Here is a 57,671-nt window from a genome sequence, read left to right on the forward strand (position 1 = left end):
GGTCTTTAATGAGTTTGCTTCAGAAAATCCATTGATATTGATATCAAAATGAACCAAATGTTCATGCTTGAAATGTTTAAATAATTCTTCAATTTCAGATGCAGAGTAACCTAAATAGCACAATAAAGCCATGATGGCACCTGCTGAACTCCCAGCAAATTTATCAGGGTATATTTTGGCTTCATTTAACGATTTCCAGACGCCAACATGTGCAAAAATTTTTGCACCACCACCACAAAACACTATATTTTCAATATTAGGTTTTCTTTCTCTAACCAGAATCTCATGTGATTTTAAAAATCGGAAAATCTCAATTTTTTTTGTTTCATAGAGCGATACTACTTGTTTCTCTTTAATTGATTTACTTTTAACTTTTTCATCATTTAACCAAGGAAAAAACCAACTCCAAATTCGAACATACCATGGCTTCAGTGACATAAAACGCTGCATTTTTCGGTAATCATGCATTTTATCCAGACGTTCTTGGGGATCGGATACTTCTATAGATTGTGGATGAGGACTTTTGCATACTGATTCAAATTTGATATTTTTTATATTAAGCGCAATGAGCTTATCAACCAATTTATCAGTAATAAAAACTCGTTTGGTATTCCCTAGAGGCTCTTGCTGTGAATCATTAGGATCATTATATTTTGTCCCTATACCCGGGACTAGAAATTGATTGAAACCAATCAATATACCATGATTACCATGACACATTTGAATACCAGTCAATTGATAATGGGATATATTTTTAAGTGATAAATCTAAATCACTTATTTTCCAATGTTCTTGATATTTCCCCTGAAACCAACTTACTATCCTACCCCACCATGTTAAGGCGACCTCGGCTGTAAAACCTCGATATTCATTCACCGTGACGCCACTTAAAAATGCCTTGGTTTTATCCTTTTGATGGGGCTCCAAAAACCATTGCTTAAACAATGCTCTTTTTTCATCGCTTAAACGGGTAAAATCGAACATTATTTGTTCGTTATCAAATAGATAGTTACCAAAAGCAATTTTATTATCAGGTGGTAAACCATTAATTTGCAGGCGCCCTAAATAAGCCGTAATGATAATTTTTTTTAATAAATCCAGATTTTGAGGATATTGGTGTGCGTCAGATGCAAGCAACTGACTTATTACGTGTTGTGGTGTCATGACTTATCCTTAAGTTATGATAATCCATTAACGTTCAGCAATAATTTAATCACTATTCCCAGTTGTATATTGCTCAATTGATCTTGCTTTAATTAACTTGATTCTTAGTTCTCTCCATTACCTCTCTTGTTCTAACTATATGATGACGATGCTCTTTGTTTTATTATTTTTAACCATCACAAATATATTTAACACAAATTTATCAGAAATTAAATAGAGCAAAAACTATTCGGATCGTTTCATTGATTTGAATCGTCCATACTTCGAATGATTGTAATATCAAGAATATGAAGAAATTGTGGGTTAAAGCAGAACTGCAGAATTTCATGAAGTAAAAATTGCCAGATTAACAGTCCATGGACAGCTATGAATAATTGTGTTTTATTTACTCAATTCACAAGTAGTTTCTGCCATCCCCGCGCAGGGATCCATTTCTATATTGGCAATGTGCTCCATCATGGATGGATTTCTGCCTTCGCAGGAATAATAGCTAAGTTTGGCAGCTATGGACTGTAAAGCCTATAGTTTTTTTGAAAGTTCAATCCCTACCCTACGTGGAAAGAATTAAATATTCTGTATACTACTTAAAATTTCATCTACAACTAGTTCCGGATTAGTCGCTTGAGTGATTGGACGCCCTACTACTAGAAAATCGCTACCTTCTTCAATAGCTTGTTTAGGAGTCATTACTCTTGATTGATCATCATTTGAATTACTCGCAAGTCTAATACCTGGAGTAACCGTAATAAATTGGTCATTACAAGCACTTTTTATTATTTTCACCTCTTGAGCAGAACACACTACACCATCCAAACCTGACTCTTTGGTCAAAATTGCCAAATTCTTCACCTGGTCCATTACTGGTGCATTCACTCCAATAGCAGTTAGTTCATTTTGGTTAAAACTAGTTAAAACAGTTACCGCAATTAATATCGGTCTATTAACACCATAAGAATCAATTGCTTTTCTTGCAGCCTGCATCATGCTCATTCCGCCTGAAGCGTGAACATTCATCATCCAAACCCCCAGATCAGCTCCCGCTTTGCAAGCTCTTGCAACCGTATTAGGAATATCATGAAATTTTAAATCTAAAAATACTTTAAATTGTTTTTTAATCAGTTGTTTCACAAAGTGTGTCCCAAGCAGTGTAAAAAGCTCACTGCCCACTTTTAATGCACAACTTGTCGGATCAAGTTTTTCAACCAAATTTAAAGCATCGTGCTCCTTATCAAAATCTAATGCAACAATTAGTTTAGGCATCATTTATGCTATCGCCTCTTCTTTATGTACTTCCAGAGCACTTTTTACCGCGCTAACAATTCTCGTTTGCTCCGCTTCTTGTAAATAAGGATGCATAGGTAAGCTGATAACTCGGCTGCTTGCGTATTCTGCATGTGGAAAATCACCCATTTTATAGCCTAAATAGGCCATGGCTGTTTGCTGATGTAAAGGTACTGGATAATGAACGGCTGTAGGAATTCCTGACTCTTGCATCGCTTTTTGAAATGCATCACGATTATTTACTTCAATAGTATATTGTGCATAAACACTGGTATTATAACTATGAACAAACGGTGTTTTGACTAAAGGCGAAAGCATTTGATCATAAGACCTGGCAACTCGTTGACGCATGATGATTTCATCTGGAAAAAGTTTCAGCTTTTCAATTAAAACAGCTGCTTGGATTGTATCCATTCGTCCATTAATTCCTATACGATTATGGCAATAACGTGCATTTTGGCCATGAATTCTTATTTCAATAAGTTTTTGGGCTAAAGCATCATCATTGGTAAAACAGGCTCCGGAATCTCCATAACCACCTAAAGGTTTGGAGGGAAAAAAGCTGGTGCATCCAATCGTTGATAAAGCACAAGAATACTTACCTTTATAAGTCGCTCCAAAACTTTGTGCTGCATCTTCAATTACTGGGATACCGTAGCGAGCAGCAATAGAATTAATTTCATCATGATCAGCACATTGGCCATATAATCCAACTGGCATTATTGCCTTAGTTTTACTAGTAATTGCCGCTTCCAACTGATCAGGGTCCATATTATAAGTAAGCGGATCAATATCTACAAAAACAGGCTTAGCTTGACAAAGACTAATCACCTCTGTGGTAGCAAAAAAACTAAAAGGAGTGGTAATTACTTCATCGCCTGGCTGAATTTCCAAAGCCATTAATGCCATTAATAAAGCATCAGTTCCACTTGAATTGACAATGGCATGTTTCACCCCTATAAAATCAGCCAATTGCTTTTCAAGGTGTGCAATTTCAGGCCCCATGATGTATTGACCATGATTCAAAACGTTTTTAATGCTAGTCAAAATTTCGTTTTCTATTATTGAATATTGTTTTTTTAAATCGATAAATTGCATCATAATCTCTTAAAAATTGGTTAATATCCTTCCAATCCATGGACAGGTTTCATTCTTCCCCAGTTTTTACAACTGGGACAATGCCAATGAAGATGTTTTCCACCAAAACCGCAATGAACACATCGATAAACTGGCTTATTGTCTAAAAATTTACTGGTTATATCATAAAGCATTTGTAACTTGTCACGCACTTTTCCGTGAGCAGACTCAAGATGCCAATAGATTAACTGATTTAAACCTCGAATTGATGGATGTTTGCTCAAATTATCGGCTACAAAATCTATCGCTGCATCCATATTTTTTTGTTGTCTCAAATACTCTGCTATTACAAAAATTACTGAAGCTCTGGGATTATCCTCTAAGGTCTCTTCAAGATACTTGACGCACTCATCCATTGTATTTAATTCTTTATGACATATAACTAAAGGTTCGATAATTTCAGTTAAAAAATCAGCATCTTGTTGAGGAATGCGTTTTAATGAACGAATTGCTTGTTTGAAACGGCCTTCTTTCATTTCAAGGCTTGCATTCATTAAACTTGCTCGAACTGATTGATTGTCGACAGATATTGCCTGTTTAATACAATAAGCCGCCTTATCAATTGCATTTGTTTTTAATGCCTGATTGGCCATTTCACAATAGTAATGCGCCGCTTGATTATGAAAACTTGTCCCGGTCGAGATCTCCAGTTTTTTAATCACATCTAAAGCTTTTTCCCATGCTTTTTCTTGTTGATAAATCGCTAATAAGCCATGTAAACTACTTGTTTCTTTAGAGCCCCCCAATTCTACAACCTCTAAAAAAATTCGTTCTGCACGATCAAATAAACCAGCGCTCATATAATCCTGGCCTAGTGCCATTAAAGATTCTTTTCTTTGCAAAATACTTAGCTGGGGTCTTGCGATTAAATTTTGATGTATCCGTATGGCTCTATCTACTTCGCCACGGCGTCTGAATAAACTTCCCAATGCAAGATGTGTTTCTACAGTATCGCTATCGACTTCTAATAATTTAATAAAAACATCAACGGCCTTATCCGGTTGCTCATTTAGAAGATAATTTAATCCGACAACATACTCACGGGATAAACGATTATAAAAAGTTGGATCTTCCTTAGGTTTGCTACGATTTGCCATCCACCAACCAGACCAAGCAGCAGCAGGCAATAGTAATGGCCATAAATCTATCATTATTACCCTCCTCTGTGCATGTCAAGTTTATAATAATAAAAAAACTAATGCTGATCTTGCAATGGAATTGATCGCAAATTTTTAATTTCTTTTTCAGTCAATTTTAATTGGTTTTTAATTTTGTGGCATTCAGCTTTTAAACGCCAATATCGCCACATAAAAAGTATAAATCCTATTAAAATACCAATGCCCAGCATAATTGTCATAAGAACAGAGATAGGCATTGATATGACTTTAAAATAAAAATTAACATCTACCGAAGTAGCATTTAGAGCAGCAAAACTAACGCCAATAATGATCAAAAGTATATAAATAACCAGCATTAATATGCGCATAAATTCTTCCTTTTTAGTGACCTAGGCAGAGCGAAGCAGTCCCAGATTTTTCCAGGACACAACATAACAATAACCTAAGTTGTACTTCGCGTCACTCAGGCTATTAAAATATACAAACAAAAAAAAGCGTAGAAGAATCTACGCTTTCTTAACTAATTGACAATAAAGAAATTAATCACTCTCTTTGCTTGCCATTTTTTCTTTCAGTAAATCACCTAAGGTTGTTGAAGCACCTTCAGTTCTAGAATATTTCTTAATCGCATCTGCTTCATCTTGGGCGTCTTTCGCTTTTACTGAAAGAGTAATTGAACGATTTTTGCGGTCAACGTTTATAATTTTTGCTTCAATCTCGTCACCTTCTTTGACAAGAGTAGTAGCATCATCAACACGCTCATCAGACAGTTCACTTGCACGAATAGTACCGGTAATGTCATCTGCCAAAGCTACAGTAACTGTCTTAGGATCTACGGCCACAACAGTACCTTTTACAATAGCACCTTTGGTGTACTCATCAACAAAACTTGCAAAGTTATCGCCTTCAAGCTGTTTAATACCCAAAGAAATACGCTCACGCTCAGGATCTATAGCAAGAATAACAGCTTCCATCTCTTGACCTTTCTTGAACTGTTTTACTGCCTCTTCACCAGGAACAGTCCAGGAAATATCAGACAAATGAACTAAGCCATCAATATCCCCATCCAAGCCAATAAATATTCCAAAATCGGTAATTGAACGAATCTTACCACTTACTTTTTGACCTTTAGTGTGACTTGCAGCAAATTGTTGCCATGGGTTGCCAACACATTGCTTCATACCTAAAGAAATACGGCGTCTTTCTTCATCAATTTCAAGAACCATAACATCAACCACGTCACCCAGAGACACCACTTTACTTGGATGTACGTTTTTATTGGTCCAATCCATTTCTGACATGTGGACTAAGCCTTCCACACCTTCTTCTATTTCAACAAAGCAACCGTAATCTGTAATGTTCGTAACTTTACCTTGTAATTTTTTGCCTATAGGATAACGCTCTACCAGATCAACCCAAGGATCGTTACCTAATTGTTTCATACCTAAAGAAACACGGTTTCTTTCGCTATCAAAACTTAATACTTTTACTTTTACATCTTGGCCAACGGATAATACTTCACTTGGATGTTTTACGCGTTTCCATGAAATATCAGTGATATGCAACAAGCCATCTATGCCGCCCAAGTCAATAAATGCACCATAATCGGTAAGATTTTTAACGATACCATGGAGCTCTTGACCTTCATGCAGGGACTCGAGCAATGCTTGTCTGTCAGCGCTGCTTTCTTCTTCAACAACCGCACGACGGGATACAACAATATTATTGCGCTTTAAATCCATTTTAATTACTTTGAATTCAAGCTCTTTGCCTTCCAGATAAGAAGGATCTCTTACAGGTCTGACGTCTACTAATGAACCAGGTAAGAAGGCGCGTATAGTACCAATTTCAACAGTAAATCCGCCTTTGACCTTCCCAGAAATAAGACCGGTAACTGTTTCATTGTTTTCATGTGATTTAGATAATTTACGCCAAGCTTCCTGACGTTTAGCTTTTTCTCTCGAAAGTATCGTTTCACCGTAGCCATCTTCTACAGAATCTAAAGCTACTTCGACGGTATCGCCCAGGTTAACTTCCAACGCACCATCTTTATCATAAAATTCTTCTTTAGGTACAATACCCTCGGATTTTAGACCGGCATTTAAAATGACATAATCATTATCGATACCGATAACCTTGGCATTAATAATGGCACCTGGATAAAATTGAGCACCGGCAATACTTTGCTCAAACAATTCTTTGAAACTTTCAGACATGTTAATAAACTCTTTAGTAAAAAAATGAAAGAATGAGTCCCACTCATCTTTCCCCCAACAAATAATTAAGCATCAAACAAACGTTCATTAATTAATTTTAATACAATATTAAACACTTGTACAATGGATAATCTGGTTGTATCAATTTGCACTGCATCATCTGCAGGCTTTAATGGCGCATGCGTACGAGCAGTATCCCTTACATCACGTTTAGCCAATTCTTCTACAACCTGCGCGAGGCTAACATTAATTCCTTTTTCTTTCAACTGTAAATAACGTCTATTTGCTCTTTCTTCTTCACTTGCATATAAAAAAACTTTTAAAATTGCATTAGGAAAGACCACAGTCCCCATATCTCGACCATCTGTAACCAAACCAGGAGGTTGGGCAAAATTGCGTTGGCGCTCAAGCAAAGCGTGCCTTACTTCCTGAATGGCCGCGATCTGAGACGCATCCTGACCACATTGTTCGCTTCGAATTTCAGCGCTAATGTCCACTCCATCTAAAATTACTTGTGTTTCATAATCATCAGAGGATGCAAAACGTAAATTGAGTGAGCGCGCAAGTGCAGTTAATTCATGTACTTCATTAAAATCGATTTTGTTTTTCCTAGCTGCATAAGCAAGAACACGGTAAATTGCACCGCTATCAAGCATATTCCATTTAAGATGTTTTGCAAGTAATTGGCATAGCGTTCCTTTACCAGTTCCGCTTGGTCCGTCCAGGGTAATCACGGGTACAGTGTCATTGTACATTATCAACAGTTTCCTCTATGTGTAATTGAAGTTCCTTTGCAGTTTCTACAAACAAAGGAAATGAGGTAGCTACATTGACACAATTTTTTATAGTAACAGGATCACTAGCTACAGCCCCGGCAATTGCAAAAGACATGGCAATACGATGATCGCCTCTGCTCTCAACAATGCCTCCATGTAATGTTCCTCCTTCAATCATTATTCCATCATCTAATGCTTGCGCATGAATGCCTAATTTTTTTAAACCATCAACCATAGCAGCAATTCGATCACTTTCTTTAAAGCGCAACTCGCTTGCACCATGCAGTGTAGTTTTTCCTTGGGCACACGCTGCGGCTATAAAAATAACAGGAAACTCATCAATTGCAAGTGGAACCATATTTGCTTCGATATTAATTCCTTTTAATGGTGCATATTTAATTCGTAAATCAGCGACCCACTCCTCACCCAACTGTCGCTGATCTAAAAGGGTAATATTAGCTCCCATTTCCAGCAAAATATGAATTATCCCTGTACGTGTTGGGTTAATACCTACATTCCGAATGAGAATATCAGAGCCAGGGACAATAGAAGCAGCAACAATAAAAAATGCCGCAGATGAAATATCTCCAGGAATATATATATCAGTGCCTAGGCATTGATTTGCAGAGTTAATAATTAGAGTATTATCCGAGCGATGCACTGGATAAGAAAAGTTTTTGAGCATTAACTCTGTGTGATCACGGCTTACCCCTATTTCCGTAATTCGCGTTTCACCCTCAGCATAAAGTCCTGCTAATAGAATACACGACTTTACCTGAGCACTCGCTTCAGGCATTATATAATGGATCCCTCTAAGATTCTTTCCTCCTTTAATTGTAATAGGAGGCTTACCATCGACAATAGTAATATAGGCACCCATTTCTGTTAATGGTTTACTAACACGCAGCATGGGTCTCTTCAATAAACTCTCATCCCCAGTTAATTGACTGTCAAAAGATTGCGCCGCCAATAATCCGGCTAATAAACGCATGCTGGTCCCAGAGTTTCCACAATCAATAATCTTTTCTGGCTTTTGCAGTCCATGCTTACCAACACCGTAAATTATCACTTGCTGTTCATCAGGCCCTTCTATTGTAACTCCCATTGCTTGAAACGCTTTAAGGGTAGCCATGCAATCATCACCATCGAGAAATCCATTGATAATTGTTGTTCCTTTAGCTATAGAACCAAAAATAATGGAACGATGAGAAATTGACTTATCACCAGGTACTGTAATTTCACCCTTTATTGAATGAACAGGTTTACTTATAAAATTATGTATTCTCACCGACTATGTTCCTTTGCAAATTCAGACATGAATTCAATAAGTGCATCAACCCCTGCCATAGGCATTGCATTATAAAGACTGGCACGAATCCCACCTACGAAACGATGTCCCTTTAAAGCATATAAACCTCTGAGTTGAGCTAAGCGAAGGAATTCATTCTCTAATTTATCGTTTTTGAGTGAAAAACAAACATTAACTATAGAACGTACTTCAGGATTTATATGAGTAGTATAAAAATCAGTATTATCCAAATATTGGTATAATTTGGCAGCTTTCTGGCAATTTACGCGATATATTTCTTCAACTCCACCTTGTGCTTTCATCCAATCAAATATTTTATCAGCCAAATAGCAATTAAAAACTGGCGAAGTAGCGTAAAGCGAATGATGCTCTGCTTGAATTTTATAACTTAGCATGGTTGGCACAGGGGGAATAGGCATTCTTTCTAATAAATCATCCCTAATAATTACTACGGTTAATCCAGCATTAGCTATGTTTTTCTGAGCCCCAGCAAAAATTAAGCCAAAATTTTTGACATCTACAGGCTCGCTAAGCAGAGCTGATGTCATATCAGCGATTAATGTAATTCCCTTGGAGTTAGGAACATAAGGAAAGCGAACTCCATTTATGGTTTCATTTGGGGTATAGTAAACGTAAGATGTATTTTCTTTTATTTTCCAATTTTTCGGATCAGGAATTGTTTTATAGCCATTTTCTTCATCACTGGCAATACAATATGCTTTTTTCAAGTGCTGTGCTTCAGAAAAAGCCATATGTGACCATATCCCTGTAACCAGATATCCTCCCTGCTCTTCTGGATTTAAGAGATTCATTGGGATCATGGCAAATTGGGTGCGGGCTGCTCCTCCCAAAAATAAAACATGGTAATTTTGAGGTATAAAAAGCAATTCTCTTAAAGACTGTTCTGCGTGATTTAATAGAGCTGAAAATTCCGGACTACGATGTCCCACTTCAAGAATAGAAACACCAAGATTTTGCCAATCAAGAAATTCTTCCTGAGCTTCCTTAAGAACAGTCTCAGGAAGCATAGAAGGACCTGCACCAAAATTATAAACTCGAGTTGTCATCACTATTTTCTTCAATTTCAGTTACATTATTGGACTCGTCGGAGTCCTCACTCAAATCATTAGACTCATTAGAGTCCTCGCCCAAATCTTCAATTTTTTGCATCCCAACTACTTTTTCACCTGGGCTGACATTGATCAAGCGAACACCTTGTGTATTTCGACCAATTACAGATAATTCACTGACCTTAAAGCGCACCAACGTACCTTTATCTGTTATTAACATGGCCTCATCTCCATCGGTAACCTGTACTGAGCGAACCACTTTACCATTACGCTCGCTTACCTGAATGGAAATCACACCTTGTCCACCGCGTCCAGAAACCCGATATTCTTGAATTGAAGTACGTTTACCATATCCATTTTCTGTTGCAGTCAATATGGTTCCATCTGAATGAGCCACTACCAGGGAGATCACAGCCTGGCCTTCTTCGATGCGAATGCCTCGCACTCCACGAGCAGTACGCCCCATAGGCCGTACTTTGTTTTCATCAAAGCGAACTACTTTACCTGCATCAGTAAATAACATGATATCCTTACTGCCATCAGTGATATCAACTCCAACTAAACTGTCATCCTCATCCAGATCAACAGCAATAATTCCATTAGATCGAGGCCTGCTAAACGCATTTAAAGGTACTTTCTTAACCGTTCCTTTTTTAGTGGCCATAAATACATAATAACCATCTTGATATTCCCTGACCGGCAACATGGCATTAATTTCCTCGCCTTCAGCAAGCGGCAATATGTTTATAATCGGGCGGCCACGAGAAATACGACTGGCTAAGGGAAGCTCATAAGCTTTTAACCAATAAAGTTTTCCATGGTTAGAGAAGCAAAGCAATGTATCGTGCGTGCTGGCAATAACCAAGCGGGAAACAAAGTCCTCATCTTTAACATTTGTTGCAGATTTACCCTTGCCACCTCTGCGTTGAGCCTGATATGCAGTGAGAGGCTGATATTTCACATACCCTTGATGCGATAGAGTGACCACCACATTCTCTTCAGTAATGAGGTCTTCAATTGTCAAATCTTCTTGTGATGCAGTGATTTCAGTTCGACGTTCGTCACCAAATTGGGTTTTTATTTCAATAAGCTCATCACGGATCACTTGCATGAGTCGTTCTGGAGAAGCTAATATTTCCAACAATTCGCGAATCAATTTTAATAATTCTTCAAACTCACCTAAGATTTTATCCTGCTCCAAAGCAGTTAAGCGATGAAGTCTTAACTCAAGAATGGCTTGAGCCTGAGCTTCTGATAATTTATATCCATCAGCATTTAAACCAAATTCAGGAGCCAAATCATCGGGTCGTGATGCATTAGAACCTGCTTTTTCCAGCATCGCTTTAACCATCCCTGGCTGCCACAATTTGGCAAGTAATGCTTCTTTAGCATCTTGAGGTGTTGGTGATTTTTTAATTAAAGCAATCATTTCATCAATATTAGCTAAAGCAATTCCCAACCCTTCTAATAAATGAGCACGCGCACGCGCTTTTTTCAGATCAAATAAAGTTCTTCTGGTTACAACTTCACGTCGATGCTTAATAAAATATTCAAGAATTTGTTTTAAATTTAATGTGCGCGGTTGACCATCAACTAAAGCAACCATGTTAATTCCAAACACATTTTGCATTTGAGTATGAGCATATAAATTATTTAAAATAACATCCGCCACTTCATTACGCTTTAGTTCGATAACGACACGCATGCCCTGTTTATCAGACTCATCCCTAAGGCCAGAGATACCTTCGAGCTTTTTATCTCGCACCAATTCGGCAATACGTTCAACCAAACGGGCTTTGTTCACTTGGTAAGGAAGCTCCGTGATAATAATCGCTTGCCGCCCTGTATCTTCATCTGTTTCAATTTCTGTTCGCGCTCGAATAATGGCACGTCCTTTTCCAGTACGATAGCCCTGAATAATTCCAGCTCGACCATTAATAATGGCTGCTGTTGGAAAATCTGGACCAGGAATAATTTCCATAATGTCATCCAGACTTAATTCAGGATCATCAACCAGAGCAATACACGCATTGATGACTTCGGTAAGGTTATGTGGGGGGATGTTCGTCGCCATACCTACAGCGATACCAGAAGAGCCGTTAACTAATAAATTAGGTATACGTGAAGGCAAAACTACAGGAGCGAATTCTGTTTCATCATAGTTAGGACTAAAATCAACTGTTTCTTTCTCAAGATCCGCCAATAAAGCATGGGCCACCTTGGACATTCTTACTTCGGTATATCGCATTGCTGCAGGCGCATCACCATCTACAGAACCGAAGTTACCCTGCCCATCTACCAAAAGATAACGCATCGAAAAAGGCTGAGCCATGCGGACTATAGTGTCATAAACTGCTGTATCACCATGTGGGTGGTATTTACCGATTACATCCCCTACGACACGCGCAGATTTTTTATAGGGTTTATTCCAATCGTTGCCTAATTCACTCATCGCATACAACACGCGTCGATGGACCGGTTTCAATCCATCACGAACATCAGGCAAAGCCCTGCCTACAATGACACTCATCGCATAATCTAAATAAGATTGCTTTAACTCATCTTCAATATTAACTGGCAAGACTTCTTTAGCTAGGTAAACCATAGTTTGGACGTATCCTTGACGGTAATTTTTTAATAATAAAGGATACCACACAGACGGATTTAATTAAATCATCTACACTAAAATGTAGCCCAAGCAAAGCACCCCAATGTAAGGAGAAACGATAAAATGCAAGAGAGGTCTGCACCCCTACCTTGACGAGATAAATTTATTGTATTTTACTGTCATTCTTAGAAATTCTAAACCATAATAAAATTGACTGTAAGTGCTCATTTTGTATATAGTGCCACGCACAATTCAAATGAATCCTTTATCAGGAGAAGCAATGACAAAAAAAACAGCTAAACTTAGCCTTGAAGGCCAAGAGCCGCTTGAATTACCCGTATATAAGCCCACATTAGGGAATGATGTGATTGATATCACACAACTGGGTGCGCATGGCGTCTTCACCTTTGACCAAGGCTTTTTATCGACTGCCTCCTGTGAATCAAAAATCACCTATATCGATGGTGATAAGGGCATATTACTTTATCGAGGCTATCCTATTGAGCAATTGGCTGAGAAAAAAGATTTTCTTGATGTAAGTTATCTTTTACTCAATGGCGAATTGCCTAATGCTGAAGAGAAGAAGAAATTTGTTAATTTAATTAACAATCATACTATGGTACATCAGCAAATGTATCAGTTCTTAAATGGTTTCCGTCGTGATGCACATCCAATGGCGATTATGGTCGGCATGGTTGGCGCCCTGTCTGCATTTTATCACGACACTATGGATTTAAATAATGCGGAAGACCGCTTTATTTCTGCGATTCGTATGGTTGCTAAAATGCCTACTTTTGCGGCAATGAGTTATAAATATTCAATAGGGTTACCTTATATTTATCCACAAAATAAAATGTCTTATGCCGAAAATTTCTTGCATATGATGTTTAGCGTTCCTACAGAGGAATCCACTCCTGATCCAGTCCTAGTACGTGCTATGGATACGATTTTCATATTGCATGCGGATCATGAGCAAAATGCTTCTACTTCAACTGTTCGCCTCGCTGGATCAACTGGTGCAAATCCTTTCGCATGCATCTCTGCAGGAATTGGTGCATTATGGGGACCTGCGCATGGGGGTGCAAACGAAGCATGTCTCAATATGCTTAAAGAAATTGGCAGTGTCGATCGTATTCAACATTACATCAAACGAGCAAAAGACAAAGATGATCCATTCCGGTTAATGGGATTTGGACATCGCGTTTATAAGAGTTATGACCCAAGAGCGAAAGTAATGCGCCAAACCTGCTATGATGTATTGGAAGCTGTAGGAGCAAAAGATGCTCCATTATTCAAGCTCGCTATGGAGCTTGAACGCATTGCCCTTGAGGATGATTATTTTATTGAGAAAAAACTTTATCCCAATGTTGATTTCTATTCTGGTCTGACTTTAAGCGCTATAGGAATTCCAACCAATATGTTTACGGTAGTTTTTGCTCTGGCTCGCACTGTTGGCTGGATGAGCCATTGGATGGAGATGGTTGCCACTAAATCAAGAATTGGTAGGCCTCGTCAGCTTTATACGGGTGAAAAAACCAGAGATGTTCCCTAAAATTTAAAATGTAGCCTTGATAATAACACAGCCGCGCTGTCGTTAAGTAAGGGGTTATTCTATGTGCCGCGGCCTGTCCCTGAGAGATCCTTGAAGTTTTTAAACATACTCAACTTTCTACGTCCTGCTCTTTATGCGCGGTACGTAGGGGGTTAAATTTCACGTGGATCGCTCAGGGCTTGTCCGCGGCATCCAGGCATCCTGCTGACAAGCCGCGGGGCATAAGATAAAGTCAAGATCTACAAACCTCATTGAGCTCTGGGTGTGGGGCCAAAGTTCCAATTATCTTGTTCAATAGCTTAATTCTGCCTACTCTTATTCATCATATTTCTCATTAACCTTTATTTTTTGTAATGCCTGCCTCCAGCCACGATAATCCAGTTCCACCTGCTCTAAGGATCTTTGTGGTATAAACGCTTGTTCTACATCCCAAATTGCATGCAGTTCATCCAAAGAGTTAAAGACGCCACACCCCAGAGCTGCTAATATTGCTGCACCTTTAGCTGTTGTTTCAATATTCTTGGGCTTTTGGATCTCTAATTGGCATTGATCAGCTAAAAATTGTAAAAACCATCTATTGACAGCCATTCCACCGTCGACACGTAATAGTGATAAGTCCAACTGGCTATCTTCTCTCATACAAAGACATACTTCTCGAGTTTGATAACAAACACCTTCTAATACCGCCCTGGCAAAATGCGCCCTGTTGCTCGATAAACTTAAACCAACCATGAATGCTCCAGGTGCAGATAACCAATGAGGTGCGCCTAAACCTGTAAATGCTGAAACGAGATAAACCCCCTCATTTCCACTCAATGAATTGGCTAGTGTCTCAGTTTCATCAGCATGAGTAATCAGCTTCATTGAGTCTCTTAACCATTGTACAGCAGTACCAGCATGATAAATACTTCCTTCAAGTCCGTAAGTTGTTTGTCCTTGAATCTTATAAGCAATTGTTGTTAAAAGTTTATGTTGTGATAATACAGGTTTTCCTCCTGTATTTAGTAACAAAAATGCCCCCGTTCCAAAAGTTGCTTTTATCATCCCCATTTTGAAACAGCCTTGACCAATTAATGCCGCTTGCTGATCACCAGCAACTCCTGTAATTGGTAACTCAATACCAAGCCACTGTTTATCAATCATCCCAAAATGACTGTCACTTGCACAAACTTTAGGCAAAACAGATTCAGGGATTTTAAAATAATTAAGTAAATCTAAATCCCATTGTTCTTCTTTGATATTAAACAGCATCGTTCTTGACGCATTGGTCATATCAGTCAAATGCAAATGTTCTGTAGTTAAGCGCCAAATTAGGAAACTATCAATGGTACCAAAAGCTAAGTCCCCCTTATCTGCCAACATTTTTGATTCAGGATTATTTTCTAAAAGCCATTTTAATTTAGTTGCAGAAAAATAAGGATCGGGAATTAAACCTGTTTTCTCTTGAATCATGGCTTCATCAGCAGCCAAAGTATGGCAGTATCCAGCAGTTCTACGATCCTGCCATACAATAGCAGGAGCAAGGCATACGCCAGTTTTTTTATTCCAGATTACAGTAGTTTCTCTTTGATTTGTTAAGCCACAAGATACTATGTGCTCCGCTGGAACTTGAGATACCACATCACGCATTGCGGCTAGGGTTTTTTGCCATATTTCTTCCGGATTATGTTCGACCCAACCCGCTTGAGGATAATACTGGGTGATCGGATATTGACTGGCGGCAACTAATGCACCATGAACAGTGTATACCATGGCTCGTGTGCTGCTCGTTCCTTGATCTAGCGCAAGTAAATAATTCATTGTTGCAGAGTTCCTTGTCCCAACTATTATGTGTATATTGTAAGTGTATACTTTTTTTATGGAGACCAAAATATGAATGCGGTTTTTGATGTTGCAATTATTGGTGGCGGCATCAATGGCTGTGGTTGTGCTGCGGATGCGGCATTGAGAGGATTGTCTGTAGTGCTCTTGGAACAAGATGATTTAGCCTCTAAAACATCTTCAAGCAGTACAAAGCTCATTCATGGAGGGTTAAGATATTTAGAAAATTATGAATTTGGAATGGTTAAAAAAGCAATAACCGAAAGACAAAGACTCTTGGACTTGGCGCCGCATTTAGTTCATCCTCAAGCCATGGTTCTCCCCTATGAAAAGCACATGCGCCCCGCCTGGTTTTTGCGTTTGGGTTTATTTATTTATGATCATTTGAGCAGCAAAAATCGCCTGCCTAAATGCAAAATAATTTATAGAAAAAGTACAAAAAACTATTTTGCTGCCCTAATCAATAAACTGAACATGGGTTTCCTATTCTATGACGCTGTAACAGATGACGCTCGCCTAACCGTTGTTAATGCAATTCAAGCGAAAAATCATGGGGCAAGCATACGAACGCACTCTACAGTAATTCATGCTGAAATTATAAATAATTTATGGCAATTGACCGTACAACCTAAAATAGGTTCAAGCTATACACTCTATGCCAAATCAGTGGTTAATGCAGCAGGTCCATGGGTTAAATCCGTAGAGCAGCTTACTCAAACTCCTGATCGCCAGAAAATTAGTTTAATTAAGGGTAGTCATATTATTGTCCCCCAAATTTATAAGGGCAATCACGCATATTTATTGCAGCATCAGGACAAACGTATCATCTTTGTTATTCCTTATCATGGATTTAGTATGATAGGCACAACCGATATTCCATTAACTGGTAATAATCCCGGGGATGCAAGTATTAGTAATGAAGAAACTCTGTATTTAATTGGGTTAGTTAATTTATATTTTGAATGCAAAATATCTGAAAAAGATATTATCTATGCTTGGAGTGGTGTTAGGGCGTTACTCGCCGATGAAAGCAAGGAAGCAAGGACTTTAAGCCGTGACTATTCCTATAAAGTACATTTTAAACCGGCTCCTATCGTTACAATTTATGGTGGTAAAATAACCACTTACCGCCAATTGGCAGAAGAGGTCATCAATCAGCTTCTACCAACATTCCCACAAATGGGGCCTTCAATTACTCCCTCAACTCCCTTACCCGGAGCTGTTTTTGAAGATATGAATTTTGAGCAATATACGCAATATGCTAAAGAGAAATACAAATGGATGGATAAAGACTTACTGGAGCGCTATTTATATACCTATGGAAGTCGTATGGAAATATTTCTTGCTCCTTGTAATAGCAGGGAATCCCTGGGAAAAAAGTACTGTACCTACCTTTATCAAGTTGAAGTAGATTATTTGATTTTAGAAGAATGGGCACAAAGTTGTGATGATATACTCAAGCGACGAACCAAGCTTGATCTAATCATTGATGAGGTGGGAAAGAATGAGCTTGCAAAGTACTTATCGCAAGTTATTTCTCATCCTTTTCTTGAAGCTCCGCTTTTATTGCACTGACATCAACTGCCACTGCTTGCTCAACCAACTCCTTTAGCGTAGAGGCTGGCATACTGCCAGCATTTGAATAAATTACAATCCCCTCTTTGAAAACCATCAGATGAGGAATGGAGCGTATTTCAAAAAAATCAGATAATTGTTGCTCCGCTTCAATATTTACTTTTGCAAACTTTATATTAGGAAACTGTTCAGCAACTTGCTCATAAACCTTAGAAAATTGTTTACATGGAGCGCACCAGTCAGCCCAAAAATCAATAAATACAATTTCGTTTTCATCAATTAAAGATTGGAACTCAGCATTAGTTATATTGAGGCTGGTCATATTTCTTCCTTAGCTTCGATGGAGTTGACAATTTTTTGAAAGACTTCATCTACATCTCCAGTGCCACAAATACTATGAAATTCAGGAGCACCATGAGTACCACTCTCAGCCCATGATTTATAATAATTGATTAACGGCGCTGTTTGACTGCGATAAACTTCTAAACGCTTTCTTACAGTTTCTTCTTTATCATCTTCGCGTTGAATTAAAGCCTCTCCGGTAACATCATCCACTCCCTCGCGCTTTGGAGGATGGTTTTGAATATGATATACACGACCAGAAGGTTGATGAATACGTCGTCCACTAATTCGTTTGATGATTTCTTCATCATTAACATCAATTTCAATGACATGATCTAAATAGATTTCTGCTTGTTTTAGTGCATTTGCCTGTACAATCGTTCTAGGGAAACCATCAAATAGAAAGCCATTGGCACAGTCACTCTTTTTTAATCGCTCTTTAACTAAGCCAATAATAATATCATCAGGTACCAGACCGCCTGTTTCCATAATCTTTTTGGCACTTAGTCCCAAAGGAGTTCCTTGTGCGATAGCCGCACGCAGCATATCACCTGTGGAGATTTGCGGAATTTGATAGCGTTCTATCAAACGTAAAGCCTGGGTTCCTTTTCCTGCACCCGGCCCACCCAAAAGCATTAATCGCATTAAAAAACTCCTTAGTAATCTATCAGTTTTAATTACTGAATATATTATTACTTATTAAACCATATAAATTCAAATATAACCTAGTTTCCACCCCAATTACTTCCTCATTGCATCTTAAAACCAGGATCGTGATTCAAATATCTTTTTACACGAATTAAGTTGCGCTGCATAAAGTTGTGAACGCGCTTTTACTTTGCGGGCAACAGGTATTAACCATGATTTTCTTAAATAGGTTTTACGCTGATAACCACCTATACCTTCATGGTAGGCCAAATAAAGTGAATAAGCATCCGTACGAGGAATTCTTGCTTTTTTATAAGCTTCATTTGCATACCAACCAATAAAATCCACACCATCACTAAAATCACCACGTGAAGCAAACCATCCTCCACAATTTTGCTTGTAATGACTCCAGGTTCCATCTAACGCTTGGGTGTATCCATAAGCTGAAGAAGGTCTTTTCCAGGGAATGACACAGAAGAGTTTTTTGCGTGCTGGCCGTGCTCTAGCATTAAATTTTGATTCCTGGTGAATAATAGCCATTTGCACTGGAACAGGAACCCTCCATCGACGTTCAACATCCTTAGCATCTTTATACCATTTAGGGTATTGTCTAAATATATTACAAAGGTTATTGACATCCGCAGGAGGATGGACACAAGCAGTAAGGAAAAAAGTAAACAACAAAAAGATTATTCGCAACTTCTTAACATTTTGCAATAGAGCGTCCATGAGCAGCCAAACAATAAAAAGATCATTTTAGCAAATTTGGGCGCTACAATCCACGTATGATGAACTCAAAATAAGCTGTTATTTTAAAAAATAAATTACTATTTCCCTGAATTGCCCCATGTTAAAATATGAATTCATTCATAAAAAATTAAGTTGAGCCAATGACTATTCTTGTATTCGATATAGAAACAATCCCCGATATTGAAGCGGGACGTAATTTATATGATTTGCACGGATTGTCTGATAAGGATACTGCGGAAGCGATGTTTGCTTTACGTCGCGCCAAGGTGGGCCATGATTTTTTACCTCATTACCTGCAAAAAATTTGTGCCATTTCTTTAGTTATGAGCCATGGCTCACAAATAAAAGTTTGGTCTTTAGGTGATGAGGCCTCTGATGAAAAAGAACTAATAACTCGTTTTTTTGCTGGAATTGACAAACATACTCCGACTTTAGTCAGCTGGAATGGCAGTGGCTTTGATTTGCCGGTTTTACACTACCGTTCCCTATTACATGGAATTACAGCACCTACTTATTGGGAAAACGGTGACAATCAACAAAATTTCCGTTGGAACAATTACTTAAGTCGATTTCATTATCGACATCTTGATCTTATGGATGTCATTGCAGGATATCAAAATAAAGCTTTTGCCCCCTTGGATGAAATATCCAGTATGCTTGGATTCCCTGGAAAAATGGGCATGAGTGGCTCCAAAGTCTGGGAGCAGTTTTTATCAGGCCAAATAAAAAGTATTCGTGATTACTGTGAAACAGATGTACTCAATACATACTGTGTTTTCCTACGATTTGAACTGATGCGAGGCATACTGCAATATGATGAATATCACCGTGCCCTGGAATCGCTCAAAATCTATTTAAGTTCCGAGCAGGAGAAAAAACACTTGCAAGAATTTTTGAGTCATATGCCCTAAAACAATCGAAGCCTGGTTTTTGTAGCCTGGGTGCGCTACACTCAGGCTATAATTAAATGTTAAAAGGCCGATGACCGATAAAAGAAGAATCTAACCGCTCTGTATCAATAACAGCAAGGGCATTTTTGTAGTCCTCGCTGTGTAAAAGATCCAGAGTTTTTGCGAAACGCTCTTTCCCCAAGTTTTCATATTCATTCTTACCCACAGATTTGGCTTCATTTGCCAATTGGGTCCATGACCAAAGGGTTATCCACCATTCCACGACAGGTTTATAAGCATTGAACCATGCCAAGACTGACTCTGTAAGTTTTTCTTTCCCAAAATACGCGGTTAAATAAATTAACTCTTGTTCTTTGCTGAGTTTTGCTTCTCTAGCAAAATAAACAAGATCCCACATAAAGTCGTTATTGCTTGAATACTCCCAATCAATTTGATAGAAAACCTCTTGTTTCTTTACCCCTAAAAGCGACATCATGTAGTTCAATGGCGTTGAATCATTATGACATGGACTCATTTCAATTTGATAAGAAGAGAACAAATTTTTCAAATAGGACATCTGTTTCACTACAAAATCCATTTCTTTAGGGAAAACAAAATTTTTTATTTTTAATTGTTCCACTAATCCTTCATTACGTTCAAAAACAGCAATATCGTTATCAAAACGCTCCGAGGTATGTAACTTTTTTGCCATAACGGCTAGTGTTTGTAATATATCAACACGTTGCAATGTTTTTTCATCCAAAATTTGAACATTTTCTATAAACTTAGTTAATTGCAATCCATCGGGCTCAAAATGTTCTATAGGTACATTAAGTCCCAAAACCGATGCCTTACGGGCATTTTCTAATTCATATTTACGCGATACGGAAAATGATGATACTTCTCCTGGAATTCGTAATACCCATCGTTGAGGTCTGTTACGCTCAATAAGAGTTGGACTGACTCCAGGAGATTTTATAAGCCATTTGCTAATATCAGATCCAACTTGGACTCTATATACAGTATTTGTCATTCCTCCTGACATTAATTTTAATCTTAATACATCAAGACCTACCTCAGAAAGCAGTGGAATACGATGAATTGTTGGCAATAAATTCATGTATTTGTGAGTTAATTCGACGAGCTCTTTCCATTTATGATTGACCAGGGATGCCTTGAACTGCGAGGTTGGATCAAGTAAACTAAGGATGTAAATCATTAAATGTTCATTAATTCTGGGTTTGCCGCTATCTTCACCAAAAAAATACCATTTCATAAGATTGTTTCGCAAAATTGAACATCAACAGAGTATATAAAAATTAATCACAGAATTACAGAGAAGTACACTTAAAGAAAAAATGAATCAACAAGAGTTCTGTTATGGCTGAACCCCTTATTCCTATAACAAAAAAACAGGCACTTATATTTACCTGCTTTTTTGTCATGTATGAATTTTTAACTTATATTGCCAACGACATGATCATGCCCGGCATGATTCATGTTGTTCGTTCTTTTAATGCACCAGAATCCGCTGTAGCTACCTCTTTGAGTGTTTATATTCTTGGGGGCGCAAGCCTGCAAATCTTCTTAGGTCCTATATCGGATAGTTATGGACGCAGACCTATGATGCTGCTTGGTGCACTCCTATTTTTTATTTTTACTTTATTTATTGCTTGCTCCAATTCAATGAACCAGTTTTTGATAGCACGGTTTTTTCAAGGCATGGGATTATGTTTTATTGGCGTAATAGGCTATGCAACAATTCAAGAGATTTTTGAAGAAATGGATGCAATTCGCTTAATATCCATTATGGCCAATGTGGCAATTCTTGCCCCATTATTAGGGCCTCTTATAGGAGCCATAGTCATTCATTATACTTCATGGCGTTACATCTTTGTGACTATTGCGCTTGGAGCTCTTGTTGCATTATGGGGATTGTGGCGATACATGCCAGAGCCTATAGGACAAACAAAGAGAAATGGAGAACTAACTCCTAAAACTAAATTCTCGGCACACAAAGTATTTCAAAACTATAAAGATCTTTTTACCAATAAAAAGTTTTGTTTTGGTACTCTAGCTGCCGGAACAGTTGGTATTCCCTGTATTGCCTGGATTGCATTAGCCCCAATCATTTTGATTGTTGAGGCGCGACTTACGGTGATTCAATATGGGCTTTGGCAACTCCCTGTATTTGGTGCAACCATTTTGGGCAATTGGTTTTTACACAAATTAACCTATAAATACAAAATTGAACAAATAGTTTTTTTAGGCTGCTTTATCATGATTATTGGGGCAATTTTAACTTCTTTGCTTCCTTTTCTTTATGGGAATGCCTATTATTATTTGCTGCCTGGAACAATTATTTACTTCTTTGCGCTGAGTGTGATTAATGCACCTTTAAATAGATACTGCCTTTTTGTAACATCCGTAAGCAAAGGCACGGCATCTGCATTGGTTAGTCTAGGCATTATGGTCGTTGGTGCACTAGGAACAGAAATAGCTAATTTATTTTATAAGCAGCACAACAACCTGCATTTTGCGCTTTATTGTAATGCAATCCAATTCCTATTTCTGATATTTATAGGTTTAACGTTTTTACCTAAAAACCCGGTTGCTGATGAAAGCAAAGCGGATACAAGCAGCGCTGTATAACATAGAGTTAGTTTGAGCGAAACTCAGATCGTTATCTCTTGCTGAGTTTCGCCTTTCTACATTAAATTGAGCCTCCTTGGATCTATGAATCAATCATTTGACATGGACACTACTAAATAATTAGCATTAAATGCGTTGAACTTAAATTTATTGTACATCTTATTTAATCTTCTAAAAAATCATTACTGTCGAAATATAATTGGTTTTCAAAAGGAAAAATCATGACTGTTGAACTCATACAAATTGGAAAAAAAGATACGAATAATTATGAGCAATGCTTACAAGATTTTGGATACACTGACTTAGACAAAAATGTAAAAGAAGATGTTATTGCAGTCTGGAAATTTTTCTGCAACGAGGAATTAGTATTACGTGGTTTAAAAAAGTTTGTAACTGCATATTTTTTATTTAACCAAGAAGAAAAAAAATCTTTACGGCAGTTTTTCGATGATTGGGGAAGCAAAAATCATTTTAATACCCCAACCTCTTCCGAGATTAGTGATGAATTTAAAACCAGCCCTGATTTTCAGTATCCCAAACATACCCCAATTTTACATGGTGAATTAACTGCTGATCTGTTTAATAATGTCCTATTAAAAAATGGTTATTTAGCTGCAGATGCGGGAGCAGGCCCAGTACATGGAAAATGGGCGCACACAATTCAATTTTTTCTTTTAGAAGAAGCACGAAAAGAAGGTATTTTGCAATTGCATGCGCAAACTGTTTGCCAATTTATACAAACGATCTCACAAATTAAAGGCATGTTTGAATCATTAAGCTTATGGAATATTCTATTTGACTCTTTTGATGACCATATTTTTACGTCACCTAATAATATTACCAAGCTCTTAACTAGCTCCTGGGATTCTTCAGAGGCGGCTCAATTTCTAGCCGCTAAATTTAATGCTTTTGCAGAAAAATTTGATCGAATTGCAAAAGATGAACAATGCTATGAAGGTTATGCCAAACAAAAATATTTAAGCAGATTAAACGAATCACGCTATATTTTTTATAAAGACAAATGCGCTTTATTATGGTTTGCATCAAAGAATAAAGAAGAAACAGGCCATAACAAAGCTGAGCTGGGACTGGGCGTGCATCCCTTTTAGAAATTTGATATTGCAAGAAGCTCATCCCTCCCTTAATTGAAAAGATGAGCTGAAGAAATGTGCAATTAATGCTTCCGATGTGCTGGATGAGACTCTTTAAGTACGAAACTTGCAATAAGTAAACTGGCTAAAAAACATATTGGCATTACCATTAAGGCAATCTGGTAACTTTCAACACTATATACATGCGCCCCATTCACTACATGCCATAAGTTAGTATGCTGTAATATGTAGCCTACCAACGGCTGAAATAGTGCACCGCCTATCACAACTGAAAGATTATTAAAACCTGAAGCAGTACCAACAAACTCAGGAGGGTTATTTTCTTTGACCACTGCAAAACTTACCGTTTGTCCACCTGCTCCTAAACCCAGCACAAATAGAACAACGGGTGTCCATCCATAAGATAATCCAGGCCAATACAATAGAATCAATGTGGCAAATAAACCTAAAACTGCACTAATAATCAGAGCGATACGTCGACTTTCAATCCTATCACTAAACCATCCCAAGAAAGGGCTTCCCACACCTATTCCAATCCAAATCATACTGCATAATCCTGAAGCAGCCACCACGCTTATTTGGAATTTTTCTTGTAAATACGGAACACCCCAGAGTGCGGCAAAAACTGCTATAGGGGCCCAGATTGTGAACGCATAAGATCCGGTTATCCAGGTATAACTATGTTTGCATACGGCAAGAAGCCGCTTCCACTCATCACGCAGGTAATGTTCAGGAACTGTTTGACTTTTCTGGTGCGGATAATCTCGAATATACATCCAAAAAAATGCTGCTAAAATAAAGCCAATAATCGAAAGAATAAAACTTGCATTACGCCAGCCAACAGCTTGAATTAAATAGGCTAGAGGCATTTCACCAAATATAGCACCAACCGAACTCATCAATTGGGCAACTCCTGCCAAAATGGCGAAATAATACGGAGGAAACCAACGTGCTAAAAGAACCAGAACGCCAATAAATGAAAATGCAGAGCCAATTCCAATAAGGAACCTGCCAATACATGCCGTAAATACACTGTCTGTTGATGCAAAGAAAGCAGACCCTAGAGCACATAGGATAATTGCAAAAGTCATTAGTTTACGCGGACCATAACGATCGTATAAAACACCCGCAGGCAATTGGGTTGGCGCATAGGCATAAAAATAAAAAGCCGATATTACCCCAAATCCTTGCCCCGTAACCCCAAATGTTTTCATCATGGATTCAGCCATAACACTGGGAGCTACTTGTAAAATGAATTCGTATAAATAAAATGATGCTGCGAGAAAAAATATAAAATAAGCAGTTACGAGACTCGTGCTTGTTCCTTGATTTGTGCTTTCTGAATAATGTGCGCTCAATTTAAGGTCACTCCGTTTGAAATTCCACATTTAAGCCTATACGTATTTATTTTGTCAATATGATTTTGGTACATATAAAGCAAATACAGATTTAATATATGTTCAGCGCTTCACTTTCCTTTTAAAAGATACAAAGGCTGATTCCGGACAGTAACTACGTTACTACTTACCCGATCTCCATGATTTTCCTTCAAATCATTTTATAACAGGATAGATCGCACCCAAAATTGCTGGTTGTCGCGCGCCAGTAATAGTACATAAATTTACTGGAATTTGATTTATCGTTTGTTCAGCAAGCCAGGCAAACATCATTGCTTCCAAGTAATCAGGGCTAAGACCCTCTTCGGCAATACTTTTTACCCTGGTTTTAGGCAATAACCGAATCAACAGATGCAATAAAGCTAGATTGTGCGTACCCCCGCCACATACGTACATTGTTTCGACAGGATTTTGTTCATTTAATACTGTATCTGCAATTGTTTTGGCAGTAAATGCAAGCAGCGTCTTTTGTATGTCTACAGATTGATGCTCTTCTGTTAAATGACGTTCTAGCCATAATAAAGAAAAGTATTCTTTTCCTATACTTTTGGGTGACGAAGAAGTAATAAACGAATCAGACATTAGCGTTTCAAGAAGAGGTTCAATAATTTTACCTTGTCGCGCCCATGCTCCATCAGCATCATAAGATTTTCCCTGATGTTTCATGATCCATGCATCCATTAAACAATTTCCAGGGCCTACGTCCCAGCCTTTAACAGGTTCATTTGCTTTAATAAATGTAATATTGGCAATACCGCCTATATTCACTACAGCGACATGATTATTCTTACCAGCAAATAACTTCTGATGATAAAGAGGCGCAAAAGGAGCCCCTTGCCCACCCAGTACTAGATCACGGGTTCGAAAATCAGCAACAACAGTGATACCTGTTAATTCAGCAATAGTGTGAGCGCATCCCAGCTGTAACGTATAGGGGAGAGCAGTCTGAGTATTATGGCATATTGTTTGGCCATGACTCCCTATGGAGCGAATATCACTGGCTGATAATTTTGCTTTCTGTAATAATTCATTGACTGCATAAGCAAATTCTCTGCCAATTAATGTGTTGAGTTGACAAATAGATGCCAAACTTAAATCTGCATCTGAAAGCAAATTTTCCATCCGTCTTTGCACTTCATCACTGTATTTTTTAGTAATTCCATAAAGCAGTGTATTTGTCGATACATCAACAAGAGCAGCATCGATACCATCCATACTTGTTCCAGACATCAAACCAATGTACAAAGTCATTAATTAATCCTCAATTTATCACCAAATATTTTAAAAATAGGCGTGTCGTTTGTAGACCTGGACGCAACGCTATATGGTTACAATCTGAAACAAGTATAAAAGTTATTCGTAGTAATTTCAGCTATTTCTTCATAGGACATATTGCGAAGCTCAGCTATAGCTTCAGCGACATGCTTCACAAGTGCAGGATGATTTTGTTTGCCACGATAAGGCACCGGAGCTAAGTAGGGAGAATCCGTTTCAATAAGTATTCTATTCAAAGGCACCTTACGCGCCACATCTTGAAGTGCGGTTGCATTTTTAAATGTAACAATTCCTGAAAATGAAATATAAAAATTTAAATCCATTGCTTGATGTGCTATGTCCAAACTTTCAGCAAAACAATGCATGACACCGCCAATTTGATGTGCATTTTCCTCGGCCATTAATGCTATTGTATCTTCAGCTGCTTGGCGCGTATGAATAATCAAGGGTTTCGAACACTTTAAAGCAGCTTTTATATGTTCCCTAAAAAGGTTACGTTGTACCTCCTGTGCTTCTTCGGTATGAGTTCGATAATAATCCAAACCTGTTTCACCTATGGCAATACATGCTGGATTCACTGCTAAATCACATAGCATTTGCGATGTCACAGGATATTCCATTTCGGTATTTGGATGAACACCTACAGAAATACTGATATCAGAATATCTTGCTGCAAGTTTTTCCAATTGGGGATAATCCTTTAGTTCGACGCAAACAGATAAAAAATGCTGCACACCATTTGCTTTTGCTTGTGCCAAAACATTAGCTATATCATCATTAAAATCTGCTAAATCGAGAAAATTCAAATGACAGTGTGAATCAACTAACATGGATGCCCTCATTAAATATTTGTGCGTTCAAATTGAGAAATATAAATTATATTTTCTCACATCGAATTAGGGTCTGTTTACATTTCTACTATCTTGGCCTTATATGACCTGATTTATCTTCACATACTTCATATATGCTGCGCTTCGGGCTCGAAAAGCAGGTCATTTAGACTCAATCTAGCGAAGTGTAAACAAACCCTACTCTAAATTGTATCGGTTAATTGTGAGGATTTTAACATGCCTGCTAAATAGGTCTCTATTTTATTACACAAGTAACGGCTGTTTTCACCAATAAATTGTACTCCTACCCCAGGTGCCTTATTACCCTGAGCACCTTTAGGTGTAATCCACACTATCTTACCATCGACTACATAGAACTCGTCTTCATCCATTAATTTAATCAATAACTTAACTATTGAACCAAACAAATAATTGATATTCGTATGGATAAATAATCCGCCTCCTTTGATAAAAGGCATATAAGCTGCATACAGTGATGCTTCATTAAAAAATGTGCAATTAATCTGGTGAATAGTATCCATCATTGATTTCCCTTATATCCCTTAATTTTTTGTAAAATCAAAACACTATGCATCGGCTTGTTTATTAGGAAGCCTTAGATTCACTGTATAACCCTAGCAATAAATCTTCCAATGCCAAAATTTGATTTACATTCATATTATGGCTTAATCTTCGTTGCAATGTATTTAATTTGTCTATTTGAGAATAAATTATTATAGGATTTAATAAGGACATTAAATGATTCAATTGGTGAATGGCTGGACCAGCAGCTGCAGATCTATTAATTTGCATCGTTTGTATTTGCGCATACACTAAATACAGAAACCAAAGTAAGGCACCAAATTCAAATTGACTCCATTGAGCTGCAATCACACTCGGATGTTCCTTCTGCTCTATCACAGCAATTAAACCATCGAGAATAAACTCTGATTGTTTCATAATCATTACTTGTTCAGACTCTGGTGAGTAGTGTTCAGCCAATTGCAAAAGATTAATAACTGATAAATCATAATGTGATGCAAAGCGTATTATTTGACATCTACTTAAAATCGTAGGCAATAACGTACTTAATTGTTGAGCTAAAAGTAAAAATATCGTCTGCGGAGCAGGCTCCTCTAAAATTTTTAGCAATGAGTTTGCAGCAGCAGTATTCATTCGATCAGCCGATTCGATCACAATGAAGCGATGCGTGCTCCGCTGAGGGGTTAAATAAGCATCATTTTGTAATTCTCTGATTTGATCGATTTTAATTGGTCCGCTGCTTTTTTCTGGTTTAACCCATTCCACATCAGGATGTTCTCCATGAGCAACCATGCGACAATCAGCACACTCAAAGCAAGGTTCATTTTCATTTTTTTTGCAGAAAACCAATTGAGTTAATTTCTTGACAAAATCCATAAAAGCATAATCAAACGAACCAACGAACAACATAGACTGGGGCATACGATTACTTACCCATGCGGCTTGCATTTGATTCCATTGGGTTTGATATTCTTTCTTTCCATTCAATGAAGAAAGCTCCAGCTCATTGAAATCACTCATCTCTGACTCTCGATAAATTCATTCATTGCCTTTCGAATCGCCTCTTGCACTACAGGTAGCGGCTGACTCGCATCAATTGTTATTGCATTAGTGCTCATTTCAATATGACGAATATAGCTTTCATGGACACGATGAAAAAAATCGACGGATTGTTGCTCAATCCTATCAACCTCTCCTCTTGATTTGACTCGCTTCATTCCTTCCTCGGGACTAATATCCAAATAGATAATCAAATCCGGTTTAAATCCCTGCAGTGCAAAAGAAGATAACTGATTAATTATCGCTTGGTCTAAGCCACGTCCACCACCTTGATAGGCCATAGTTGAGAGCTCGAATCGATCCGCAATGACCCAAACTCCTTGAAGCAATGCAGGCTTAATAATTTCCTCAAAAAGCTGAATACGTGCTGTATAAAGTAATAATAATTCACTGCGATCATCCAAAATATCACGATAATTCGGATTTTTGATTAAAGCACGCAAAACCTCACCTATTGCGGTGCCACCAGGCTCTCGAGTAGTTAGAGTTTTAATGTGTTTTTCTGTTAGCAGCTCTGTAATAGTATTTATTGCAGTAGACTTCCCTGCTCCCTCCAATCCTTCAATAACAATTAATTTCCCGCTTAATGATGGCATTAAAAATCCTTGCGTTTGTATTGATTAATTGCTTGCTTTTGTTGTTCATAAGTTTCTGAAAACTGATGTGTTCCATCTCCTTTGGCAACAAAATATAAATAATTGGATAATTGAGGGTGAGCTGCTGCATCCAAAGCTTCCTTACCTACCATTGCAATCGGCGTTGGCGGTAACCCGCGATTATGGTATGAGTTGTAGGGCGAATCGATGAGCAAATCATTGTGAGATAGTTTTCCAGTATATGCGGTACCTAATCCATAAATGACCGTAGGATCCATTTGTAAAGGCATTTTTTTATTTAAGCGGTTAACCATTACACCTGAAATCAATTTTCGCTCTTGTGGAATAGCTGTTTCTTTTTCAATTATTGAGGCTGCTGTAAGCAATTCATATGGGCTTTTATAAGGCAAGTTAGGTTCCCTGTTAGCCCAACTCATATTTAAATAATTAATTAAATTACGATGAGCATGCTCCAACAAACTTTTAGCACTACTTCCACCGGAATATTGATAGGTATCAGCAAGTAATAATCCTTCAGCATTGGGATGTTCGCCCTTAATTGAGCTCCAATCCTCCGAACGATAACTTAAATATGCTGCTTTCATCAAATCTTGAGAAATTTTCTGCTGAGTAGTCCCTGCAATTATCGTAAAATTTTGCGTTATAACATCTCCTGCTACAACTCGATGCACCAAGTGCATTGGCGTTTCACCAGGGTTTATTTGGTATACACCTGCTTTAAGTTGAGAAGACAAACCTGAATAACGAATCATCATTAAAAGCATTGAACTTGAGTGTATTAGATTTTTCTCTTTTAAATTTTTTACAAATTGTGATGCCGAAGCAGCTCGGTCAACGGTGATAATAACAGGAGAACCTTGTTTGGGAACAATAGGTCTAGTGATTTGAATATAGGCAAGCAAAGAGAAAAACAGAAAAGACATAAAAAACAGCATTATTACAAAAAACACCAGTTTTTTATGTCTTGGAAACGTCATTTATACACGCTTAAATAATAAGCTACCATTTGTTCCACCAAAACCCAATGAGTTACTCAGAACATAATTAATAGCTCTTTTTTGAGGTGTATAGGGTACATAGTTCAAATCACATCCTTCATCTGGATTATCCAAATTAATAGTTGGCGGGGCAATTTGATCTCTGATCGCTAAAATACTAAATATTGCTTCTACAGCACCGGCGGCACCTAATAAGTGACCAGTCATTGATTTTGTAGAGCTCACAGCCAAATCATAAGCGTGTTGCTTAAATACACGTTTAATCGCTTTTGTTTCATTCAAATCATTAAGATAAGTAGATGTACCATGCGCATTAATATAATCAATCTGTTCGGGATCAATGCCTGCATCATGTATGGCTGCTTCCATTGCACGAGCAGCACCATCAGCGTCATCATCTGGGGCAGTGATATGAAAAGCATCACCAGACATACCGAATCCTACAAGCTCTGCATAAATTTTTGCACCACGAGCTTTAGCATGCTCATATTCTTCTAATACAAGAACACCAGCACCCTCGCCCATAACAAAACCATCTCTATCCTTATCAAAAGGTCTTGATGCCTTTGCAGGATCATCATTACGCTTAGATAAGGAACGTACAGCAGAAAATCCTGCCAAACATAGCGGTGTTAAGGTCATTTCGGCCCCACCACATACCATGACATCAGCATCGCCGTAAGCAATCATTCGTCCAGCAAGACCAATATTGTGTGTTCCTGTAGTGCATGCAGTAACAACTGCAATATTGGGACCTTTAAGCTGATGTCTAATTGAAATCTGTCCAGCAACCATATTGATAATACCCGCTGGAATAAAAAATGGAGAAACCTTGCGAGGACCACCTGCCATCAGTTTATCCTGATTATTGGTAATTGTCTGGATGCCACCAATACCTGCACCTACAGCTACACCAATACGATTTGATAAATTTGCATCAATCTTCAAACCCGAATCAAGCATTGCTTCATCAGCTGCAGCAATACCGTATTGGGTAAATACATCCATTTTACGTGCATCTTTGAGCGGAACATAGTTCTCAATATTAAAATTCTTAACTTTAGCCCATATTCGTGTGCTGTACTCGTTGGCATCAAACTCATCTGCCAAAACAACGCCACTTACACCAGCCAATATATTTTGCCAAGTTTCTTCTACATTAAGTCCGACAGGGGTAACCATACCCATACCAGTAATTACTATACGCCGCTTATTCAATGAAAGCTCCTCGTAAAACACTCCCATCATCTCCCACACGCTAAGCACAGGAGAGGATGGGATAAAAGAAAACTGTTACGCTTCTTCTTTATTTAAATTAGATTCAATATAATCAATCGCTTCTTGAATTGTGGTAATTTTTTCAGCTTTTTCATCAGGAATTTCTGTTTCAAATTCTTCTTCAAGAGCCATAACCAATTCCACAGTGTCTAAAGAATCAGCACCTAAGTCATCAACAAATGATGCATCATTCTTTAACTCTTCTTCTTTAACACCTAATTGTTCAACAACAATTTTGCGAACACGCTCTTCAACTGTACTCATAACTTGATTTTCCTCTTTCGGTTGATAGAAATTTAAAAAACTTCGGGTTAATTACCATACTACTTCCACTTAACTTTAATTGCTTGAAAAGCATGCCTCATATTTATTTAACCAATTTAACAAACAAGCCAGGCGTCATTTTTTAATCTAATCACTTAAATTTAAAAGCAATTCAAAAAAACTAAAACAACCAAAGTTAAATGGAAGTGGTATAGTTTATTCATTTATACAGATAACGCAAGTGCATTTAGTCCATATACATGCCGCCATTGACATGAATTGTTTCACCTGTGATATATTTGGCACTTTCTGATGCTAAAAAAGCAACAGCTTCAGCTATATCCCCAGGCTCTCCCAGCTTACGCATAGGAATTCTTTTTAACATTTCATCCTTTACCATATCAGGTAAAGCTGCTGTCATATCTGTATCAATAAAACCGGGAGCAACAACATTAACAGTAATTCCCCTGCTTCCTACTTCTTGAGCTAAAGACTTACTGAAACCAACAATGCCGGCTTTTGCTGCAGTATAATTCACTTGGCCTGAATTTCCGCTTGAACCAACCACTGACCCAATAGAAATAATTCGTCCCCATCGTGCTCGAAACATGGGCTTTATACAAATTTTAGACATTTTGTATATTGAATTCAAATTCGTTTCAATTACCTTATACCATTCTTCATCATCCATACGTAGCAGTAAATTATCTGAGGTTATCCCGGCATTATTCACTAATATTGAAGGAGTCTGGTTCTCTTTAGCCAATTCACTGATCACTTTTTCAATTTGCTCTGAGTTTGTAACATCAAGAACCAACCCTTTACCTGATAATTTTTCTTTTTCAAAATAGGCGTTAATTGATTGAGCACCTTGTTCTGTAGTGGCTGTACCAAATACCAAAGCACCTTGCTGTGCTAATTTAAGAGCTATAGCCCGTCCTATTCCCCGGCTTGCCCCTGTGACTAAGGCAATTTTTCCCTCTAGACTCATCATTTATTTTCCTCAATAGAAAATGTTTATTTTTGTAAATTGCGCATTTGGCAAACAATTTCAGGTTCTACGCTAACACAAGTTAGGCCATAGCTCACGCTACATCTCAGCATACAATCTGGGGCCACTTCTATACTTCTAGACTATGCAAATTGCTCTTCCACCTGATCCAGGCTAATAGTATCGTAAACACTAATAGTATTTAAGCTTCTATCTATTCTTTTAACTAACCCACCAAGTACTTTCCCTGGGCCACATTCAAGAATTAGCTCTATACCATTATTTTTAAAAAGTTGAATTGTTTCAACCCAACGAACTGGGCTATATAACTGCTCCTTTAACTTTTCACGTATATGTTGCCCTGAATGATAAATACTTAAATCAACATTACTCACCACATCACTTTTGGGCTTTTTGAATTCAATTTTAGCCAGGTATTCAGCAAAGGATGCTGCAGCATCAAACAATAAAGGGCAATGGCATGGAACACTGACTGGAATCACTTTAGCTAGACGTGCCCCAGCTTCCTCAGCTAATCCTAACATTCGTGTAACTGCTGGAGTATGACCTGCAACAACTACCTGTCCGATTGCATTATAGTTTGCAGGAGTCACCACTTCATTTGCTTGGCTGGCTTGATCACATAAGGTTTTTACTTGCTCATCCGTTAAACCAACAATTGCAGCCATAGCACCTAAGCCCAAAGGCACTGCGTTTTGCATTACTTGTCCTCTACGGGCTACCAAACATGCAGCATCAAATAATGATAATGCATCAGCACAAACCAATGCGGCATATTCACCTAAACTATGGCCAGCCATAATTATTGGCTGGGCAACATTATGCTGCATCAATACTCGATATACAGCCACATCAGCAGTAAGCATTACGACTTGAGTATGCTCTGTCTGATTTAGCTTTTCTTCAGGACCATGTTGCACTAGTTTCCATAGATCATAACCTACTGCTTCTGATGCTTCTGCAAAAGTCTTTACAACAATAGGATACTGCAACTCAAAATCAGCCAACATTCCTATTGATTGTGAACCTTGCCCGGGAAATACAAATGCTGTTTTTACCATATCAAAAATAGCTCCGAACTAAAAATTTAATTCAATAGTTAACTCAAATAAATTATTAATAACGAATTACCATAGCTCCCCAAGTCATTCCACCACCAAAGGACTCAATCAATAACAGTTCATCTCTCTTAATCTGATTGGTTCGAATAGAATGGTCTAGAGCCAAAGGAATAGATGCAGCCGAAGTATTACCTTGGCTACCAATAGTAACGATAACTTGTGACATAGGAAGGTCAAGTTTTTTAGCAATGGCTTGAATGATACGCATATTTGCCTGATGAGGGATTAACCATTGAATATCAGATTTTTTCAAATGACTCACTTCTAAAACTTCATCTACGACATCACCCATAATTTTGACAGCAATTTTAAAAACCTCATTACCACGCATACTAATCGTAGCACGTTGATTATCAAATGTTGCATTACTAAGATTTAATAATTTTTCAGCATCATAAGAAGCATGCAGCACACTCCCCATAAGACCTTGTCTGTCACTGGCACTTAGAACTACTGCCCCGGCACCATCACCAAATAAAACACAGGTTGAACGATCAGTCCAATCCACAGCCCTGGACATGCTCTCACTACCAATAACCAGAATATTTTTTGCAGCGCCAGCAGAAATATACTGTTTTGCAATATCCATTACATAAACAAAGCCACTGCATGCAGCACCAACATCAAAAGCAGGTATAGGTCGCTTAATTTTTAAAGCATGCTGAACATAGCAAGCTACTCCAGGAAAAAAATGATCTGGAGTACACGTAGCAACTAATATCAAATCAATTTCATCAGCGTCCAAACCTGAAGCGCTTAATGCTTGTTCAGCAGCTTTGGATGCCATATACGAGGTAGTTTCATAAGGTTGTGCAATGCTACGACTACTAATGCCAGTTCGAGTAACAATCCACTCATCGCTGGTATCCAGCATTGACTCCAGCTCAAGATTGGTAAGTTGTTTTTCAGGAATATAACTTCCAGTCCCACGTATTACAGCATTTTTCATAACAGCAATCCCTGATTTATAAAATCATTTATTTGAACCCGCACTAAATCAACTACATTATTTTTAACTTCAAGAACTGCTTGTTCAATAGCATGTTGAAACCCAAGTTCATTAGCACCACCATGGCTTTTTACCACTATGCCATTCAAACCGAGCATACTTGCACCATTATAACGAGAGGGATCGAAACGTTTCTTAAGATGCTTTAATGCAGGACGAGCAATTAAAGCAGAAAGTTTGGTATACCAATTCCTATTAAATGACTCCATGAGTAAACTTACAAAAAACTTTGCAAGGCCCTCGCTCGCTTTTAAGGCAACATTCCCCACAAAACCGTCACAGACAACTAAGTCTACCTCTCCGGTATAAAAATGATCACCCTCTACATAACCTACATAATTCATAACATCGCATTCAGCAAGCATATGAGCCGTACGCTTCACTTGATCATTTCCCTTCATTTCTTCCACGCCAATATTCAATAAGGCGATTTTCGGTTTGGGTTTATTAGCTACTGCCTGCACTAGCGCAGATCCCATAACTGCGAATTGAAATAAATGCTCCGCACAAGAATCCACATTAGCACCTAAGTCAATCACCCATGTTCTACCACGCATAGTTGGCAGTTCAGAAACAATTGCAGGTCTATCGATTCCTGGTAAAGTCTTTAAAACATAACGTGCTGTAGCCATTAGTGCACCGGTATTTCCGGCACTAACACAAGCCTGTGCCATGCCCTCTTTCACCAAATTGATGGCGACACGCATGGACGAATCTTTTTTATTTCGCAAGGCATGTGAAGGCAACTCATCCATAGTCACCACTTCAGAAGCATGTACTATGGAAAATTGATTTGAAGAAGCCATCCCCTGCTTTTTTAAAAATGCATGAATCTTGTCGTGAACTCCAACAAGAATGAGCTTCAAATCAGGATTATCTTTTGCCGCGCGAATACAGGCAGGAATCACAACACCTAAACCATGATCCCCACCCATCGCATCGATTGCAATGGTGATATTTTTCAAGAAACTTACTCTTTTTCGTCTTCGTAAACGTTATCAGTATCAATCACTTTTCTGCCACGATAATAACCATCTTCTGTCATATGATGGCGACGATGTGTTTCACCAGTAGTTGAATCAACGGATAGTGTGGGTTTGGTCAAAGCATCATGCGAACGACGCATGTCACGACGTGAGCGTGATTTTTTATTTTGTTGTACGGCCATTGTATTACTCCTAAACAAATTGCATTCATAAAGCGGGAATATTAGTGTTAATTAGATAAAATTTCAATAAAATTCATTTTTTTCCCATTAAAATTTGATTTATTTCACTGCTGCAATCATTTATTTTTGGATGAAATTGTGGCGCGTAGAGATGTAACTCATCAATTAGCATATCTTCCAAACTTACTTGCAAATTTTCAGAAACAATACACTCGTAATACTCCAATATCTGTTCTGCTCTCTCATCATTACGACATACAGCAACTATAGTCATATTATCATATGGAAATTTAAATTCGTCCAGACAACGCTGGCATTGAACAGGCAACTCGCCCTTAACATGAAGATGGATTAGATAAAAATCTTCCTTAGTTTCAACATGATACGTAATATCCAGCTGACAGGTTGAGGTAATAAAATTGGGTAAACGCTCACTGAGTGTTACGGTCTTAGTTTGTTGCCCTTGTTTAACCATTTCTTGTAAGTGGAGCATTATTGTCGTATCCTAAAGAGTTATATTTTTTAATAAGTGTTAAAGCCTGTTTACAATTCGCTATCTTGAGTCAAAATGCTGCAGCATTTTAGCCAGAGAGTAGAATTGTAAACAGGCTCTATTGATAGAGCAACAGCTTTGGATGATACATTTTACACATCTTAAAGCTACAGTTTCTGATAACATAGAATATTAAGCGGTATCTCAATTTTATGAAAGCTAAAGTTATTGTTGGAATGTCTGGTGGTGTTGATTCCTCAGTTGCAGCATGGTTGTTACAAGAAGCAGGCTACCAAGTAGAAGGCCTGTTTATGAAAAACTGGGAACAGGATGATAAGGATGGTTTTTGCCCTGCAACCCAAGATCTTGCTGATGCTCAAGCTGTATGTAATCAATTACATATTCCTCTCCATGCGGTTAATTTTTCTGAAGAGTACTGGCAAAAAGTGTTCACCCATTTTTTAAGTGAATATGAAAAAGGAAGAACTCCGAATCCTGATGTATTGTGCAATAAGGAAATCAAATTTAATGCTTTTTTAAATCATGCATTGAACCTTGGCGCTGACTATATTGCGACAGGACATTACGCTAAAAATAAAACAGAGGGAGATGTTGGACTTTTATATAAAGCAAAAGATCGTGATAAAGATCAAACCTATTTTCTTCATGCAGTAGATCCTAAGGCTTTGGCAAAAACCCTGTTTCCAGTTGGTGATTATACAAAACCTGAAATTAGAGAGTTTGCTAGAAAACTTGGCCTGGTGACACAAGCTAAAAAAGATTCGACAGGTATTTGTTTTATTGGTGAAAAGCGTTTTAAATCTTTTTTACAAGAATTCATCTTGGCACGGCCAGGTGAGATAAAAAGCACCGATGGCAAAGTTCTGGGCAAACATGATGGATTAATGTTTTACACTTTGGGCCAAAGACAAGGATTAGGTATCGGAGGTTTACAAAATTCAACCTATGATCCGTGGTATGTAGTTGATAAAGAAGTTGCTACCAATACTTTATATGTGGCCCAAGGTAGCCAACATCCAATGCTCTATGCACAAGGTCTGATTTGCGGTCCAATCCATTGGCTAGCTGATTGCAAGGATAATTTACCGCTTACCTGCTATGCTAAAACAAGATACAGGCAAGCAGAACAAGGCTGTATCATATCTCCTCAGAATGAACATCAGCATTATGTAATGTTTTCAAATCCGCAAAGAGCGGTTACTCCAGGACAATATGTAGTTTTTTATGATAAAAACCAATGTCTAGGTGGGGCAACAATTGAACAAATTATTAGATAAATACATTATACTTGTATTATAAAACGGGAGTTAAAGATGGCTGCTATTGATATATCCCCTGCTACCAGTACGAGCGACATCCACTTTACTGTTAATGCAGCAGACAAGGTGGCTGAGCTAATAAAAGAAGAAGATAATTCAAACTTGAATCTACGAGTCTCAATTACGGGTGGAGGTTGTTCTGGATTTCAGTACGGATTCAGCTTTGATGAAGAAATCAATGAGGATGATACCGTAGTTATTCAGCAATGTTCAGATGGTATATCTTCAGTAAAACTTCTCATTGATTCAATGAGTTATCAATACTTGCATCAAGCTGAAATTGATTATGTCCAAGGGATACAAGGCGAACAATTTGTGATTCGTAATCCAAATGCAAAAACCACTTGCGGATGCGGCTCATCGTTCAGTATTGATGATGAGGATGATTACTAAACATTATCATTTAGGTGCAATAAAGCTGAAACTGAATTTCTGCTTTATTGCATTTCATCTTGCAAAAATCAATAAGGTTTAACAATAACCTTCGTTCCTATCCTAATAAAATTTTTGCTTAGCCATTTAGCATCACCAGGATGAACTCGTATACAGCCATGGCTTGCATTATAATTTGGCACTTCATAAGAACCGTGTATCGCATAATATTTTGAGAAAAACATGCAATATGGCATAGGTGAACCGCCCTTACCTACTGGATAACGACTAGATTTGCAGCCTGGTCCTCCCTTACTCCAAATCGTAAAAACACCGCTTGGAGTTTTACATCCTCTATGTATATCTGGGCAATATCGTTTACCGCCAGAACCTTTTCCAGTGCGAACAACTTTTCCATTTGAATCAATAGCCTTCCATGTAAGCGTATTGGGATTGAAAACAAAAGTGTTTGCTAAAGCTGGAGAAGAAAAAAGGAAACAGAAGAAAAGAATGAATAAAAAATATACCAATGATAAAATAGAACTTTGTTTTTCCATAATAATTCCTAATTATTTATCCATCGTCTCCTATATTTTAGTTTAATTTTTAACCAAAATAAATTATTTTTACGCAAACAAAGAATATTTGTCCTACTATTAATGAAAGGATGTTAATAAGGTACTTCATCATGACTAAACATTTGCTTGTAGCTTCTTCCATTTTTTTGGGATGTACATTGATTTCTTTCACTACAAGTGCTGAAGATAAGGCTGGCGGATCTACCAGCAGTTCTACTAGCACTGGTAGTACTACTACTGGTACTAGTAGTTCTACCGGCTCCTCGTCTAATAACGCAGTTGATATATCAAAAGACAGCTGGCTAAAATCAGTTACGCCATTATTACCTGATCTCATTTGCAAGGGATTTGAGAATGACCCTCAACTAAAAAAACGCCTTGATGACATCAAAATGACTTATGACCAATGTGTATCTAAAATTCCCGATAGTGTCAGTAAATGTCAACAAGAGCTTTACGCTAATATTCCAGATAAAATTAATACCGACAATGCAGGAGTGTGGGGAAAAGCACTTGGCGAGTGTATCGGTAAAGATTTTGCAATAAAATATTTAATTCCCAAAAGCTAAGAAGTTAAATGTGAGTTCACCATAAAAGGCATTTCAATGCCTTTTATGGTGTTAACGAACGTTATCCCATAAAATGTACAGGAGAACTACCTCCCAAAAATCAGTTCTCGCCCCAATGATTAATACCTGATTTTTTGTGTAAAAAATCAACAAAAGCTTGATGCAACTCCAATTCTCCACTATCTGCTGGTACAACAATAGGATTTGCCAAATGAAGCGCTGCAACTTCTTGAGCCTTTGCTTTAGCATGACTTGATGTTTCTTCAACCTCGGCAAATAAGCTGGTTTGGCCACCTGTCATTGCTAAATACACGTATGCAAGAATCTCGGCATCAAGCAAAGCACCATGAAGTTCACGATTAAAGTGATCGATGCCATATCGTTTACATAAAGCATCCAAACTATTTCGTTGCCCAGGATATTTTTCACGTGCCAAAACGAGTGTATCAATAATAGTACAAAAGTCTTCTAATTTCTTATTCCATTTGATAAGCCTCAACTCAGAATTCAAAAATCCCACGTCAAAGGGAGCATTATGAATGATTAACTCAGCACCAATAATAAACTGCCAAAACTCATCAGCCTTTTCCGCAAATAAAGGTTTATCCCGCAAAAATTCATCACTAATCCCATGGACACGAAAAGCACCCTCATCAACCTGGCGTTCTGGATTGAGATAAACATGGAAATGCTTGCCGGTTAATTTTCTGTCCACTAATTCGACACAGCCTATTTCAATCACCCGATGCCCATGCTCATGCCCTATACCCGTAGTTTCTGTATCTAAAACAATCTGACGCATTATTTACTCACTTAACTCTTCGATTGCTTGGTTTGCTAAAGCATCAACCAAATCATTTTCCACATGACCTGAATGTCCTTTTACCCAGTGCCAATTTATTTTATGACGCGAAGCCAATTCATCTAATAACTTCCAAAGATCTGCATTTTTCACAGGCTCCTTTTTGGAATTACGCCAACCATTTAATTTCCAGTTGGCCAACCAATCCGTCATACCTTGTCTCAAATACTGAGAATCAGTATATAAATCAACGTCACAAGGGCGTTTTAAAGCTTCCAAACCTTTGATAGCGGCCATAAGTTCCATACGATTGTTCGTCGTATGTGCTTCTCCTCCATGTAAGGTTTTTTCTTGTCCTTTATAACGAAGCAACACCCCCCAGCCACCAGGCCCTGGATTTCCTTTACATGCTCCATCGGTATAAATTTCTATGCTCACGTTCATCCCTAATTTTTATTCCACAAATGGAAAAATGGTGTGGTAAACTCCTTATCGAAAATCTTTTGCTTGATTATGGCAATATCAGGTGCAAAAAAACGATCCGTATCATAAGCTGCAACATTAGAACGAATGCGTTGATGAAATTTTTCTAATAATGTCGATGATTTTAGTGGTTTATGAAATTCAATTCCCTGTCCCGCTGCTAATAACTCAATAGCTAAAATAGTTGCAGTATTATCATTCATCTCATGTAACCGTCGGGCAGCGCTGGTTGCCATAGATACATGATCTTCTTGATTCGCAGAAGTTGGAAGACTATCTACTGAATGTGGATGGGCAAGCGCCTTGTTCTCACTGGCACAAGCTGCTGCAGTAACATGAGCAATCATAAATCCTGAATTTAAGCCGCTTTCTTTAATGAGAAAAGCAGGTAAACCACTAAAGTTTTTATCAATTAGCAGCGCGATGCGTCGTTCGGCACCTGCTCCTATCTCAGCTACAGCCAAAGCAAGATTATCAGCCGCCATGGCAACAATCTCCCCATGGAAATTGCCTCCTGAAATAATTTGCTCTTGCTCATTAAAAACAAGTGGGTTATCAGAAACAGCATTGATTTCAACGTCTAAAGTCTTTCTTACAAATCGAATTTGATGCAATATCGCACCCATAATTTGGGGCTGACACCTTAATGAGTAAGGATCTTGTACTCGCGTGCAATGGCGATGAGCCTCGCGGATCTCACTTCCAGCTAATAATTCTCTATAGCATGCTGCTACATTTTGCTGTGCCTCATGACCTCGTACCTTTTGAATCCGTTCATCAAATGGCACATCACTGCCATTTGCCGCATCCACTGATAAAGCACCAGCAACTAGTGCTGTTTCAAACAAAGTTTCTGTAATAAACAAGGCACTTAAAGCAATAGCCGTAGAAGCTTGTAGCCCGTTTAAAAGAGCAAGTCCTTCTTTTGCTTCCAATTCAATTGGCTTTAAACCCGCGATTTTCAATCCCTCAATCGCACTGATTACTTTTCCTTGATGACGTACCTCACCTACCCCTAATAACGGCAAAGACATGTGGGCTAATGGGGCCAAATCACCAGAAGCACCTACTGAACCCTTCGAGGGAATGCAGGGATAAATTTTGTGATTGAATAAAGAGATTAGTGCTTCAATCAATTCCAGGCGAACTCCAGAATATCCTTGAGCCAAATTATTTATCTTAAGCAGTAAAATTAAGGCAACAATTTCATCAGACAACAGCTCACCTGTTCCACAAGCGTGGGAAAGAACTATATTTCGCTGTAACTGTTTCAGGTTTTCCTCTGAAATTGTTTGATTTGCCAACGAGCCAAAACCCGTATTAATTCCGTATACCGTTTTTTTATCGAGAATTACTTTTTTAACCGTTTGATGCGATGCATGAATCTTCTCAAATGCTTCTTTAGCCAGAACACAATGCAATTGCTGATTTAAAATATATTTGATTGACTGCAAGTTCAACTCGCCAGGTTGAAGAATAAAAGATTCTTGCATTAATTTACCTCCTTAAATGTCATTGGGTCTTTTTTTTAACCCAATATTGAGATCACAACTAGAACCAAAAGTTTGTTAGATAAAAGTCCAAACAAAGTCTGTTCTAAGATTCCATAGGCAGCCAAAGTGAGTTTTCTTTAGCGCATTTTTTTGCAAGTTCATACCCTGCATCCGCATGACGCATGACACCGGTCGCCGGATCATTATGGAGCACTCTTGCCAAACGTTTTGCAGCTTTATCAGTACCATCTGCAACAATCACAACTCCAGCATGTTGTGAAAATCCCATACCTACTCCACCACCATGATGGATGCTAACCCAAGTTGCACCACTCGCACAATTTAATAAAGCGTTGAGTAATGGCCAATCAGATACCGCATCACTACCATCAATCATCCCTTCAGTTTCACGATTAGGGCTGGCCACTGAGCCAGAGTCTAAATGATCCCTTCCTATCACAATAGGCGCTTTAACTTCCCCATTACGAACCATTTCATTAAAGGCCAATGCTAAACGAGCACGATCTTTTAACCCAACCCAACAGATACGCGCCGGCAATCCCTGAAATGCAATTTTCTTCTTCGCCATATCCAGCCAATTATGCAGATGTTGATTATCTGGAATTAATTTTTTAACCATTTCATCAGTGGCATAAATATCTTCAGGATCTCCTGATAAAGCAACCCACCTAAAAGGCCCTATGCCTTCACAAAATAAAGGTCGGATGTAAGCAGGAACAAAACCTTCAAATTCAAAAGCACTTTTTTCTCCCGCTTCAAAAGCCATTTGCCTTATATTATTCCCATAATCAAAAACAGGAATGCCTCTTTTTTGGAATTCAAGCATTGCATGAACCTGGACCGCCATAGACTGTTTTGCTGCAGTAACCACTTTATCCGGTGCAGTTTTACGCAATTTTGCTGCCTGCTCTAAAGTCCATCCAGCAGGAAGATATCCATTTAAAGGATCATGAGCACTCGTTTGGTCAGTAACTAACGCTGGAGAAGCTCCTCGCCGAACCAACTGAGGAAAAATTTCTGCAGCATTTCCTAAAACAGCCACAGATAATGGGCTTTTCTTTTGACACGATTCATTTATCCATGCCAAAGCTTCATCCAAGTCCGTTGTATACCGATCCAAATATCTTGTTTTAATACGTTTTTCTATTCTTGATATATCACACTCAACAGCTAACACACTCGCTCCTGCCATTGTACCGGCTAAAGTTTGTGCTCCTCCCATTCCACCTAAACCACCAGTTAAAATCCAACGTCCCTCTAAACTTCCTGCGTAGTGTTTACGAGCAGCTGCAACAAATGTTTCATAAGTACCTTGAACAATGCCTTGCGAACCAATATAAATCCAGCTTCCTGCAGTCATCTGTCCATACATCATCAAACCTTTTTTATCCAACTCATTAAAATGTTCCCAAGTAGCCCAGCGCGGGACCAAATTAGAATTGGCAATAAGAATTCGAGGTGCATCTTCATGAGTGTTAAAAACACCAACAGGTTTACCTGATTGAATTAACAGGGTTTGTTGATCATTTAATGTCTTGAGAACATCAACAATTTTGTTAAAACACGCCCAATTACGAGCAGCCTTCCCTAACCCCCCATATACGATTAGAGAATCTGGATCCTCCGCCACATCCGGGTCAAGATTATTGCACAACATACGAAGCGCCGCCTCAGTAAGCCAGCTTTTGGCTTGTTTTTCATTTCCTCGATTAGCTTTAATTACTCGATTTGTCTTATAGTCTTCCATTAAGAAATGCTCCATAACGAAAATAAAATAGAAGCATCATACACCAGAGCTATTTCAGAGCATAGATATCAATTTTAGTGGCGGACTATTTGAGATAAATCTTTATAAGTTTAGCTCATAAATATCTTATAATAATTATTCACTTTGATTACTATAATTACTAATTACCACTCATAATGACCTTCAAGAGAACACATTGTCTATGATCTCTCATGATACTATGTTATAATTGGGTTACCCTAAACTCACATATTTAAATAAAGTGCACGCCAACTCTGAAAAACACCCAAAGTCACTCCGTATTTTTTTTGCAACTGAAATGTGGGAACGATATGGTTTTTATGTAGTTCAATCTCTTTTAGCACTTTATTTAGCTTTGCATTTCAAATGGCCGGATAAGCAAGTTTATGCATTAGTTGGCTCATTTACTGCCTTGACCTACCTTTCCCCTGTGGTAGGAGGCTGGATTGCAGATAAATTAATAGGGCAAAAACGCGCTGTTTTACTCGGTGCAGTTGTACTCTTTGTGAGCTATTGTATCTTATCATCAGTCGATAACACTACTGTACTTACAGCATCTCTTGCAGCAATTGCCGTAGGAACGGGACTATTGAAGCCGAATATTTCCTCCCTTTTAGGAAATGAATATCTTACGGGATCTGCTCGTCGTGAGAGTGGTTTTACTATTTTTTATATGGGAATTACTACAGGTATTATTTTAGGAACCACACTACCAAGTATATTAAACGAGTATTTTGGATGGGTTGCCTCTTTCACCAGTGCTGCAATTGGGATGATCATAGCTTTCCTCGTTTTTTTGCATGGTATCAAAAAATACAACATTAAAGACTACAATCCTTTTGTTTTTCAATATAAAAAAATCGTTACCGCCATTTTCTTAATGGTATTCCTGTGGTCCTTATCATTTTATATTTTAAATTCACCTCAATTAGCCAATCTTATATTTGGACTGGTTGTATTGTTCTCAGCAGCTTATATCTTATATTCAGTCAGCAAGGAAGATGCCAATCAATCACGTCAAACTCTTGTGATTGGTTTATTGTGTATTATTTCAGTAGTATTCTGGTCTTTCTATTTTCAAATGTTTATGTCATTGACTCTATTTATTTCACGAGTTGTTGAGCCAACATTTTGTGGTATTCATTTCCCAGCGCCTTATTATGTAACGATTCAAAGCGTAGGAATGCTGATTATTGGTTACTTTCTCGCCAAGAAAAATCCCAAACTTAACTTGGTGGAGCGTGGATTAAGTATTGGAAAAAAATTTCTGCTTGCTATATTTATTACCACAGCAGCTTATGCTGTTATTGCTTTAGTCAGCAACTTCACTGACAAGAATGCATTACTCTCACCTCTTTTAATTATCCCAGCTTATTTAATGTTTTCATTGGCTGAGCTTCTATTATCTCCAGTAGGATTATCTGCAATTACACTTCTTGCAGACAAAAACAAAGTGAGCACCCTGATGGGTATCTTTTTTGTTTCTCTGGGAATTGGCGGATTTTTATCAGGCAAACTGGCTTCATTAACAGCTATTCCTTCGGGCGAAACAAATATTGCAGTATTAAAAACTCTTTATGCTGCAGCATTCACTCAACAATTAGGAATACTATTTATTGCTGCTTTATGCTGCCTGGTCTTATTTGCAGTAATCAAATTCTTATTAACTCATACGCATTCAACTGAGTCATCATCTTTGAAATTGAAACAAAATGGAGCTTAGGCACCATTTTGTTTCATCTACCTCAAAATAGAGAATCCCTACACTCTTAATGCAAAAAAATGTAACGTCTCAATAAGTCGGGGCAAATTGCATTTTTCCTCTACGTCCTACGGCTTGTCCGCAGGATCCAGAGATCCAGGCACAGAGCGAAACTCCTGGATTCTGCGGACAAGCCGCAGAAAGTAGGCTGTGCTTTTTGCCCCGACTTATTGAAACGTTACAAAAAATAAAATAAGCTTATGATTAATAAATATTTTTTTGTATTAACCAGCGATTTTACCTGTAATTGAGTTGCGCAGGTTCATTCAGCTCTTTTTAAATAGGGAAAATACTGCTATCATTCGGCGCTTTTTATAAATAATTAGTCTCATTTATGTCAAATCAAAACCCAATGTTAACTAAACTGTTGCAGTTGCTTGATGACAATCAAGCTATTGATGTTAAAGTAATTGATGTTCGAAAACAGACGACAATTACTGATTATATGATTATTGCTTCAGGACGTTCTTCTCGGCATGTTAAAGCAATTTCACAAAAAATAATGGAAGATATGAAATCTGCTGGCTCTCCTGCCATGAATTGTACAGGACTGGAAACCGGCGACTGGGTGCTTATTGACTTTAGTGACTTTATCATTCATGTCATGCAGCCTGAATACAGGCAATATTATAATCTGGAAGGCCTGTGGGAAGAGCCGATCAAAGATTAAATACTTTTATTAAATCATTATGTTAAAAATCACCATCATTACTTTAGGCAATAAAATGCCCGACTGGGTTAACCAAGGGGCTAATGAGTATGCCAAACGCTTAAATGATGGTGTTCAACTCAAACTCATTGAAATACCATTGATTCGCCGAGGTAAATCATCAGATTTATTGCGAATATTAGAAAAGGAATCTGCGCTTATCAAAGATGCTTTACCCAATAACGCACGAATTATTGCTCTGGATATTGAAGGCAAAGCATTTAGCAGCGAAGAATTAGCGCTTAAAATATCTCAATTACAACAAACAAGCAGCCATCTCTGCTTTATAATCGGTGGACCCGAAGGTCTTTCTCCAGAAATACTTAAATTATGTAATGAACGTTGGTCTTTATCAAAACTCACTCTACCCCACCCCCTAGTCCGCATTATTTTGTTAGAAACTTTATACAGAGCCTGGTCTATTATTAATAATCATCCCTATCACAAGTAGAAATTCCGGATACGGGGAGAAATTTAGTAAATAGGTGTGACATAAGCGATGCAAACTGGAGTCTCCAAGGTTTCTACTGCAATCCATGTAGGGATTCACTTATGGTATTATAATCAAATTTGAATCCGCTATCGAGTAACCTCTTCGGCTGTACTCGTTCGGAATCCGTTAATACCACAGATGATTCACCGATTATTAATTTTAAAGCTGATTCCGGAATTGGTACTCCCGGTCCCCACTTAATCAATCGCAACTCGTTCAACATTTCAGAATTACTACACGGCTGCGGAGCAGTGATATTTATTGCGCCATCAATAATGTTGTTGTTGCTCGCAATAAATTCAATAGCTTTCGCAAGATCCCGAACATGTACAAAAGGTACAAATTGATGACCAGAACCAAACCTGCCTGCATTGAAAAAAGCAGATCGTCTATAATAGGGTAAAAGACCACCAGTATTAGATAAAACATGTCCAATTCTTAAATTAACCACATCACAATTCGCTCTCTTTGCTCTTTTTTCAATTTCCTTACAGACTTCTACTCTGAATTTTGTTCCGGGTTCACCACCGACGACTGATTCGCTTTCTTCAGTCAAAATTGCATTGCCGGCATCACCATAAAATCCAGCTGCTGAAGCTTGTAGATACTTTAAAGGTTTTTCGGAGGCTCTTTCTATATTACGAATTATTGTATCAATTACTTGAAAGCGTGATTCTGCTATATCTGATTTTACCGAAGAGCTCCATCTTTTAGCACCAGGATTTGCTCCACTTAAATTTAATATAATTGTATTTTTATCAATTAGCTCTGACCAATCTTCATCAATGCATCTGACTTTGACTCCTTCAATATTTATTTGAGTATTCACAGAACGACTTAAGCAATATACGTCATACCCTTTTTTGATAAACTCCAAACACACTTCTTTCCCAATCATTCCAGAGCCACCTGCTATAATGATCCTTCTATTTCTTACCATGTTCCTCTTATCAATTTTAAAATGGCCATAATAATGCAATAAGGTGCCTATCATAGGAAAAGTTACTTTGCCATCAAATTCCCATCCATGTTTTGTTGGTTTTTCGCTCCACTCTGATTTTGGTAATAAAAAAGAGGGTAATGGGATTTTGAATGAATCAAAAAAGGTTATACCTTGGGATTCATATTTTAGCGACTTATCGGATTGAAGCGTTACTTTATAGATAAATCGAATAGCATTGTCCAGAAAACCACCCACACCTTCACTTAAATACATTTGTCGGTTAAATCCGCAATATAGCGAATGTGTGGTTGAATATGTTTTCTGTTGTGGCGTGTTGTAGCCAAATATTCTGTTCCAACGTTGTACATCTTTAGATAAATTGATGACCTCTGCGTAAAAGGGTTGTTGATTCATATCACTGGGAAAACCTGCAAAAGTTCCGAGTATCTTTGCAAAAGATGTAGGTTTTTCTACTGTAACAACACCTAAACCACTACCCCCGACACTAGAAGTTTTAAATTCTTTTACATGCGCATCAAGTAAACTGGAAGTAGGGAAAAGTCTACCGAATAAAGAAGATAACGAATCATCCGTGATCGATAATCTAGGTACTTGCCAATATAGTGACTTTGTTGAGCCACCTAAACTGAAAGATACCGAATATTCAAATATGCGTCGTTGCAGCGAAGGCACTAAAGTAGTAGCTGTACGCATTATGCCATTTCTTAGCATTCTAAGTAATGGATTTTTAACTTGTCCTACTGTCGCAACTAAGTCCGCGACATTTTGAACTCTTTTAGCATTTGGTTTTCGTTCTCGCTCATACTCCGATATACCTTGTAAATAATCAACTCGGTTCAGCTTGGATGCCAAACAAGCTGCATCTTCTATACACAAGCCAGCTCCCTGAGCAATATTCGGTGCAGTAGCATGAGCTGAATCCCCCATTAGCACAACCCGATTGTCTTGTGATGTCCAAGGAAATTTTTCAACCCCTTTAATTTTGGCAATGTCAGTTCTTATTATTTTATTTGTTAGATGAATTAACTCTTCATAATTAACTACAACATCTCCAGAATCTGTATGAATTGGTTTCCATGAACGAACCAAATCCATTAGAAACTTCTTAGTGTCTTCGTCAGTTACTTTAACACCATTAATTGGCGATAAATATTTGTGATTTTCTTGCGTTTTAATGGCGATAAACCAAAAGACATTTGGTGGTTTTAGCGGAACATAACCAAATCGAATTTCATGGTTTCCATACTTTTTAGATTTGTAAGTTCCCCATGTTTCGAATGATGCTGACCACCATTTATGTTTGGAATCTACAGGGATCTCAGTATTTGCGCGAAAATAAGTATAACCCAGATCGGTCTCGAGGACTGGTGGGAGTCCTAACTCAGACATGAGACAATTTCTGATTTTTGAATGAATGCCATCACAAGCGATGAGTAAATCACCTTTACATGATTTATTACCATCAATATTAACTACAATTTTATCATTATGTCTTTTGTATCCGTTAATTTTTTGTGATGTAATAATTTCAACATCCTCTCTATTTTTTAAACCGGCTAGCAGCATATTTATTAAATCATCGCGGTTTAAACATTGAACAGGAAATCGGTCTCCAAAATCTTCATTAGCTCTTGCCAATATCCTTCCATTAGAATCCCGATAACTAGGGAATGGCATAGGAAACCCATTTTGTTCAATAAAATTTTGGTAGTTTGGCATATTCTTCAATACCAATTGACTTGACGGCCAAATACCTATACCTCCACCGATACTTTCTTGATTAGAAGAATAGGGTCGGGATTCTAATATGGTTACATGAAATTTAACTCTTTTATTCCCATGAACTAATAAATTAGCCAAAGTCAATCCCGAAATCCCACCACCTATTATTACAACATGAACTGGTTTACCCATATCTCACCCTTTGATACCCAACTCGTTGAAGGACTTATTAATAGACTATTTATGCATTTCTATTTAATTAAGAAAAATACATCATGTAATGAAAATTAACTAACCGAGGAAATATTAAATTGATATTAAAATTGGAACAAGTAAGAATGACTTTTTATAAAAATTAAAAATAGGACCATTTGCTAGTGATCAACCTTTTCTACTCCTGCATATAATGGATTATGGATTGGCTTTCAGTGAATTGAGTTATTTATATAGATTGTCTAAAGGAGTAAGATTTAGAACATATTGATAATTACCGAGCTACGTCTACAACGCTGCTCGGTAAATCAGTTAATCGAGTTAGGTGTCCCTTTATTTAGGAATATAGTCTCTTTCTTTTTCTTCAACTTCCTCGCCATTCATTTCTCTTTCAATATCATCATACATCTGTGATAGAAGTGCTCCTGATCCTAAAGTGTCTTCTGAAACACTTGCACCATTCATTGGCGATTTTAAAAATCGAAAGATACTGTGCATGAGGGATCCAGCTTCTGCTACCGAAATATCCTTCCTCAGCATTTCAGCCTTATCTTTATCCATTAATCCGTTCTCTTTTAATAAATCGCCTTCCTTTCTTTTTTTATCTGCAGTCTTTTTTAGTGTTTCTATGATTTGCTTTTCATGAACAAGATCCTTTATTTTATCCTTCGTGGAGCCCTCAAATTTCTTCTGGGATTCCAATTGAGCACTAAAAGCATTGAGCTCCTGTTTGGTCAAAGGAATTCCTTGCTCATCAAGTGATTTATTAACTGCACTCACTGGAGTACTGCAACCTTCAGTTCTATGAGCTAATTTTTCCCTTCGAGGGCAATTATATTCTTCTTTTGATTTTTCATTACCGAACAGAAATTGAGAAACCGCACCGAGTAATGAATATTGTTCTTTAAGAATGTCAGTGGGGACAGGTTCGATATCATCTTCTGCACGTCGACAATCTGACTCAGAAAACTGATATCCCATTTCGCCGAAATTATCATTTTCTGTGCTATACTGAACTGAACCGTATTCTTCATCAGATTGGTCTTGAAAGTCGAACTCCTGATTTTCCTCAACCACTTCAGTGACTTCAACTTCTTCAGCTATAGAATATTCATCCTCGCTCTTTTGAGCATCATAGGTCGGGTGGAATCCATATTCATCGAAATCGGAGATAAAATCCTCTGCTTCACTTTTTCTGTAAGATTGTTCCTCTTCAACAACGATACTAGTTTGCTCCTCTTCAACAATACTAGGTTCATCCTGGCCCTGTTGGTCCTCATGGGTTGGATGGAATCCATATTCGTCGAAATCAGAAATGAAATCTTCTGCATTATATTTGCCCTTCATATTTTCCCCCTTGTTGTAAAAAATAAAACTTACAAGGCTTATTGTACTGTTCAAATATTAAGCAACCCTTAATTATGTAAAACTTTTGATTATTTTATTCTAAAATTGAACACAAATATTTTTTGATATAGTTTATCTGCAGGATCATTGTGTATAAGATACGTAAGATTTCTGTGACGATCTCATTAATCAAAGATGAGATTTTAGTAAAACCTAAATGTTTAAAAAAAACACAATTTATCATATAATTCCTACAAAATTTAATAGGAGGTTTTAATGCGTTCCCGCTTTTTTACAAAAAATTCCATGTATCAGCGTTTTACCACCCAAAAAGCATTGCTTGATAAATACGCTGATGGTTTTTATGTAGGTCTTTGTAAACCACTTACAAATAAATATGTTGAAATGTCACTGAAAGGGAAAGAGGACGAATGGTTACAAAAACCTGATCATGAAATTTATAAGGATGCTGTTGAAACTGAAAATCATCAATACAAACTTGATAGTGAAGGCAAAGATGGACGACACTCAGCTTTTGAAGGCTTAGAACATGAAGATCTTGAAGTAAAAGCTGAAACACTTACTAATCCTGATACTTTTGAAAAATTTATGGATAACTCCGATGTTGCCATAATTTCTTATCATCAAAATACCGGCGACGCACATCAGGTCGCTTTTAGGAAAAACAGAAAAGAAGGTAACTGCTCATTCTTTGATGCTAACCGTGTAGGAGGTCAAATAAAAGGAAATTGCCCATCCGTTAGAAAATTTATGAGCGCTTCCATTAAATCAGAGATAGATGAAGAGTTTGATGCCCTGGTGGGACTCTTAAAACCTCCTAAAGCTTAAGACGATCACTATCTAAATCGAGGAGAGGTAAGGGACGGAGAGCCTTATGCTTCCGTTCTCTTGCATCACCCAACAATACAGTTGTCCTCTGTGGCGAGTTTCAAGAGGTCTAATACTGTAAGAACTAAAACCTATAGTAAAGCATGCAATTTTAAGTTACTATGCAGGTTTTTGAGTCCAGCTTAACTGACTGTGCGTCAATGAGTCGAAATCAATCTTTTAAAAATTACCGGTCAGAATCCCAGCATCAACTCTTTAGAATTAATCTGCTGGTGGCTTTCCTTATTATTTTATCTTTAATCCTTGTTTTAAGACTGGCATTTTTGCAAATTTCCGAATTTAAAAAATATCAAACCCTCTCTTTAAAAAATCAAATGAGTATTATTCCCATTGCTCCACCCAGAGGAGTAATTCTTGATAGGAACGGTGTATTGCTTGCAGAAAACATTCCTGTTTACGTACTGGAAATTATCCCTGAACATGTTAAAAACATGGAGCAAACATTAGCTGAATTACAAAAATTAATTCCTTCGATTACAGAAGAAGATATCAAAAATTTCAAACGTACGCGAAAGCAAAACCGCTCTTTTGTACCCATACCTGTTAAATTAAAATTAACTCAAGAGGAGGTGGCACTTTTTGCCATCAATCAATATCATTTTCCCGGCGTTAGTATTAAAGCGCGTTTGATGCGCCATTATCCTTTAGGTGAGATCACAGCTCATGTTCTGGGTTATGTTGGTCGAATCAATGTTGAGGAATTAAGGGCAGTAGATCCAACTAATTATCGTGCAACAAACTTTATTGGCAAAGCAGGTGTTGAGAAATATTATGAGGATGTGCTTCATGGTAAAGTTGGATACCAAATGGTAGAAACCGACGTCAGTGGGCGCACTCTAAGAGTCATTGATAAAATTAATCCTCATTCAGGAGCAAAACTTTATTTAAGTATTGATGTCAGACTTCAACAAGCAGCATATGAAGCACTCAAAGACAAACGAGGCGCAGTTGTCGTGATTAACTCTAAAAATGGCGAAATCTTAGCTATGGTGAGCTCTCCAAGTTTTGATCCCAATATTTTTGTCGGTGGCGTAAGTACTAAGGAATACAAAAAATTGTCAAATACCTTACAAAGACCGTTATTTAATCGAGCAGTACGAGGTGTATATCCTCCTGCATCAACAATTAAACCATTTGTTGGTCTAGCAGGTTTAGATAAAGGGTTTATCACCCCTGCAACCACTATTTACGATCCGGGTCGATATAAACTGCCTACTGCCAGCCACATCTATAGGGATTGGAAAAAAACAGGCCATGGAATGATTAATTTTAAAAGAGCAATCACTGTTTCCTGTGATACTTATTTTTATCAACTGGGAAATAAAATGGGTATTTCCAATATTGAAGATATGCTCGTAAAATTTGGTCTGGGCCATTTAAGCCATATCGATCTTTATGAAGAAGCTGCAGGTATTGTACCTAGCTTACGATGGAAAAAACAAACTAAGGGAGTTTCTTGGTATCCTGGTGATACCTTAATTACTTCTATTGGACAAGGTTTTATGCTTGCTACGCCATTACAAATGGCAAATGCCACAGCCTCGTTAAGCCAACATGGACAGCGGTTTAGGCCTCATTTATTAACGAAAACTGTAAACAGTGACAGTGGTGAAATCAAACGATACAAACCAGTTGAGGAGTATCCAATTTACCTTAAAGATGAAGCAAACTGGGACATCGTTGCAGATGCAATGCACAACGTTTTAACCAGCAACGAGGGAACAGGTTATCGATTTGGGCGCAACCCCCCTTATCCAGTTGCTGGAAAAACTGGTACAGCACAAGTATTTAGCGGCAGACAATATGAAAAAGTAAAATATGAAGACATCCCCGAAGCATTACGGGATAACTCATTGTTCATTGCATTTACTCCGGTTGAAAAACCTGAAATTGCACTGGCTGTTGTTGTAGAGAATGATGTTGCTGCTTCCACTGTTGCACGTAAAGTGCTTGATACATACTATCAACTTTATCCGATGAAATCTCATGAACAGACGACACACTAAACCCGTTTATCGGTTTACTACAAAATCACTCCATTTGGACTTTCCCTTATTGGGGTTACTTCTTTTATTGATCAGTTTTGGCCTTTTGATTTTGTACAGCGCCTCCAATGCGAATACAAGTATGATTTTGCGCCAATCCATGAGACTCATTTTTGCATCCCTCATTATGATTGTGCTCGGTTTTATCCCTCCTCATAAATATAAAATATGGACTCCGTGGATATATAGCGTAGGGTTGACTTTATTAATTGCCGTGATGCTTATGGGGAAAATTGGGAAAGGAGCACAACGCTGGCTTGAATTGGGTTTATTTCGCTTTCAACCCTCTGAAATCATGAAATTGGCTGTCCCAATGATGGCTGCATGGTATTTTGATCGGCAAGCTCGCCCTAGCAGCTGTAAATCTCTTACTGTTGCAGGACTCATTATCTGCGTTCCCGCGCTGCTTATTGCAAAACAACCCGATTTAGGTACTGCGATTATGGTGGCTGCTGCTGGACTATGTGTTGTATTTTTAGCTGGAATTCGTTTTAAAGTTATTTTGTTGCTCATACTTCTAATAGGCTCTGCCATTCCAGTAGTCTGGCATGTCATGCATGATTATCAAAAACAACGTGTTTATATGCTGCTTGATCCAGAACAAGACCCACTTGGAGCTGGATATCATATTATCCAATCCAAGATTGCCATTGGCTCAGGTGGACTTGCTGGAAAAGGTTGGTTACAAGGGAGCCAGTCTCATCTTAACTTTTTACCCGAACATGCTACAGACTTTATCTTTGCAGTAACAAGTGAAGAGTTTGGCTTCGCAGGTGGATTTGCCATTATTGCCCTTATTGTTTTGACTTCTCTAAGAGGTCTAAACATCGCATCTAATGCCCAAACGACATATACCCGCCTCTTAGCCGCAAGCCTTGCTATGTCCTTTTTTATGTCCGGCTTTGTCAATATTGGGATGGTCATGGGAATTATTCCGGTTGTGGGCATTCCCTTGCCTTTAGTCAGCTATGGAGGCACTGCAATGGTTACCTTTTTAGCGAGCTTCGGGATCTTGATGTCTATTAGTTCCCATAAAATTTTATTTAATAGCTTAAATTGATTGTAATGTGAGCACATTGTGGCCCTGGTATTTTGTAGCCTGAGCGCAGCGGATCCCGATATGGTATGCTGTGCTAAAACGCCCAGGGTCCGCTCCGCTGCACCCAGGCTACATTATTTAAAAAAATTTAAAAAAATTCTGCTACTCGTTCATAACTTCGACGATGAATGGCACAAGGCCCAAGTCGACTTAATGCTTCTCGATGAGCAACTGTCGCATATCCTTTATGTTCTGCAAACCCATAGCCGGGATAAATCACATCAAGCGCTACCATTTCTGCATCTCGGAACACTTTTGCAAGAATTGAAGCGGCACTAATTTCGGGGATTAAATTATCACCTTGTGCAATTGCATTGCAAGGAATACTCAATTTTGGCATGTATATACCATCCACTAATACACGATCCGGCTTGATGGGTAGCGCTTCAACTGCACGCTGCATCGCGAGCAAAGTTGCATGATGGATATTTAAGATATCAATTTCATCTACCTCTGCCCTGCCATATGCATAAGCAATAGCCTGCTCCTTTATTTGCTCGGATAATAATTCGCGTTTTTTTGCGCTCAATTTTTTCGAGTCAGCAAGACCCTCTATGGGATCTTTTAAAATAACTGCTGCAGTTACCACTGCACCTGCCAAAGGACCACGTCCTACTTCATCTACGCCAGCTATAAGCATAATATTCTTCTCTTTCTTTAATCAGTATAGTCATTGGGCATTAACGTTGGCTAATAATACTCTTTTAAAATTGATTTATCATCCAAGAAATGCGATCATGCGCACAAATAATTGACATATGAAGATAATGAGTAAAATTCGTTGTGCAGTCATCGGTGTAGGTTATTTAGGTAAATTTCATGCACAAAAATATCAACTTCTTCCAAATGCAGAGTTAATTGGGATTTGCGATCTGAATCCCACTGTGTTGGAAACAGTATCACAGGAATTGCATGTTCCTGGCTATAATGACTACCATGGCTTATTTGACAAAGTTGACGCAGTGAGTATTGCTGCAACAACGAACAAACACTTTGAAATCGCCAAAGCTTTTTTAGAGCAAGGCATCCATGTTTTAATTGAAAAACCAATTACTGAGACTGTAGCTCAAGCAAAAGAATTAATTCAACTTGCTAAAAAACACCAAGTAAAAATACAAGTTGGACATCTTGAGCGTTTTAATTCAGCACGGTTGGCTTTGGATGAATATTTAGAAACACCTTTATTTATTGAATCAGAACGTTTAGCTCCATTTAAACCACGTGGCGCTGATGTTAACGTAATTCTTGATGTCATGATCCATGATATTGATTTAATTCAAAATATGGTAAAAAGCCCTATCGTCTCAATCCTTGCTCAAGGCACACCGATACTTACCAAAGCGATTGATATAGCAAATGCTCGAATTACATTTGCCAATGGGTGCGTGGCTAATCTTACGGCCAGCCGCGTCAGTTTTAAAACAGAGCGCAAGGCCAGGATATTCCAAAAGAACTCCTATCTTTCAATTGACTATCAGAGCAAAAAACTTGCTGTATTTAAAAAAGGGACTGGAGAAATGTTTCCTGGAATTCCCGATATTGTTCGAGAAGAAAAAGAATATGAGCAAGGTGATGCATTATTTGAAGAAATAAAATCATTCATCAAATGCATCCAGCAAGACAGTACTCCACTTGTAACCGGTGAAGATGGTCTCCACGCACTTGATGTTGCAGAAACAATAACTTCGCTTATCCAGAATAACTTAATTGAACATCATGCAAGACTCTAAACGCATTAGACTTTTTTCCAAACTCGCTGCAGTGAGGAAAGTGCGAGGCAAAGCGGAGCACAGAACCGGAGTATACACGCCGGTACATGAAGATTCGAGCACCGCATCGACGAAGCAATTTTCCACCGAAGTAGAATTTGGAAAAAAGTCTATTGTTATTATTGCAG

The 57,671-nt window shown here is 38.0% G+C and carries 54 protein-coding genes (2 of these 54 running past the window's edge); 16 read left to right on the forward strand and 38 right to left on the reverse strand.

What is annotated here, in order from left to right; translation table 11 throughout:
* The 10 genes from vpdC to gyrA all read right to left on the reverse strand — a co-directional run.
* Positions 1–1,164, reverse strand: partial view of a Dot/Icm T4SS effector VpdC gene (gene vpdC, locus DY223_RS09045; RefSeq protein WP_058459791.1) — the 5' end (the start) only. It extends 1,485 nt beyond the left edge of the window; 1,164 of the gene's 2,649 nt are visible here — the first part of the coding sequence; it begins with the start codon at positions 1,162–1,164; the stop codon falls past the left edge of the window.
* A 564-nt stretch (positions 1,165–1,728) separates the two neighbouring features.
* Positions 1,729–2,427 (reverse strand): orotidine-5'-phosphate decarboxylase, encoded by a 699-nt coding sequence (gene pyrF / locus DY223_RS09050; RefSeq protein WP_058459790.1) that lies wholly within the window; start codon positions 2,425–2,427, stop codon positions 1,729–1,731.
* On the reverse strand, positions 2,428–3,543 hold the full coding sequence (locus DY223_RS09055) for a DegT/DnrJ/EryC1/StrS family aminotransferase (RefSeq protein ID WP_058459789.1): 1,116 nt from the start codon (positions 3,541–3,543) through the stop codon (positions 2,428–2,430).
* A gap of 20 nt (positions 3,544–3,563) precedes the next feature.
* Positions 3,564–4,733 (reverse strand): lipopolysaccharide assembly protein LapB, encoded by a 1,170-nt coding sequence (gene lapB, locus DY223_RS09060; RefSeq protein ID WP_058459788.1) that lies wholly within the window; start codon positions 4,731–4,733, stop codon positions 3,564–3,566.
* A 44-nt stretch (positions 4,734–4,777) separates the two neighbouring features.
* On the reverse strand, positions 4,778–5,068 hold the full coding sequence (locus DY223_RS09065; RefSeq protein ID WP_058459787.1) for a lipopolysaccharide assembly protein LapA domain-containing protein: 291 nt from the start codon (positions 5,066–5,068) through the stop codon (positions 4,778–4,780).
* 171 nt (positions 5,069–5,239) lie between these two features.
* Positions 5,240–6,916 (reverse strand): 30S ribosomal protein S1, encoded by a 1,677-nt coding sequence (gene rpsA, locus DY223_RS09070; protein ID WP_058459786.1) that lies wholly within the window; start codon positions 6,914–6,916, stop codon positions 5,240–5,242.
* A gap of 65 nt (positions 6,917–6,981) precedes the next feature.
* Positions 6,982–7,671 (reverse strand): (d)CMP kinase, encoded by a 690-nt coding sequence (cmk, locus tag DY223_RS09075; RefSeq protein ID WP_058459785.1) that lies wholly within the window; start codon positions 7,669–7,671, stop codon positions 6,982–6,984.
* Complete coding sequence (gene aroA / locus DY223_RS09080) at positions 7,661–8,980, reverse strand: 3-phosphoshikimate 1-carboxyvinyltransferase (RefSeq protein ID WP_058459784.1); 1,320 nt, start codon at positions 8,978–8,980, stop codon at positions 7,661–7,663. The genes cmk and aroA overlap by 11 nt, the downstream gene beginning before the upstream one ends.
* A complete protein-coding gene (gene serC, locus DY223_RS09085; RefSeq protein ID WP_058459783.1) occupies positions 8,977–10,068 on the reverse strand; it encodes a 3-phosphoserine/phosphohydroxythreonine transaminase in 1,092 nt (363 codons plus the stop codon). Before serC ends, aroA begins: the two co-directional genes overlap by 4 nt.
* Positions 10,049–12,676 carry a DNA gyrase subunit A gene (gene gyrA, locus DY223_RS09090; RefSeq protein WP_058459782.1) on the reverse strand — a complete coding sequence of 876 codons (2,628 nt, stop codon included), beginning with the start codon at positions 12,674–12,676 and terminating at the stop codon, positions 10,049–10,051. Before gyrA ends, serC begins: the two co-directional genes overlap by 20 nt.
* A gap of 283 nt (positions 12,677–12,959) precedes the next feature.
* Between gyrA and gltA the strand changes: the two genes are divergently transcribed.
* A complete protein-coding gene (gltA, locus tag DY223_RS09095) occupies positions 12,960–14,231 on the forward strand; it encodes a citrate synthase (protein ID WP_058459781.1) in 1,272 nt (423 codons plus the stop codon).
* Between the two features lie 315 nt (positions 14,232–14,546).
* Here the strand turns inward: gltA and glpK are convergent, their stop codons facing one another.
* Positions 14,547–16,031 carry a glycerol kinase GlpK gene (glpK, locus tag DY223_RS09100; protein ID WP_058459780.1) on the reverse strand — a complete coding sequence of 495 codons (1,485 nt, stop codon included), beginning with the start codon at positions 16,029–16,031 and terminating at the stop codon, positions 14,547–14,549.
* Positions 16,032–16,103: 72 nt separating this feature from the next.
* Here glpK and glpD point away from each other — a divergent pair, with 72 nt between their 5' ends.
* Positions 16,104–17,627, forward strand: a complete 1,524-nt coding sequence (gene glpD, locus DY223_RS09105; RefSeq protein ID WP_058459779.1) for a glycerol-3-phosphate dehydrogenase — start codon at positions 16,104–16,106, stop codon at positions 17,625–17,627.
* Here glpD and DY223_RS09110 read toward each other — a convergent pair.
* The 3 genes from DY223_RS09110 to DY223_RS09120 all read right to left on the reverse strand — a co-directional run bounded on the left by DY223_RS09110 (position 17,584) and on the right by DY223_RS09120 (position 19,346).
* On the reverse strand, positions 17,584–17,949 hold the full coding sequence (locus DY223_RS09110) for a thioredoxin family protein (protein WP_058459778.1): 366 nt from the start codon (positions 17,947–17,949) through the stop codon (positions 17,584–17,586). The genes glpD and DY223_RS09110 overlap by 44 nt on opposite strands.
* A complete protein-coding gene (adk, locus tag DY223_RS09115; RefSeq protein WP_058459777.1) occupies positions 17,946–18,614 on the reverse strand; it encodes an adenylate kinase in 669 nt (222 codons plus the stop codon). Before adk ends, DY223_RS09110 begins: the two co-directional genes overlap by 4 nt.
* A 114-nt stretch (positions 18,615–18,728) precedes the next feature.
* Positions 18,729–19,346: a transglycosylase SLT domain-containing protein gene (locus tag DY223_RS09120; protein WP_058459776.1), complete on the reverse strand. Its 618-nt coding sequence runs from the start codon at positions 19,344–19,346 to the stop codon at positions 18,729–18,731.
* A gap of 161 nt (positions 19,347–19,507) precedes the next feature.
* Here DY223_RS09120 and DY223_RS09125 point away from each other — a divergent pair, with 161 nt between their 5' ends.
* Positions 19,508–20,278 carry a 3'-5' exonuclease gene (locus DY223_RS09125; RefSeq protein WP_058459775.1) on the forward strand — a complete coding sequence of 257 codons (771 nt, stop codon included), beginning with the start codon at positions 19,508–19,510 and terminating at the stop codon, positions 20,276–20,278.
* Positions 20,279–20,330: 52 nt separating this feature from the next.
* Here the strand turns inward: DY223_RS09125 and DY223_RS09130 are convergent, their stop codons facing one another.
* Complete coding sequence (locus tag DY223_RS09130) at positions 20,331–21,533, reverse strand: phosphotransferase family protein (protein ID WP_058459774.1); 1,203 nt, start codon at positions 21,531–21,533, stop codon at positions 20,331–20,333.
* Between the two features lie 104 nt (positions 21,534–21,637).
* Between DY223_RS09130 and DY223_RS09135 the strand changes: the two genes are divergently transcribed.
* Both DY223_RS09135 and DY223_RS09140 read left to right on the forward strand, forming a co-directional pair.
* Positions 21,638–22,909: an MFS transporter gene (locus DY223_RS09135; protein ID WP_058459773.1), complete on the forward strand. Its 1,272-nt coding sequence runs from the start codon at positions 21,638–21,640 to the stop codon at positions 22,907–22,909.
* Positions 22,910–23,130: 221 nt separating this feature from the next.
* Positions 23,131–24,018: a LirA/MavJ family T4SS effector gene (locus DY223_RS09140; protein WP_058459772.1), complete on the forward strand. Its 888-nt coding sequence runs from the start codon at positions 23,131–23,133 to the stop codon at positions 24,016–24,018.
* Positions 24,019–24,083: 65 nt separating this feature from the next.
* Here the strand turns inward: DY223_RS09140 and DY223_RS09145 are convergent, their stop codons facing one another.
* The 15 genes from DY223_RS09145 to DY223_RS09215 all read right to left on the reverse strand — a co-directional run bounded on the left by DY223_RS09145 (position 24,084) and on the right by DY223_RS09215 (position 37,085).
* Positions 24,084–25,379, reverse strand: a complete 1,296-nt coding sequence (locus DY223_RS09145) for an MFS transporter (RefSeq protein WP_058459988.1) — start codon at positions 25,377–25,379, stop codon at positions 24,084–24,086.
* Positions 25,380–25,574: 195 nt separating this feature from the next.
* A complete protein-coding gene (locus tag DY223_RS09150) occupies positions 25,575–26,669 on the reverse strand; it encodes an anhydro-N-acetylmuramic acid kinase (protein WP_058459771.1) in 1,095 nt (364 codons plus the stop codon).
* Between the two features lie 77 nt (positions 26,670–26,746).
* On the reverse strand, positions 26,747–27,523 hold the full coding sequence (locus tag DY223_RS09155; RefSeq protein ID WP_058459770.1) for a TatD family hydrolase: 777 nt from the start codon (positions 27,521–27,523) through the stop codon (positions 26,747–26,749).
* 203 nt (positions 27,524–27,726) lie between these two features.
* Positions 27,727–28,065 (reverse strand): PilZ domain-containing protein, encoded by a 339-nt coding sequence (locus DY223_RS09160; RefSeq protein ID WP_082642464.1) that lies wholly within the window; start codon positions 28,063–28,065, stop codon positions 27,727–27,729.
* A gap of 64 nt (positions 28,066–28,129) precedes the next feature.
* Positions 28,130–29,086, reverse strand: coding sequence for a DNA polymerase III subunit (locus DY223_RS09165; RefSeq protein WP_058459768.1), 957 nt, complete (start codon positions 29,084–29,086; stop codon positions 28,130–28,132).
* Positions 29,083–29,721 carry a dTMP kinase gene (gene tmk, locus DY223_RS09170; protein WP_058459767.1) on the reverse strand — a complete coding sequence of 213 codons (639 nt, stop codon included), beginning with the start codon at positions 29,719–29,721 and terminating at the stop codon, positions 29,083–29,085. The genes DY223_RS09165 and tmk overlap by 4 nt, the downstream gene beginning before the upstream one ends.
* Positions 29,721–30,719, reverse strand: a complete 999-nt coding sequence (mltG, locus tag DY223_RS09175) for an endolytic transglycosylase MltG (RefSeq protein ID WP_058459766.1) — start codon at positions 30,717–30,719, stop codon at positions 29,721–29,723. The genes tmk and mltG overlap by 1 nt, the downstream gene beginning before the upstream one ends.
* The gene (gene fabF, locus DY223_RS09180; protein WP_058459987.1) at positions 30,720–31,958 is read right to left on the reverse strand and encodes a beta-ketoacyl-ACP synthase II; all 1,239 of its coding nucleotides are present in this window, start codon (positions 31,956–31,958) and stop codon (positions 30,720–30,722) included. It lies immediately after the preceding gene.
* A gap of 75 nt (positions 31,959–32,033) precedes the next feature.
* Positions 32,034–32,282, reverse strand: a complete 249-nt coding sequence (gene acpP, locus DY223_RS09185; protein WP_003631752.1) for an acyl carrier protein — start codon at positions 32,280–32,282, stop codon at positions 32,034–32,036.
* A 247-nt stretch (positions 32,283–32,529) separates the two neighbouring features.
* Positions 32,530–33,276, reverse strand: coding sequence for a 3-oxoacyl-ACP reductase FabG (fabG, locus tag DY223_RS09190; protein ID WP_058459765.1), 747 nt, complete (start codon positions 33,274–33,276; stop codon positions 32,530–32,532).
* Positions 33,277–33,416: 140 nt separating this feature from the next.
* Entirely contained in the window at positions 33,417–34,355 is a 939-nt protein-coding gene (gene fabD / locus DY223_RS09195) for an ACP S-malonyltransferase (protein WP_058459764.1), read from the reverse strand.
* Between the two features lie 55 nt (positions 34,356–34,410).
* A complete protein-coding gene (locus tag DY223_RS09200) occupies positions 34,411–35,364 on the reverse strand; it encodes a beta-ketoacyl-ACP synthase III (RefSeq protein ID WP_058459763.1) in 954 nt (317 codons plus the stop codon).
* Entirely contained in the window at positions 35,361–36,389 is a 1,029-nt protein-coding gene (gene plsX / locus DY223_RS09205) for a phosphate acyltransferase PlsX (protein WP_058459762.1), read from the reverse strand. The genes DY223_RS09200 and plsX overlap by 4 nt, the downstream gene beginning before the upstream one ends.
* A 5-nt stretch (positions 36,390–36,394) precedes the next feature.
* Positions 36,395–36,592 carry a 50S ribosomal protein L32 gene (rpmF, locus tag DY223_RS09210; protein ID WP_058459761.1) on the reverse strand — a complete coding sequence of 66 codons (198 nt, stop codon included), beginning with the start codon at positions 36,590–36,592 and terminating at the stop codon, positions 36,395–36,397.
* 73 nt (positions 36,593–36,665) lie between these two features.
* Positions 36,666–37,085 (reverse strand): YceD family protein, encoded by a 420-nt coding sequence (locus DY223_RS09215; protein ID WP_058459760.1) that lies wholly within the window; start codon positions 37,083–37,085, stop codon positions 36,666–36,668.
* A 212-nt stretch (positions 37,086–37,297) separates the two neighbouring features.
* Between DY223_RS09215 and mnmA the strand changes: the two genes are divergently transcribed.
* Positions 37,298–38,383, forward strand: coding sequence for a tRNA 2-thiouridine(34) synthase MnmA (mnmA, locus tag DY223_RS09220; RefSeq protein WP_058459759.1), 1,086 nt, complete (start codon positions 37,298–37,300; stop codon positions 38,381–38,383).
* Between the two features lie 36 nt (positions 38,384–38,419).
* A complete protein-coding gene (gene erpA, locus DY223_RS09225; RefSeq protein ID WP_058459758.1) occupies positions 38,420–38,818 on the forward strand; it encodes an iron-sulfur cluster insertion protein ErpA in 399 nt (132 codons plus the stop codon).
* A gap of 68 nt (positions 38,819–38,886) precedes the next feature.
* Here the strand turns inward: erpA and DY223_RS09230 are convergent, their stop codons facing one another.
* Positions 38,887–39,354 (reverse strand): L,D-transpeptidase, encoded by a 468-nt coding sequence (locus tag DY223_RS09230; protein WP_058459757.1) that lies wholly within the window; start codon positions 39,352–39,354, stop codon positions 38,887–38,889.
* A gap of 131 nt (positions 39,355–39,485) precedes the next feature.
* On the opposite strand from DY223_RS09230, the gene DY223_RS09235 reads away from it, so the two are divergent.
* Complete coding sequence (locus tag DY223_RS09235) at positions 39,486–39,944, forward strand: hypothetical protein (protein WP_058459756.1); 459 nt, start codon at positions 39,486–39,488, stop codon at positions 39,942–39,944.
* Positions 39,945–40,044: 100 nt separating this feature from the next.
* Here the strand turns inward: DY223_RS09235 and dnaQ are convergent, their stop codons facing one another.
* The 4 genes from dnaQ to hutU form a co-directional block, all read right to left on the reverse strand.
* Positions 40,045–40,746 (reverse strand): DNA polymerase III subunit epsilon, encoded by a 702-nt coding sequence (dnaQ, locus tag DY223_RS09240; RefSeq protein ID WP_058459755.1) that lies wholly within the window; start codon positions 40,744–40,746, stop codon positions 40,045–40,047.
* A 3-nt stretch (positions 40,747–40,749) separates the two neighbouring features.
* The gene (gene rnhA, locus DY223_RS09245; protein ID WP_058459986.1) at positions 40,750–41,184 is read right to left on the reverse strand and encodes a ribonuclease HI; all 435 of its coding nucleotides are present in this window, start codon (positions 41,182–41,184) and stop codon (positions 40,750–40,752) included.
* 8 nt (positions 41,185–41,192) lie between these two features.
* Positions 41,193–42,722 carry a histidine ammonia-lyase gene (gene hutH, locus DY223_RS09250; RefSeq protein ID WP_058459754.1) on the reverse strand — a complete coding sequence of 510 codons (1,530 nt, stop codon included), beginning with the start codon at positions 42,720–42,722 and terminating at the stop codon, positions 41,193–41,195.
* Between the two features lie 103 nt (positions 42,723–42,825).
* On the reverse strand, positions 42,826–44,490 hold the full coding sequence (gene hutU, locus DY223_RS09255; RefSeq protein ID WP_058459753.1) for a urocanate hydratase: 1,665 nt from the start codon (positions 44,488–44,490) through the stop codon (positions 42,826–42,828).
* Positions 44,491–44,752: 262 nt separating this feature from the next.
* On the opposite strand from hutU, the gene DY223_RS09260 reads away from it, so the two are divergent.
* The 3 genes from DY223_RS09260 (at position 44,753) to rlmH (ending at position 47,433) form a co-directional block, all read left to right on the forward strand.
* Positions 44,753–46,234 carry a peptide MFS transporter gene (locus DY223_RS09260; protein WP_082642463.1) on the forward strand — a complete coding sequence of 494 codons (1,482 nt, stop codon included), beginning with the start codon at positions 44,753–44,755 and terminating at the stop codon, positions 46,232–46,234.
* Between the two features lie 373 nt (positions 46,235–46,607).
* Positions 46,608–46,943 carry a ribosome silencing factor gene (rsfS, locus tag DY223_RS09265; RefSeq protein WP_058459752.1) on the forward strand — a complete coding sequence of 112 codons (336 nt, stop codon included), beginning with the start codon at positions 46,608–46,610 and terminating at the stop codon, positions 46,941–46,943.
* Positions 46,944–46,962: 19 nt separating this feature from the next.
* Positions 46,963–47,433 carry a 23S rRNA (pseudouridine(1915)-N(3))-methyltransferase RlmH gene (rlmH, locus tag DY223_RS09270; RefSeq protein ID WP_058459751.1) on the forward strand — a complete coding sequence of 157 codons (471 nt, stop codon included), beginning with the start codon at positions 46,963–46,965 and terminating at the stop codon, positions 47,431–47,433.
* A gap of 73 nt (positions 47,434–47,506) precedes the next feature.
* Here rlmH and DY223_RS09275 read toward each other — a convergent pair whose 3' ends face one another.
* A complete protein-coding gene (locus DY223_RS09275; protein ID WP_058459750.1) occupies positions 47,507–50,353 on the reverse strand; it encodes a TIGR01777 family oxidoreductase in 2,847 nt (948 codons plus the stop codon).
* 354 nt (positions 50,354–50,707) lie between these two features.
* Positions 50,708–51,775 carry a hypothetical protein gene (locus tag DY223_RS09280; protein ID WP_131744460.1) on the reverse strand — a complete coding sequence of 356 codons (1,068 nt, stop codon included), beginning with the start codon at positions 51,773–51,775 and terminating at the stop codon, positions 50,708–50,710.
* Between the two features lie 222 nt (positions 51,776–51,997).
* Between DY223_RS09280 and DY223_RS09285 the strand changes: the two genes are divergently transcribed.
* The 3 genes from DY223_RS09285 to rodA all read left to right on the forward strand — a co-directional run bounded on the left by DY223_RS09285 (position 51,998) and on the right by rodA (position 55,735).
* A complete protein-coding gene (locus DY223_RS09285) occupies positions 51,998–52,570 on the forward strand; it encodes a hypothetical protein (RefSeq protein ID WP_058459748.1) in 573 nt (190 codons plus the stop codon).
* 200 nt (positions 52,571–52,770) lie between these two features.
* Entirely contained in the window at positions 52,771–54,636 is a 1,866-nt protein-coding gene (gene mrdA / locus DY223_RS09290) for a penicillin-binding protein 2 (RefSeq protein WP_058459747.1), read from the forward strand.
* Complete coding sequence (gene rodA, locus DY223_RS09295; protein WP_058459746.1) at positions 54,617–55,735, forward strand: rod shape-determining protein RodA; 1,119 nt, start codon at positions 54,617–54,619, stop codon at positions 55,733–55,735. Before mrdA ends, rodA begins: the two co-directional genes overlap by 20 nt.
* Before the next feature lie 127 nt (positions 55,736–55,862).
* Here rodA and rnhB read toward each other — a convergent pair whose 3' ends face one another.
* Positions 55,863–56,414 carry a ribonuclease HII gene (gene rnhB / locus DY223_RS09300; protein WP_058459745.1) on the reverse strand — a complete coding sequence of 184 codons (552 nt, stop codon included), beginning with the start codon at positions 56,412–56,414 and terminating at the stop codon, positions 55,863–55,865.
* Between the two features lie 127 nt (positions 56,415–56,541).
* Here rnhB and DY223_RS09305 point away from each other — a divergent pair, with 127 nt between their 5' ends.
* Positions 56,542–57,504, forward strand: a complete 963-nt coding sequence (locus DY223_RS09305) for a Gfo/Idh/MocA family protein (RefSeq protein ID WP_058459744.1) — start codon at positions 56,542–56,544, stop codon at positions 57,502–57,504.
* A protein-coding gene (gene lpxB, locus DY223_RS09310) for a lipid-A-disaccharide synthase (RefSeq protein ID WP_235810531.1) crosses the window boundary here: on the forward strand, positions 57,491–57,671 show its 5' end (the start). Its footprint extends 1,121 nt past the window's final position; 181 of the gene's 1,302 nt are visible here — the first part of the coding sequence; the start codon lies at positions 57,491–57,493; the stop codon falls past the right edge of the window. Before DY223_RS09305 ends, lpxB begins: the two co-directional genes overlap by 14 nt.

It is taken from the genome of Legionella bozemanae, assembly GCF_900450575.1.
In the GTDB taxonomy this organism is placed as follows: domain Bacteria; phylum Pseudomonadota; class Gammaproteobacteria; order Legionellales; family Legionellaceae; genus Legionella; species Legionella bozemanae.

Coding starts and splice junctions, on each gene's coding strand:
- DY223_RS09110 (WP_058459778.1), bottom strand. CDS start 17,949: ATGACCAGCCTCAATATAACTAATGCTGAGTTCCAATCTTTAATTGAT.
- rpmF (WP_058459761.1), bottom strand. CDS start 36,592: ATGGCCGTACAACAAAATAAAAAATCACGCTCACGTCGTGACATGCGT.
- DY223_RS09150 (WP_058459771.1), bottom strand. CDS start 26,669: ATGACTTTGTACATTGGTTTGATGTCTGGAACAAGTATGGATGGTATC.
- acpP (WP_003631752.1), bottom strand. CDS start 32,282: ATGAGTACAGTTGAAGAGCGTGTTCGCAAAATTGTTGTTGAACAATTA.
- hutU (WP_058459753.1), bottom strand. CDS start 44,490: ATGGAAGACTATAAGACAAATCGAGTAATTAAAGCTAATCGAGGAAAT.
- rpsA (WP_058459786.1), bottom strand. CDS start 6,916: ATGTCTGAAAGTTTCAAAGAATTGTTTGAGCAAAGTATTGCCGGTGCT.
- DY223_RS09140 (WP_058459772.1), top strand. CDS start 23,131: ATGACTGTTGAACTCATACAAATTGGAAAAAAAGATACGAATAATTAT.
- DY223_RS09155 (WP_058459770.1), bottom strand. CDS start 27,523: ATGTTAGTTGATTCACACTGTCATTTGAATTTTCTCGATTTAGCAGAT.
- DY223_RS09165 (WP_058459768.1), bottom strand. CDS start 29,086: ATGAGTGATTTCAATGAGCTGGAGCTTTCTTCATTGAATGGAAAGAAA.
- adk (WP_058459777.1), bottom strand. CDS start 18,614: ATGCGATTAATGCTTTTGGGTGGGCCGGGTGCAGGAAAAGGAACCCAG.
- DY223_RS09200 (WP_058459763.1), bottom strand. CDS start 35,364: ATGAAAAATGCTGTAATACGTGGGACTGGAAGTTATATTCCTGAAAAA.
- DY223_RS09215 (WP_058459760.1), bottom strand. CDS start 37,085: ATGCTCCACTTACAAGAAATGGTTAAACAAGGGCAACAAACTAAGACC.
- DY223_RS09055 (WP_058459789.1), bottom strand. CDS start 3,543: ATGCAATTTATCGATTTAAAAAAACAATATTCAATAATAGAAAACGAA.
- cmk (WP_058459785.1), bottom strand. CDS start 7,671: ATGTACAATGACACTGTACCCGTGATTACCCTGGACGGACCAAGCGGA.
- DY223_RS09275 (WP_058459750.1), bottom strand. CDS start 50,353: ATGGGTAAACCAGTTCATGTTGTAATAATAGGTGGTGGGATTTCGGGA.
- gltA (WP_058459781.1), top strand. CDS start 12,960: ATGACAAAAAAAACAGCTAAACTTAGCCTTGAAGGCCAAGAGCCGCTT.
- mltG (WP_058459766.1), bottom strand. CDS start 30,719: ATGACGTTTCCAAGACATAAAAAACTGGTGTTTTTTGTAATAATGCTG.
- dnaQ (WP_058459755.1), bottom strand. CDS start 40,746: ATGCGTCAGATTGTTTTAGATACAGAAACTACGGGTATAGGGCATGAG.
- mrdA (WP_058459747.1), top strand. CDS start 52,771: ATGAGTCGAAATCAATCTTTTAAAAATTACCGGTCAGAATCCCAGCAT.
- DY223_RS09230 (WP_058459757.1), bottom strand. CDS start 39,354: ATGGAAAAACAAAGTTCTATTTTATCATTGGTATATTTTTTATTCATT.
- rlmH (WP_058459751.1), top strand. CDS start 46,963: ATGTTAAAAATCACCATCATTACTTTAGGCAATAAAATGCCCGACTGG.
- erpA (WP_058459758.1), top strand. CDS start 38,420: ATGGCTGCTATTGATATATCCCCTGCTACCAGTACGAGCGACATCCAC.
- rnhB (WP_058459745.1), bottom strand. CDS start 56,414: ATGCTTATAGCTGGCGTAGATGAAGTAGGACGTGGTCCTTTGGCAGGT.
- DY223_RS09235 (WP_058459756.1), top strand. CDS start 39,486: ATGACTAAACATTTGCTTGTAGCTTCTTCCATTTTTTTGGGATGTACA.
- DY223_RS09120 (WP_058459776.1), bottom strand. CDS start 19,346: ATGGACGCTCTATTGCAAAATGTTAAGAAGTTGCGAATAATCTTTTTG.
- DY223_RS09065 (WP_058459787.1), bottom strand. CDS start 5,068: ATGCGCATATTAATGCTGGTTATTTATATACTTTTGATCATTATTGGC.
- mnmA (WP_058459759.1), top strand. CDS start 37,298: ATGAAAGCTAAAGTTATTGTTGGAATGTCTGGTGGTGTTGATTCCTCA.
- DY223_RS09285 (WP_058459748.1), top strand. CDS start 51,998: ATGCGTTCCCGCTTTTTTACAAAAAATTCCATGTATCAGCGTTTTACC.
- gyrA (WP_058459782.1), bottom strand. CDS start 12,676: ATGGTTTACCTAGCTAAAGAAGTCTTGCCAGTTAATATTGAAGATGAG.
- DY223_RS09135 (WP_058459773.1), top strand. CDS start 21,638: ATGGCTGAACCCCTTATTCCTATAACAAAAAAACAGGCACTTATATTT.
- rsfS (WP_058459752.1), top strand. CDS start 46,608: ATGTCAAATCAAAACCCAATGTTAACTAAACTGTTGCAGTTGCTTGAT.
- hutH (WP_058459754.1), bottom strand. CDS start 42,722: ATGCAAGAATCTTTTATTCTTCAACCTGGCGAGTTGAACTTGCAGTCA.
- lapB (WP_058459788.1), bottom strand. CDS start 4,733: ATGATAGATTTATGGCCATTACTATTGCCTGCTGCTGCTTGGTCTGGT.
- serC (WP_058459783.1), bottom strand. CDS start 10,068: ATGACAACTCGAGTTTATAATTTTGGTGCAGGTCCTTCTATGCTTCCT.
- tmk (WP_058459767.1), bottom strand. CDS start 29,721: ATGCCATCATTAAGCGGGAAATTAATTGTTATTGAAGGATTGGAGGGA.
- DY223_RS09130 (WP_058459774.1), bottom strand. CDS start 21,533: ATGAAATGGTATTTTTTTGGTGAAGATAGCGGCAAACCCAGAATTAAT.
- fabD (WP_058459764.1), bottom strand. CDS start 34,355: ATGGTAAAAACAGCATTTGTATTTCCCGGGCAAGGTTCACAATCAATA.
- DY223_RS09305 (WP_058459744.1), top strand. CDS start 56,542: ATGAGTAAAATTCGTTGTGCAGTCATCGGTGTAGGTTATTTAGGTAAA.
- fabG (WP_058459765.1), bottom strand. CDS start 33,276: ATGATGAGTCTAGAGGGAAAAATTGCCTTAGTCACAGGGGCAAGCCGG.
- glpK (WP_058459780.1), bottom strand. CDS start 16,031: ATGAATTATTTACTTGCGCTAGATCAAGGAACGAGCAGCACACGAGCC.
- rodA (WP_058459746.1), top strand. CDS start 54,617: ATGAACAGACGACACACTAAACCCGTTTATCGGTTTACTACAAAATCA.
- DY223_RS09160 (WP_082642464.1), bottom strand. CDS start 28,065: ATGGATACTATTCACCAGATTAATTGCACATTTTTTAATGAAGCATCA.
- glpD (WP_058459779.1), top strand. CDS start 16,104: ATGAATGCGGTTTTTGATGTTGCAATTATTGGTGGCGGCATCAATGGC.
- pyrF (WP_058459790.1), bottom strand. CDS start 2,427: ATGATGCCTAAACTAATTGTTGCATTAGATTTTGATAAGGAGCACGAT.
- DY223_RS09125 (WP_058459775.1), top strand. CDS start 19,508: ATGACTATTCTTGTATTCGATATAGAAACAATCCCCGATATTGAAGCG.